The sequence below is a fragment of the Mycobacterium sp. genome (genome assembly GCF_035274705.1).
Taxonomy (GTDB): domain Bacteria; phylum Actinomycetota; class Actinomycetes; order Mycobacteriales; family Mycobacteriaceae; genus Mycobacterium.
In genome coordinates this window covers 1-55,570 of the sequence record NZ_DATENY010000002.1, presented here as the reverse complement: position 1 = coordinate 55,570, position 55,570 = coordinate 1, and the positions used below count along the sequence as shown (strand labels likewise).

General features: G+C 64.3%; 58 protein-coding genes, 1 other RNA gene and 3 pseudogenes. 44 read left to right on the top strand and 18 right to left on the bottom strand.

The annotated features are described in order from the left end of the window. Nucleotides 1–565: 565 nt before the first annotated feature. Complete coding sequence (locus VJV41_RS28910; protein ID WP_414684842.1) at nucleotides 566–931, bottom strand: site-specific integrase; 366 nt, start codon at nucleotides 929–931, stop codon at nucleotides 566–568. A 412-nt stretch (nucleotides 932–1,343) separates the two neighbouring features. On the opposite strand from VJV41_RS28910, the gene VJV41_RS00455 reads away from it, so the two are divergent. From VJV41_RS00455 to VJV41_RS28905, 9 genes and pseudogenes are all read left to right on the top strand, one after another. Beyond that, on the top strand, nucleotides 1,344–1,526 hold the full coding sequence (locus tag VJV41_RS00455) for a hypothetical protein (protein ID WP_325329966.1): 183 nt from the start codon (nucleotides 1,344–1,346) through the stop codon (nucleotides 1,524–1,526). Nucleotides 1,527–1,693: 167 nt separating this feature from the next. Then, entirely contained in the window at nucleotides 1,694–1,933 is a 240-nt protein-coding gene (locus VJV41_RS00450; RefSeq protein ID WP_325329964.1) for a hypothetical protein, read from the top strand. Beyond that, on the top strand, nucleotides 1,926–4,127 hold the full coding sequence (locus VJV41_RS00445; protein WP_325329962.1) for a type IV secretory system conjugative DNA transfer family protein: 2,202 nt from the start codon (nucleotides 1,926–1,928) through the stop codon (nucleotides 4,125–4,127). Before VJV41_RS00450 ends, VJV41_RS00445 begins: the two co-directional genes overlap by 8 nt. 92 nt (nucleotides 4,128–4,219) lie before the next feature. Continuing rightward, on the top strand, nucleotides 4,220–5,104 hold the full coding sequence (locus VJV41_RS00440; protein WP_325329960.1) for a replication-relaxation family protein: 885 nt from the start codon (nucleotides 4,220–4,222) through the stop codon (nucleotides 5,102–5,104). After that, nucleotides 5,101–6,132, top strand: coding sequence for a site-specific DNA-methyltransferase (locus VJV41_RS00435; RefSeq protein ID WP_325329958.1), 1,032 nt, complete (start codon nucleotides 5,101–5,103; stop codon nucleotides 6,130–6,132). Before VJV41_RS00440 ends, VJV41_RS00435 begins: the two co-directional genes overlap by 4 nt. 86 nt (nucleotides 6,133–6,218) lie before the next feature. Further along, on the top strand, nucleotides 6,219–6,548 hold the full coding sequence (locus VJV41_RS00430; RefSeq protein WP_325329956.1) for a hypothetical protein: 330 nt from the start codon (nucleotides 6,219–6,221) through the stop codon (nucleotides 6,546–6,548). A gap of 195 nt (nucleotides 6,549–6,743) precedes the next feature. Next, nucleotides 6,744–7,130 carry a helix-turn-helix transcriptional regulator gene (locus tag VJV41_RS00425; protein ID WP_325329954.1) on the top strand — a complete coding sequence of 129 codons (387 nt, stop codon included), beginning with the start codon at nucleotides 6,744–6,746 and terminating at the stop codon, nucleotides 7,128–7,130. Nucleotides 7,131–7,179: 49 nt separating this feature from the next. After that, entirely contained in the window at nucleotides 7,180–7,854 is a 675-nt protein-coding gene (locus VJV41_RS00420; protein WP_325329952.1) for an ImmA/IrrE family metallo-endopeptidase, read from the top strand. Then, nucleotides 7,851–8,909, top strand: a pseudogene (locus VJV41_RS28905) (recombinase family protein); the annotation flags it as partial. The gene VJV41_RS00420 and the pseudogene VJV41_RS28905, both read left to right, overlap by 4 nt. 676 nt (nucleotides 8,910–9,585) lie before the next feature. On the opposite strand, the gene ssrA reads toward VJV41_RS28905, so the two are convergent. Together ssrA and VJV41_RS00400 are read right to left on the bottom strand one after the other, a co-directional pair. Beyond that, nucleotides 9,586–9,953, bottom strand: a transfer-messenger RNA (tmRNA) gene (gene ssrA / locus VJV41_RS00405). A 97-nt stretch (nucleotides 9,954–10,050) separates the two neighbouring features. Next, nucleotides 10,051–10,896, bottom strand: coding sequence for a maleylpyruvate isomerase family mycothiol-dependent enzyme (locus tag VJV41_RS00400; protein WP_325329946.1), 846 nt, complete (start codon nucleotides 10,894–10,896; stop codon nucleotides 10,051–10,053). A 236-nt stretch (nucleotides 10,897–11,132) separates the two neighbouring features. Between VJV41_RS00400 and VJV41_RS00395 the strand changes: the two are divergent. Beyond that, nucleotides 11,133–11,227: pseudogene (locus tag VJV41_RS00395) on the top strand (AAA family ATPase); the annotation flags it as partial. Between the two features lie 110 nt (nucleotides 11,228–11,337). Here the strand turns inward: VJV41_RS00395 and VJV41_RS00390 are convergent. From VJV41_RS00390 to prfB, 7 genes are read right to left on the bottom strand one after another with little or no spacing between them, the layout of a single operon-like run. Continuing rightward, complete coding sequence (locus tag VJV41_RS00390; protein WP_325329984.1) at nucleotides 11,338–12,183, bottom strand: DMT family transporter; 846 nt, start codon at nucleotides 12,181–12,183, stop codon at nucleotides 11,338–11,340. Beyond that, complete coding sequence (smpB, locus tag VJV41_RS00385; protein WP_325329944.1) at nucleotides 12,180–12,674, bottom strand: SsrA-binding protein SmpB; 495 nt, start codon at nucleotides 12,672–12,674, stop codon at nucleotides 12,180–12,182. The genes VJV41_RS00390 and smpB overlap by 4 nt, the downstream gene beginning before the upstream one ends. A gap of 2 nt (nucleotides 12,675–12,676) precedes the next feature. After that, nucleotides 12,677–13,570 carry a permease-like cell division protein FtsX gene (ftsX, locus tag VJV41_RS00380; RefSeq protein ID WP_325329942.1) on the bottom strand — a complete coding sequence of 298 codons (894 nt, stop codon included), beginning with the start codon at nucleotides 13,568–13,570 and terminating at the stop codon, nucleotides 12,677–12,679. Beyond that, the gene (gene ftsE, locus VJV41_RS00375; RefSeq protein ID WP_325329982.1) at nucleotides 13,571–14,260 is read right to left on the bottom strand and encodes a cell division ATP-binding protein FtsE; all 690 of its coding nucleotides are present in this window, start codon (nucleotides 14,258–14,260) and stop codon (nucleotides 13,571–13,573) included. 45 nt (nucleotides 14,261–14,305) lie between these two features. After that, nucleotides 14,306–14,767: a hypothetical protein gene (locus VJV41_RS00370; RefSeq protein WP_325329940.1), complete on the bottom strand. Its 462-nt coding sequence runs from the start codon at nucleotides 14,765–14,767 to the stop codon at nucleotides 14,306–14,308. Next, the gene (locus tag VJV41_RS00365; RefSeq protein WP_325329938.1) at nucleotides 14,764–15,744 is read right to left on the bottom strand and encodes a mechanosensitive ion channel family protein; all 981 of its coding nucleotides are present in this window, start codon (nucleotides 15,742–15,744) and stop codon (nucleotides 14,764–14,766) included. Before VJV41_RS00365 ends, VJV41_RS00370 begins: the two co-directional genes overlap by 4 nt. Next, complete coding sequence (prfB, locus tag VJV41_RS00360; RefSeq protein WP_325329936.1) at nucleotides 15,734–16,849, bottom strand: peptide chain release factor 2; 1,116 nt, start codon at nucleotides 16,847–16,849, stop codon at nucleotides 15,734–15,736. Before prfB ends, VJV41_RS00365 begins: the two co-directional genes overlap by 11 nt. Before the next feature lie 103 nt (nucleotides 16,850–16,952). Between prfB and VJV41_RS00355 the strand changes: the two genes are divergently transcribed. Then, a complete protein-coding gene (locus VJV41_RS00355; protein ID WP_325329934.1) occupies nucleotides 16,953–18,317 on the top strand; it encodes an FAD-dependent oxidoreductase in 1,365 nt (454 codons plus the stop codon). Between the two features lies 1 nt (nucleotide 18,318). On the opposite strand, the gene VJV41_RS00350 is transcribed toward VJV41_RS00355, so the two are convergent. Then, complete coding sequence (locus tag VJV41_RS00350; protein ID WP_325329932.1) at nucleotides 18,319–18,645, bottom strand: hypothetical protein; 327 nt, start codon at nucleotides 18,643–18,645, stop codon at nucleotides 18,319–18,321. Nucleotides 18,646–18,739: 94 nt separating this feature from the next. Between VJV41_RS00350 and hisN the strand changes: the two genes are divergently transcribed. Then, on the top strand, nucleotides 18,740–19,528 hold the full coding sequence (hisN, locus tag VJV41_RS00345) for a histidinol-phosphatase (RefSeq protein ID WP_325329930.1): 789 nt from the start codon (nucleotides 18,740–18,742) through the stop codon (nucleotides 19,526–19,528). 21 nt (nucleotides 19,529–19,549) lie between these two features. After that, nucleotides 19,550–20,626, top strand: coding sequence for an AmmeMemoRadiSam system radical SAM enzyme (gene amrS, locus VJV41_RS00340; RefSeq protein ID WP_325329928.1), 1,077 nt, complete (start codon nucleotides 19,550–19,552; stop codon nucleotides 20,624–20,626). Here the strand turns inward: amrS and VJV41_RS00335 are convergent. Together VJV41_RS00335 and VJV41_RS00330 are read right to left on the bottom strand one after the other, a co-directional pair. Further along, on the bottom strand, nucleotides 20,623–20,994 hold the full coding sequence (locus VJV41_RS00335; RefSeq protein ID WP_325329926.1) for a type II toxin-antitoxin system death-on-curing family toxin: 372 nt from the start codon (nucleotides 20,992–20,994) through the stop codon (nucleotides 20,623–20,625). The two genes, amrS and VJV41_RS00335, sit on opposite strands and share 4 nt — an antisense overlap. Then, entirely contained in the window at nucleotides 20,991–21,197 is a 207-nt protein-coding gene (locus tag VJV41_RS00330) for a CopG family transcriptional regulator (protein ID WP_325329924.1), read from the bottom strand. Before VJV41_RS00330 ends, VJV41_RS00335 begins: the two co-directional genes overlap by 4 nt. A 134-nt stretch (nucleotides 21,198–21,331) precedes the next feature. Between VJV41_RS00330 and VJV41_RS00325 the strand changes: the two genes are divergently transcribed. Then, nucleotides 21,332–22,735, top strand: a complete 1,404-nt coding sequence (locus VJV41_RS00325; RefSeq protein WP_325329923.1) for an acyl-CoA dehydrogenase family protein — start codon at nucleotides 21,332–21,334, stop codon at nucleotides 22,733–22,735. Nucleotides 22,736–22,762: 27 nt separating this feature from the next. Beyond that, nucleotides 22,763–23,977 (top strand): acyl-CoA dehydrogenase family protein, encoded by a 1,215-nt coding sequence (locus tag VJV41_RS00320; protein WP_325329921.1) that lies wholly within the window; start codon nucleotides 22,763–22,765, stop codon nucleotides 23,975–23,977. Nucleotides 23,978–24,200: 223 nt separating this feature from the next. Here VJV41_RS00320 and VJV41_RS00315 read toward each other — a convergent pair whose 3' ends face one another. Continuing rightward, a complete protein-coding gene (locus tag VJV41_RS00315; RefSeq protein ID WP_325329919.1) occupies nucleotides 24,201–25,175 on the bottom strand; it encodes an alpha/beta hydrolase family protein in 975 nt (324 codons plus the stop codon). 287 nt (nucleotides 25,176–25,462) lie between these two features. Between VJV41_RS00315 and VJV41_RS00310 the strand changes: the two genes are divergently transcribed. From VJV41_RS00310 to VJV41_RS00270, 9 genes and pseudogenes are all read left to right on the top strand, one after another. Next, the gene (locus VJV41_RS00310) at nucleotides 25,463–26,029 is read left to right on the top strand and encodes a TetR/AcrR family transcriptional regulator (protein WP_325329917.1); all 567 of its coding nucleotides are present in this window, start codon (nucleotides 25,463–25,465) and stop codon (nucleotides 26,027–26,029) included. 174 nt (nucleotides 26,030–26,203) lie between these two features. Beyond that, entirely contained in the window at nucleotides 26,204–26,593 is a 390-nt protein-coding gene (locus VJV41_RS00305) for a nitroreductase/quinone reductase family protein (protein ID WP_325329915.1), read from the top strand. Next, a pseudogene (locus VJV41_RS00300) lies at nucleotides 26,592–27,194 on the top strand (alpha/beta hydrolase); the annotation flags it as partial. The gene VJV41_RS00305 and the pseudogene VJV41_RS00300, both read left to right, overlap by 2 nt. Continuing rightward, nucleotides 27,191–28,393 (top strand): CaiB/BaiF CoA-transferase family protein, encoded by a 1,203-nt coding sequence (locus tag VJV41_RS00295; RefSeq protein ID WP_325329913.1) that lies wholly within the window; start codon nucleotides 27,191–27,193, stop codon nucleotides 28,391–28,393. The pseudogene VJV41_RS00300 and the gene VJV41_RS00295, both read left to right, overlap by 4 nt. Next, nucleotides 28,390–29,298, top strand: coding sequence for a hydroxymethylglutaryl-CoA lyase (locus VJV41_RS00290; RefSeq protein ID WP_325329911.1), 909 nt, complete (start codon nucleotides 28,390–28,392; stop codon nucleotides 29,296–29,298). Before VJV41_RS00295 ends, VJV41_RS00290 begins: the two co-directional genes overlap by 4 nt. Nucleotides 29,299–29,418: 120 nt before the next feature. Then, nucleotides 29,419–30,030, top strand: coding sequence for a TetR/AcrR family transcriptional regulator (locus VJV41_RS00285; protein WP_325329909.1), 612 nt, complete (start codon nucleotides 29,419–29,421; stop codon nucleotides 30,028–30,030). Nucleotides 30,031–30,045: 15 nt separating this feature from the next. Further along, a complete protein-coding gene (locus VJV41_RS00280) occupies nucleotides 30,046–31,284 on the top strand; it encodes an acyl-CoA dehydrogenase family protein (RefSeq protein WP_325329907.1) in 1,239 nt (412 codons plus the stop codon). Next, nucleotides 31,281–32,243: a phosphotransferase family protein gene (locus tag VJV41_RS00275; protein ID WP_325329905.1), complete on the top strand. Its 963-nt coding sequence runs from the start codon at nucleotides 31,281–31,283 to the stop codon at nucleotides 32,241–32,243. The genes VJV41_RS00280 and VJV41_RS00275 overlap by 4 nt, the downstream gene beginning before the upstream one ends. Further along, nucleotides 32,240–32,581, top strand: coding sequence for a DUF6285 domain-containing protein (locus VJV41_RS00270; RefSeq protein WP_325329903.1), 342 nt, complete (start codon nucleotides 32,240–32,242; stop codon nucleotides 32,579–32,581). The genes VJV41_RS00275 and VJV41_RS00270 overlap by 4 nt, the downstream gene beginning before the upstream one ends. Before the next feature lie 2 nt (nucleotides 32,582–32,583). On the opposite strand, the gene VJV41_RS00265 is transcribed toward VJV41_RS00270, so the two are convergent. Continuing rightward, entirely contained in the window at nucleotides 32,584–33,213 is a 630-nt protein-coding gene (locus VJV41_RS00265) for a class I SAM-dependent methyltransferase (RefSeq protein WP_325329901.1), read from the bottom strand. Between the two features lie 51 nt (nucleotides 33,214–33,264). On the opposite strand from VJV41_RS00265, the gene VJV41_RS00260 reads away from it, so the two are divergent. The 18 genes from VJV41_RS00260 to VJV41_RS00175 all read left to right on the top strand — a co-directional run bounded on the left by VJV41_RS00260 (nucleotide 33,265) and on the right by VJV41_RS00175 (nucleotide 51,205). Next, nucleotides 33,265–33,654 carry a nuclear transport factor 2 family protein gene (locus VJV41_RS00260; RefSeq protein ID WP_325329899.1) on the top strand — a complete coding sequence of 130 codons (390 nt, stop codon included), beginning with the start codon at nucleotides 33,265–33,267 and terminating at the stop codon, nucleotides 33,652–33,654. 1 nt (nucleotide 33,655) lies between these two features. Then, a complete protein-coding gene (locus tag VJV41_RS00255; RefSeq protein ID WP_325329897.1) occupies nucleotides 33,656–34,186 on the top strand; it encodes a YceI family protein in 531 nt (176 codons plus the stop codon). Nucleotides 34,187–34,196: 10 nt separating this feature from the next. Continuing rightward, nucleotides 34,197–34,598: a hypothetical protein gene (locus VJV41_RS00250; RefSeq protein ID WP_325329895.1), complete on the top strand. Its 402-nt coding sequence runs from the start codon at nucleotides 34,197–34,199 to the stop codon at nucleotides 34,596–34,598. 164 nt (nucleotides 34,599–34,762) lie between these two features. Continuing rightward, nucleotides 34,763–35,134: an NADH-quinone oxidoreductase subunit A gene (locus tag VJV41_RS00245; protein ID WP_325329893.1), complete on the top strand. Its 372-nt coding sequence runs from the start codon at nucleotides 34,763–34,765 to the stop codon at nucleotides 35,132–35,134. Next, nucleotides 35,125–35,679 (top strand): NADH-quinone oxidoreductase subunit B family protein, encoded by a 555-nt coding sequence (locus tag VJV41_RS00240; RefSeq protein WP_325329891.1) that lies wholly within the window; start codon nucleotides 35,125–35,127, stop codon nucleotides 35,677–35,679. The genes VJV41_RS00245 and VJV41_RS00240 overlap by 10 nt, the downstream gene beginning before the upstream one ends. Beyond that, nucleotides 35,679–36,398, top strand: a complete 720-nt coding sequence (locus tag VJV41_RS00235; protein WP_325329980.1) for an NADH-quinone oxidoreductase subunit C — start codon at nucleotides 35,679–35,681, stop codon at nucleotides 36,396–36,398. The genes VJV41_RS00240 and VJV41_RS00235 overlap by 1 nt, the downstream gene beginning before the upstream one ends. Further along, nucleotides 36,398–37,720, top strand: coding sequence for an NADH dehydrogenase (quinone) subunit D (gene nuoD / locus VJV41_RS00230; protein ID WP_325329889.1), 1,323 nt, complete (start codon nucleotides 36,398–36,400; stop codon nucleotides 37,718–37,720). The genes VJV41_RS00235 and nuoD overlap by 1 nt, the downstream gene beginning before the upstream one ends. A gap of 60 nt (nucleotides 37,721–37,780) precedes the next feature. Beyond that, nucleotides 37,781–38,614, top strand: coding sequence for an NADH-quinone oxidoreductase subunit NuoE (gene nuoE, locus VJV41_RS00225; protein ID WP_325329887.1), 834 nt, complete (start codon nucleotides 37,781–37,783; stop codon nucleotides 38,612–38,614). Continuing rightward, a complete protein-coding gene (nuoF, locus tag VJV41_RS00220; protein WP_325329885.1) occupies nucleotides 38,611–39,927 on the top strand; it encodes an NADH-quinone oxidoreductase subunit NuoF in 1,317 nt (438 codons plus the stop codon). Before nuoE ends, nuoF begins: the two co-directional genes overlap by 4 nt. 99 nt (nucleotides 39,928–40,026) lie before the next feature. Then, nucleotides 40,027–42,417: an NADH-quinone oxidoreductase subunit G gene (locus tag VJV41_RS00215; protein WP_325329883.1), complete on the top strand. Its 2,391-nt coding sequence runs from the start codon at nucleotides 40,027–40,029 to the stop codon at nucleotides 42,415–42,417. Nucleotides 42,418–42,461: 44 nt separating this feature from the next. Next, entirely contained in the window at nucleotides 42,462–43,655 is a 1,194-nt protein-coding gene (gene nuoH, locus VJV41_RS00210) for an NADH-quinone oxidoreductase subunit NuoH (protein ID WP_414684844.1), read from the top strand. Beyond that, nucleotides 43,648–44,172, top strand: a complete 525-nt coding sequence (gene nuoI / locus VJV41_RS00205) for an NADH-quinone oxidoreductase subunit NuoI (protein ID WP_325329879.1) — start codon at nucleotides 43,648–43,650, stop codon at nucleotides 44,170–44,172. The genes nuoH and nuoI overlap by 8 nt, the downstream gene beginning before the upstream one ends. Before the next feature lie 2 nt (nucleotides 44,173–44,174). Further along, complete coding sequence (locus VJV41_RS00200; protein WP_414684843.1) at nucleotides 44,175–44,936, top strand: NADH-quinone oxidoreductase subunit J; 762 nt, start codon at nucleotides 44,175–44,177, stop codon at nucleotides 44,934–44,936. Next, complete coding sequence (gene nuoK / locus VJV41_RS00195) at nucleotides 44,936–45,235, top strand: NADH-quinone oxidoreductase subunit NuoK (protein WP_325329876.1); 300 nt, start codon at nucleotides 44,936–44,938, stop codon at nucleotides 45,233–45,235. Before VJV41_RS00200 ends, nuoK begins: the two co-directional genes overlap by 1 nt. Nucleotides 45,236–45,242: 7 nt before the next feature. Continuing rightward, a complete protein-coding gene (gene nuoL, locus VJV41_RS00190) occupies nucleotides 45,243–47,156 on the top strand; it encodes an NADH-quinone oxidoreductase subunit L (RefSeq protein WP_325329874.1) in 1,914 nt (637 codons plus the stop codon). Nucleotides 47,157–47,229: 73 nt separating this feature from the next. Next, entirely contained in the window at nucleotides 47,230–48,795 is a 1,566-nt protein-coding gene (locus VJV41_RS00185; protein WP_325329872.1) for an NADH-quinone oxidoreductase subunit M, read from the top strand. Then, nucleotides 48,792–50,378 carry an NADH-quinone oxidoreductase subunit NuoN gene (gene nuoN, locus VJV41_RS00180; protein ID WP_325329870.1) on the top strand — a complete coding sequence of 529 codons (1,587 nt, stop codon included), beginning with the start codon at nucleotides 48,792–48,794 and terminating at the stop codon, nucleotides 50,376–50,378. The genes VJV41_RS00185 and nuoN overlap by 4 nt, the downstream gene beginning before the upstream one ends. Next, nucleotides 50,375–51,205, top strand: coding sequence for an enoyl-CoA hydratase (locus VJV41_RS00175; RefSeq protein WP_325329868.1), 831 nt, complete (start codon nucleotides 50,375–50,377; stop codon nucleotides 51,203–51,205). Before nuoN ends, VJV41_RS00175 begins: the two co-directional genes overlap by 4 nt. Before the next feature lie 7 nt (nucleotides 51,206–51,212). Here the strand turns inward: VJV41_RS00175 and VJV41_RS00170 are convergent, their stop codons facing one another. Together VJV41_RS00170 and VJV41_RS00165 are read right to left on the bottom strand one after the other, a co-directional pair. Further along, the gene (locus VJV41_RS00170) at nucleotides 51,213–51,899 is read right to left on the bottom strand and encodes a PIG-L family deacetylase (protein ID WP_325329866.1); all 687 of its coding nucleotides are present in this window, start codon (nucleotides 51,897–51,899) and stop codon (nucleotides 51,213–51,215) included. A gap of 6 nt (nucleotides 51,900–51,905) precedes the next feature. Beyond that, entirely contained in the window at nucleotides 51,906–52,508 is a 603-nt protein-coding gene (locus tag VJV41_RS00165; protein ID WP_325329864.1) for a TetR/AcrR family transcriptional regulator, read from the bottom strand. Between the two features lie 46 nt (nucleotides 52,509–52,554). Here VJV41_RS00165 and VJV41_RS00160 point away from each other — a divergent pair, with 46 nt between their 5' ends. Next, the gene (locus VJV41_RS00160; protein WP_325329862.1) at nucleotides 52,555–53,721 is read left to right on the top strand and encodes a phosphotransferase family protein; all 1,167 of its coding nucleotides are present in this window, start codon (nucleotides 52,555–52,557) and stop codon (nucleotides 53,719–53,721) included. Then, the gene (locus tag VJV41_RS00155; protein WP_325329860.1) at nucleotides 53,721–54,833 is read left to right on the top strand and encodes a hypothetical protein; all 1,113 of its coding nucleotides are present in this window, start codon (nucleotides 53,721–53,723) and stop codon (nucleotides 54,831–54,833) included. Before VJV41_RS00160 ends, VJV41_RS00155 begins: the two co-directional genes overlap by 1 nt. 30 nt (nucleotides 54,834–54,863) lie before the next feature. On the opposite strand, the gene VJV41_RS00150 is transcribed toward VJV41_RS00155, so the two are convergent. Then, nucleotides 54,864–55,154, bottom strand: a complete 291-nt coding sequence (locus VJV41_RS00150) for a CDGP domain-containing protein (RefSeq protein WP_325329858.1) — start codon at nucleotides 55,152–55,154, stop codon at nucleotides 54,864–54,866. Between the last annotated feature and the right edge of the window lie 416 nt (nucleotides 55,155–55,570).

Here is a 55,570-nt window from a genome sequence, read left to right as displayed (position 1 = left end):
CGCTGAGTTTAACCGGTGAATATAGGGACGTCATTTATACTGAAGAATCTAACAATGCACCGCTTCTATTCACTCATGACGTCAAATATGGCGGAACGCACGGAGATTCAATCACTCCATCGGGTCACCGTATCCGGCTCGCTCGAACCCAATTTCGCACCGTTAATCGGGGAACGTGCCATCACATGGATATCGGGATACCACATGAAACGCTTGTATCGGACCTCCAGTTAGTGGTCACTTATGTGATGATGGGCGCTCGGCAGCGACATGGCATGATGCTGGCAGCGGAAGAGCCATTCACAATGACTAATTTTCACCGACAATTTCTGAACGATTCTGAGCAGTCGTACGCTGAACGCACATTGATTAACCTCTTAAACGATCAAAGCGTCGCGTAACCTCGGCTCACGATAAACGAATTCCATTGAGCATGCGTACCTCTGGGACGCCTCTGTCTTATTAGACAAACATGACTGGACTCACACGACATTTCGTCCCGTGCGGCTACCGACGCAGTTAAGAAGAGTAAACATCGCTCTTTCGCTCGGCTGCGTTGCGCGCATTACTTTTTTCGAGGGCGAGGGACCACCACGTTATATGTCGGGTTCTTTGTGTTATCCGCAGTGATCAACGCGTATAGCTTCCTAAGGGCCGTTACTCGGCGACGGATCGTATTTTCGCTGTACTTCCGTCGGCGTAGGAGCGAAACATACTGGCGCACATCGCTCTCGCGTAGGGCCAGAACGTCCTTGCCACGTTCGATCGACCACCGATAGACATCATCAAGGTCGCCCCAGTAAGCCCTCGCAGTGTTGTAGCCGTAGTCCAGCAGAATCAGCTCGCGTAGTTCAGTGAACCGTTGATAGGGCGGTTGTGGCTCCTCGCGAATAACTGGCAGCAGACTCTCTGGATAAAACGTGCTCGACATCGCCCCCAGGATAGCACTTAGCGAGAGCAGCTAAGTGCTATCACGCTCATGCTTTCATCTCATTTACCTGCGCAAATAGAGTCGACTTCACGACGTTCGCAGTGCGACCACGTCACCTGATCGGATCCTTAGAGAGGAGAGCAATGGCCGCGAACAGAACCCCTAGCCAGCCCCATCGCCGGGTGCCACCGTGGAGTACTCGCGATGCACCAGATATGAAATTCGTCGACAAGACGTGCGCGCTGATTCGCGGCGACATCGCCGATGCTGCTGCACGCTTGGGGTGGTTGATCGAGCACGAGGCGGATCAGCGGCGCTTCTTCATCGGTTGCGTCACAGCTGGGTTTGACTGTGTGCTTCTACACGAATTGCGAAGTGGTCCATCGTGAGCGCCGAAGGTCCTGGAACGTGGATGAACCGTCTGATCGGCTGGTGTTTCGGCCTCCTCGCCGGGGCGGTCGCACTGTATTGCGCCATTCGACTCATCGAGTCGATTCTGCCGGCGCTGATCGTTGTCGTCGGGACCTTGACTCTCATCGCCTTGGTGATAGGCGCCGGAATCGTTGTAATTCGTACATGGCGGAATCGCTGGTGATGGCAGGCAATTTCGTCCCGAGGCGCTTTGTTCCGATCGGTGTTGTGTTATGCACCAAAGTCATTGAGCTTTGAATCCATTCAACGCATAGTGAGTGCAGAACCTTTGAATTGATTCAAAGGCAACGTTTTTCATCAAACTAACTCAATTGCCAGAGGGGGATAGCTATGTCCAAAACCGGAAGACCAAACTACCGCCGCGGTCAACGCGGCAGACCAAAAGCCGAGCGCCACATCGTCGTCCATGGTGTTCGCCGGGAGCCGCCCGACCTTCGCAAGCTGAGCCGGGCGGTCATCGCTATGGCGCTGCGCGAGGCAGAAGCGGAAGCCGAGGCGCGGGCAGCGCAAAACGAAGACGCCGCACAATCCGACGCGTCGGATACCAAAACGGAGGTCGGCCATGACTGACCAGAGCAAACCTCCACTAACTGCGGATGACCTTGTCTGGCAACAGCCGTTCTGGCCGCACCCATTCCGTGAAGCCGCTGCCTTTGGCTTACTGCGTGACTGGGCGGCCCGTCTCCACGCCCCACAGTTGATTCTGGAAGCTCGGGCAGACGGCAGCGGCGTCGAGTACCTAATCGGTAGTCAGCTGCGCCATGCGTCCTACGTCCGCCGTTCGGTCGAGCAACTGGTCGACGGCTCGGTCGTCACCGGCTTTGAACCGGAGGACCGCGCCGATATCAGCATCGCCCGCCGCCTCCAACTCAGCACGACCACGCGCCCCCTGGAACCAGTTGATCCGGTGGCTTCTGAGCGCTCAATCCTTCACGCACTCACGGCAGTCCAGCGCGGTGAGCGGTTGGTGATACAGCTCGTCCTCGGTCCGCGGCGACAGCCTCGGTTAGCACCGCCAGTCCCACACCGCGAGGGCCAAACGGCTGCTTCGAGAGTGCTCCAGGGTGTCCTGCCGGAGCGCCGACCTGATGCTCGCCAGGCCCTTACCCGCAAGCTGGGCGAACATGGCTTCGCAGCCACGCTGCGGATCGGTGTTCATGCCACCACGGCCGAACGGCGTCGGACCCTGCTGCTTGGACTCGCAGCCGCGATCGCGACCATAGATGCACCAGGCGTACGGCTGAAACTGCGCACGGAGAAGGCAAAGAACATCAACGCGCCGCGCTCCACCTGGTCGTTCTTCACACCGTCGCAACCGTTTACGGTCACGGAGGTCACCCGCTTGACCGGCTGGCCCGTCTCCGACCGCGAGGAGCCCTTTCCCGGCCAGCCACCGAAGCACCCCAAGCCCGTACACCCAAGCCAGGCAGTGGCGACCGGCGACCGCGTCATCGCCGCTGCGAACGCACCTGGCGCAGACAGTCTCATCGGCTACAACGTCGCTGACGCTCTCCGCCATACATGGGTCATCGGGCCAAACGGCGTCGGCAAGTCGACGCTGCTGCTGAACCTGATCGTCCAAGACCTAGAGGCAAATCGACCGCTGGTCGTGATCGAGCCAAAGGACTTGATCCGCGATGTGCTGCAACGCATCCCGGAGCACCGCAGGCAGGAAGTGGTTGTCCTCGATCCGTTCGATGAGGCGCCGGTCGGCATAAATCCGTTGGACAGCCAGTACCGCCACGGCCGACAGCCAGAGGTGGTCGCGGACAGTTTGTTTGGCACCTTCAAAGCCATCTATGGTGACAGCCTTGGCCCAAGATCCTCAGATATTCTGCGTAACGCTCTTGACGTGCTTGCACGCCGCGATGACGCCTCGATTGCCATGTTACCGCTGATCCTGACAAATCCCGGCTTCCGCCGTTCCCTGACCCAGCGCGCCATGCGCGATGATCCGTTCGCCGCGGGGCCGTTCTGGCAGTGGTTCGACAGCCTCTCCCCCGAGGCCACCGCCAACATCGTTGCGCCGCTCAGTAACAAGCTGCGGCCACTGCTCACTAAGCAACTGCGCGCGGTGCTCGCACAGCGTTCACCGAAGTTCAATATCCGCCAGGTGCTTACCGAAAAGAAGGTCTTACTCGTACCGTTGCAGAAAGGTGTTATCGGACCGGAAAGCGCACAAGTGCTCGGCGCGCTCATTGTCGCTGAACTCTGGGCCGCACTCAGAGAGCGTGCCGGAACCCCAGAAAACACCCGCGACCCAGTCATGGTCTACATCGACGAGGTACAGGATTACCTCAGGCTACCAACCGATCTCGGCGATGCCCTTGCGACTGCGCGAAGCTTGGGTGCCGGCTTCCATCTGGCGCATCAATACGAGAAGCAGCTGCCGCCAGCCATGCTCGACGCCTTTCGCAACAACGCTCGGTCGCGAATCTGCTTCTCCCTCCGTCCTGGCGACGCCAAAGAAATGGTGGCGGCTCAGTCGGTGCTGAGCGTCGAGGACTTCACGACCCTTCCGGCACATCACATCTACGCCAGCTTGGTAAGAGACAACGCAGTACAGCCATGGGCCTCGGGGATCACCAACCCACCACCGCCGGTCACCAGCGACCCCGATGAAATCCACCGCCTCAGTCGCGAGCGCTACGGCCAACCGCTCGATGAGATTGAAGCCGGCTTTGCCGAACTCCTCACCGGTGCTAATGACACCGACACACCAGACGGTATGGCCGCAGCCAAAAGGCGACGGAGGCAGCCATGAAACATGTCGACCCACAGGGCAATAGCGGCGGTCCGATCGCAGGTCCATTCCGCTCGAGTACTACACGTCATCTCACGTCGACAAAGGGCCAAATGGGCGCGCGGAATGATGGTGCCCACACGGGCACCACACTCACGAACTCACGCCGCAAGCAGCTGACGCAGCGGGCAGACGTTGACGCGCTGTCCGAACGACTGAGCGAGCGGGACTGGGCCATACTGCGATCGGTTGCCGAGCACCAGTTCCTCACCGTTCGCCACATCGAAGCCATTCACTTTGCCGACCATCCACCAGCAACTGGTGGTCGGCTTGCCCGGCGTGCCCTGGCTCGGCTACGGCGGCTGCGGCTGCTCGGCGCGATCAATCGGCGGGTCGGCGGGGTGCGTGGCGGATCCTCGGGCATGACGCACTACGTCGATGTCGTTGGCCGCCAGCTGATCGACGGTCGATCTGGCAGGCATCTGCGCGGCTTTCGTGAGCCATCGCAGCGCTTTGTCAATCACCGACTCGCGGTCGCTGAAACGCACGTGCAGCTCATTGCGGCTGACCGCCAAAAGGATTTCGAACTCGTTATGTGCGCCGTGGAGCCCCAGTCGTGGCGCCGCTATGTCGGTCTGGGTGGAGCCCGCCTAACGCTGAAGGCCGACCTCTACGCCGAAACCGCCACCACAGCGGATAGTGACTTCGTCAACCCGTGGTTCATCGAGGTTGACCTTGGCACCGAGCACATCCCGACACTGCTCAAGAAATGCCGCGACTATGAGGCCTACCGGCGTTCGGGCACCGAACAGGCTGACGGTGATGGCTTCCCGCTGGTCATCTGGAGCATGACGCACCCAGACCCTTTCAGGGCCGAGCAGCGACGCACCGCCTTTCGTGACGCTATCGACCGCGACCCGCAGGTGCCGAACGCACTCTTTCGCATCGTTGCACCCAATCAACTAACTGCCTTGCTCCAGAAAGGAGGTGATCTATGACAGAACCCGATCAACCAGCATCAGTCGCGCGTCGTGAACTGCTCGTCGGCGACGCTCTTGTCCGACTGCGTGAAGTACCCATCCACTCCGTCGACATGGTTCTCAGCTCTCCGCCGTATTTCCGGTTAAGAAACTATGAAGCCGCGGGTCAAATTGGCCTTGAGGCGAACGTCCACCTGTGGGTCGAACACTTGGCGGCGATCAGCGCCGAAGTCCAGCGCACACTTGTCCCCACTGGCACGTACTGGCTCAATCTCGGAGACACGTATGCCACGCACAAATCGCAAGGCGCGCAGCGCAAGAGTCTCCTGATGGCACCCGAGCGCCTGGCCCTCCGGCTGCAAAGCGATGGATGGGTTATCCGCAACAAGATCATCTGGGCCAAGGCAAACCCGATGCCGATTAGTGTCACGGACCGCCTGGCGTGCACGTACGAGCTTATTTATGTCCTTGCCAAGCAGCCGACATACTTCTTCGACCTCGACGCAATCCGTGAGCCGCACCGCTCGGCACGATCAAAGCCATACCGGGTGAAGCAACGCGGTGATGAGTCGTGGCGCGGGCCCAACGCTGACACTGCCTCTGGATTAGATGCAATGAAAGCCGCAGGCCGCGTCGCGCACCCGCTCGGTAAGAATCCTGGTGACCTGTGGCGACTCGCCAGCAGCAACTTTCGCGGGGCACATCACGCGACGTTTCCAGAACCATTGGCTCGCCGCGCAATCCAGGCGGGTTGTCCGGAAGCGCGCTGTACCGTCTGCCGCCTACCATGGCGCCGTAACGTCATCCGCGCCATTGGCGGCACTGCAACGCGGGCAGCGCTTGGCCCAACGTGCGACTGTGCAGCACCTAGTGAACCCGGCCTCGTGCTTGATCCCTTTATCGGTAGCGGCACCACGGCTGTCGTCGCGGAGGCACTGTCTCGCGACTGGCTTGGTATTGAGCTAAATCCCGAGTTTGCAGCCATGGCTAAGCACCGTATCGCTAACGCTGGAACTCGCATCAAAACCGATGAGCGGGCCGCATGATGGCCCGCTCCACTCGTCGGCGTCATGCGGTCGTCCCCGTAAGCGCACGAAGCGTTTACCGACCGCACCGCACCGAGGAGGTCGCAATGTCCATCACGGACGAAGGTGCCGGGGGCTTCAAAACCCTTGGCATCAAGCTCGCTCCCGACGTCCACGCGCAACTCAGCTTTATCGCTGGATTGCGCCCGGGCAAGGGCACCATCACCGACGAGATCCAGGTCGCCATCGCCGAGCACATTGCCCGCGCGAAAGAGGATCCGGATCTTCGGAGCCGGGCGGATGCGGCACGCGCTGAAATCGAGCGTGAAGCCGCTGCCCGCCAAGCAGCCATCGCCACCTTGTTCCAAAGCGATGATCAGGCAGCAGCCCGGTCGGTCCGCCGCGGACAGAAAGGAGGCGAAGGCACGGAGGCCTGACCTCCTGCAAATGCTGGCGGGAAGCGGATCGAGTGCTCGACACTCTCCGCTTCCCGACCGGCCTCTCACACTCAAGGGACAAAGGAAAGCCTCTGCTACAGAATTGGTTTCACGTTGTGGAATTGTCAATTTCCATTGAACGCATTCAAAGAACCGCGATATAATTGGATTGAAATATAAAGGGAGACAATAAGAATGACGCCAGATCAGATTAAGCAGCTTTCGGAGCTTCTCACTTCTAAGCGTATTGATGCTGGACTCAGCGGGGCTGAAGTTGCACGTCGAGCTGGTGTCGATGTCGGGACAGTTTCACGGATTGAGCGCGGTCAGATCGCGAGCCCCACGGCCAAGACGCTGCTCGCCATGGGCAAGGTCCTCGGCATTTCCGCAACCGAACTCTTCGCGATCGCCCCGTGGACGACACCGCAAGAGTTGCCGACCATCCGACCGTACCTACGAACCAAATACCACCTACCGGATGAGGCTATGCGAGAGATCGAGGCACATTTCGCCGATGTCGCCAAACGCCACGGCATTAGCTTCGACCCGAACGATGGTCCGGTCGATGGAGAAGACGAATAGTGCTGTACCACAACTAAATAAGCCCTGCGAGGCAAGAAAGGAGACCACCATGCATCAAAAAGCGCAACCACAACGAACCACGAGCGTGCTCGGTAGTCTCCGAGCCGTCATCCCGACGCACGACAAGCTGACCTTTGCCGAAGCTCTGCGTGTTGCCGAACTGCAGGCAAACAAGCTGCTGGAACTTCATGGACTCATAGAAGTGCCGACGCCCACCGATCTCATCACGGAACTGCCGAAACTAACTATTGACTACACCGGTCGGCTGGTCTCTGGCGCGAGCTTCTGGGACACCAAACGCGGGAGTTGGATCATTCAGCTCTCCCGAGCTGAATCATGGCAGCGTCGCCGCTTCACGCTGGCCCATGAATACAAGCACATCATCGATCACGGCCGACGCCACATCCTATACCGCGGTACGCACAAGACCACCGCTGACCTACAGGCGGAACAGGCCGCTGACTACTTCGCAGGGTGCCTGCTGATCCCGCGCCGACTATTGAAACGTGCATGGGGCAACGGCATTCAGCAGACGCGCGAACTCGCCAGACTGTTCAATGTGAGTGAACAAGCGATCGGCGTCCGCATTCGACAGTGCGGATTGCTTGATGATCAGATGAGGCATCTTCCCACTCATGGGGTACTGGCGCCTGACCGCTCGATTTCAGTCAAACCTGTTCCCAGCGCACACGCTTGGCCAACGCTAAAGGAGACATCACCATGACGACAGGCGAGGGCACGTCGAGTTCTACAGACACTCTCCCCGAGTTGTCGCCAACGCTCGTATACCTCCGCGTGTCAAGCAGGCGGCAAATGGACACCGCGGTCGACATTGATCCGGACGGCCTGTCTATCGCCACCCAGCGCGAAGCATGCCTCGCCAAAGCTGCCGATCTTGGCGGCGATGTAGTGCACGAGCCGTTCGTCGAGCCGGGCGTCTCGGCGAAAACGGTTGATGAGCGCCCAGTTTTTCGCGAACTGTTGTCCTACATCCGCGAGCATCCCGGCATCAAATATGTGATCACGTACAACCGTGCCCGCGCTTTCCGTAACCACTTCGACGCCGCCATCGTCCAAGTCCAACTGCAAAAGCTCGGGGTCCGGCTCGTCACCGTGAAAGATGACTTTGGCGAAGGACCCCATGCCGTAGCGATGGAGGGGATGCTCGACGTCATGAATGGCCTGCAGAACACCCTGCAGGGCCTCGATATCCAAACCAAGATGCTGCACAAAGCCACCAACGGGGGCACCAATGGACGTGCTCCCCTCGGCTATCTCAACGTTCGCATCGAGCACGAAGGGAAGTTGATCAACACCGTTCAGCTTGATCCGAAACGTGCTCCCCTCGTACGTAAGGCCTTTGAGCTCTATGCGACAGGCGACTACGGTCTTGAACGCCTCGAAGCCACCATGGCTGATCTTGGCCTCACGGCTCGTGCTTACGGCAAGACGCCAGAACGCATAGTTTCGTTCAAACGCCTGCACTTGGTGCTTCGTGATCCGTATTACCTCGGGTACGTCCGATACAAGGGCGAGTTGTACTCCGGGCGTCACGAACCCATCGTTGACCAGGCGCTCTTCGATCGTGTGCAGGAGGTCATGAACCTGCGCAGCCAAAACGGCCAGCGGGATCGCGTCCTAACGCACTACCTGAAAGGTGCCTTGTTCTGCGACCGGTGTGAGCGAAACGAGCGCACGTCGCGGTTGATCTATACGGAAGCGCGCAATCGGAGCGGTAAGCGCTATGGGTACTTTCTCTGTCGAGGTCGGCAGGACGGGGTCTGCGACTTGCCGTACCTTCCAGCCGAAGTGGTGGAGCAAGCGATCGTTGATCATTACGCCGAACTCAAACTCCCCATTGACTTCATTGCGGAAATTCGCGAGCGGCTTCGAGCAGCGCTTTCCGACGAACAAAAGGATGTCAAAGCACGGCACGCCGCCTTGACCAAGCGGATGAAAAACCTCGATATCCAAGCCGATCGGCTGCTCGACTTGGCTGCGGATGGGTCATTGCCACAAGCGAAGATCAGAGCGAAACTCAGGCAGATTCAGCAGGATCGCACTCGAGTCGAAACCCAGATTTCAGGCACGGGCGCAGAGCTTGCGGTTGGCGTCGAGGTTCTTCTCAGTGCACTCGACCTTGTTGAGGATCCTGCAAAGCTCTATCACGAAGCCGATGACATCATCCGTCGCAATCTCAACCAGACGTTTTTCAATCGTTTCTATCTCGACGAACGAGGGGTACTAGACGACGCGTTGAAGGCACCCTTCGACGATTTTCGACAGGCGGCTCGGGTCAGATCCACCGGTGGCGGCAACGTAATCCAGCTCGCGACGGGTCTAACGAAACGAGGCCCCCAAGATTTGGGAGCCTCGAGTCGAGCAAAACAGGCCAGATCATCTGGACTTACTCTCGTCGGCATCCTTTCGGATCCCGGTTCGAGTAAGACCCCTTTGGTGGAGCTGCCGGGAATCGAACCCGGGTCCTACGGCATTCCCTCGAGGCTTCTCCGTGCGCAGTCCGCTATGCCTCTACTCGGATCTCCTGATCACGCGAACAAGTCAGGATGACGATCCCAGTCGCTGTTGGTGTCCCGATGAGTCCCGCGACCGAACTCATCGGTTGATCCCTCTAGCTGATGCCAGGGTCCGGGCCGAGGGCTTTCCCGGTCTGACAGACCAGCCGTCGCTTAGGCAGCGAGGGCGTAGTCGCGCTGATTGGAATCGGCGCTTAATTGGTTGCAACGACGCTTACGGTGGTCTCTTGCCTGCACCGGCACGCTTCCCTTGATTCGATGCGCGAAGTCGAAACCGTTCAGCCCCTCGCATCCCCGCCGACTTTCGGCGGGACATTTCATGGTACGCCAGTGACAACCAAGCACCACAACGATTTCATCCCGAATCGGTGTGTTGGCGCAGGTCACATCACGTAATTGAGGTGTTCGACGACCCGCCGGCCGACAGCCTCGTCGCCCCCGTAGACCACGGCGTCGGGGTGTTGTGCCAGCGTCGTGCGGCCACCCGCCAGTCGAGTGAACAGCAGGCCGTCGAGTGTGATCGTCGACGTCGGCTCCCGGCCGCCAAAGTCCTCGACGACCCGGCCGCGTCCCTGCATCTCCACGTGGATGGTCCGCTGGATCGGACCTGTCAGCTCGATGGTCACCCGCGAGCCGTCCGGCGCCCCACCCAGCTTGCCGACGACGAACCCCATGCTGGCTGCTATCTCGTCGAGCGCCAGCCGCCACGAAGGTCCCGCCGAGTCCGCTGCCGGCTGCTCGAGGGCGTCACGAATATCTTGTAGATGCATCCAGCAGTCGAAGACGCGGACCCTCATGAATCGGCCATAGGTGTCCGGGCCCACCGGCGTCGCGGTGATCGCGTTCCATACCTCATCGGACATGCCCGCCAAGGTGGTACACCGCTGGGCGACCGTGGCCCGGAACTTCTCAAGCAGCTCAGCGGGGGCGACGCCACGCAGCTTGCGCACCCAACGTTCGTTCAGCATGCCGACGTCGTTGCGGACGTGTTTGAGCACCGACACGTCGGCATCGGCGTCCGGAGTCGCGACGCCATGCAGCATCGACTCCGTGCCGATCACGTGCGCGACGACATCATGTACCGACCACCCCGGCAGCGACGTCGCCGTCTGCCACTGCGATTCGGTGAGGCCGGCGACCAGCTCGTCGATCTCGTTCCATACGGCCGAAAGGCCGTCGACCACGTCGGAGCGGTCGAGATTTGTCACCGGTCGCGAAGGGCTGTTCACTCGGCCGAACGTAGCGCTCGCGGCCGCCGAGCGTCCGCAAAATGCACACCAGAAGCGGCGTGTCGCTGTACAAACACGGGCGCTCGCGGGGAAGGGGCTCGCGCCTACTCACCGGTCAAGCGGCCGGCGAACGTCACGATTGCCGAGAAGAACAAGAACAAGAAGCCGACCGCTGTAAACACTGGTATGGGTCCGAACACGGTTGCGGGGAGAGCGAACGCAGTATCCGGGCCGTGTTCGACAATGCGCGCCGCAATGCGCCGTGTGTGCGTTCTTTGACGAAGTGGATGCGTTGGGGCACAGGCGTTCCGCGCTCAGCGGTGAACTCGGCGCAAGCTTCTACCAGGTCGGCATTGCCGATGTGGTGAGCCGCTGGTTCGGGCGCTCACTGACCCTCCCGTTTGCCAACGACATCCCATCTTAACGGCACGAACGTACACGTTACCCTGCGGCGATCATGGCCACCGACGCAAGCGCGAGCACCATGCCGATTGTTTGCCAGCGAGTGACTCGTTCGCGGAGCACGACGATTGCCAGCAGCACCGTCGCGGCCGGGTACAGAGACATCAGCACGCCCGCCAACGACAGCAACGACGCCTGCAGTGCGAGCAGCATCGCAACGTTGGCGCCGGTGTCGAGTACCGCGGCCAGCACCGCCAACCGCAGGGGTGTGCCGGTCGGCGGGCGCAGGTTCGAGCTCATCGCGGCGATGACGATCACCAGCATGCTGGCCGAGACGCGCGCGAACACCAGCGGCCACAACTTGGCCTCCACCGGCGCCTGGCTAATCAGCACGAAGTTCAGCCCGAACGCGAGGCCAGACCCGACCGTCAACCACGCGACGCGAGTGGTGAACCTGTGCGGCCTGACGTCTTCGTCGGTCGCCTCGCGGCTCACCAACACCACTGCGACCAACGCCAGCACCACGCCGATCGCCGCGATGAATCCGGGCCGCTCCCCCGTCGCCAGGCCGACGCCGACGGGGACCGCCGCGACCAGGATCGCGGTCAGCGGCGATACCACCGAGATCGGCCCCGCGCCCAGCGCGGCGTAGAACCACCACACACCGAATGCCTGCGAGACGCCGCACAATGCGCCCCAGAAGACGGCGCTGTGGGTGACCTGCCCGCCGACGACCACAGCGAGGACGGTCAGCAGCGCCATGGCGATCGGATAGGACACCAGCACGACCCGCAGCGCCGCTACCCTCCGCGACGCCAGCCCGCCGACGAAATCGCTGATGCCGTAGCCCAGCGCTGAGGCCAGCGCCAGCGCGACGCCGATCAGGTCATGCCCTTCATCCGCCGGCCCAGCTCTCGGGTCACCTCCCGCTGCGCGTCGCGACGGGCCATGTCTTGACGCTTGTCATGCGCCTGCTTGCCGCGCGCCAGTGCCAGTTCGACCTTCACCTTGCCCTCGGCGAAGTACAGCGACAGCGGCACCAGCGTCAGGTTGCCGTCCCGGATCTTGCCGACCAAATTGTCAATCTCTTTGCGGTGCAACAACAGTTTCCGGTTACGCCGTGGCGGGTGGTTCGTCCAGCTGCCGTGGTGGTACTCCGGGATGTGCAGGTTGCGCAGCCAGATCTCGCCGTCGTCGACGGTGGCGAACGCATCGGCCAGCGACGCCTGACCCTCGCGCAGGCTCTTGACCTCGGTGCCGACCAGCTGGATGCCGGCCTCGTAGGTGTCGATGATCGAATAGTTGTGTCGCGCTTTGCGATTCGTCGCGACGATCTTGTTGTTACTGGACCTCGTCGGGTCGGCTTTCTTGGCCACGGCTAACGACGTACGTAGAGTCGCAGCGTGACGTAGGCCGTGGCCGCGGCCATCGCTACGCCGACGAACAACAGAATCGGAGAGATGTAAAGGATGTCCGCGTAATCGATTCTGGCGATCAGATTGGCTTTATAGAACTGGTCGAGCGCGTTCTCCAGGAACATCGCTCGCACCAGGACCAGCCCGATGATCGAGATCACCACACCGATGAACGCCGCAAGCATCGCCTCCACGAGGAACGGTAGCTGGGTATACCAGCGGCTCGCCCCAACCAGTCGCATGATGCCGATCTCGGTGCGACGGGTGTAGGCCGCGACTTGAACCATGTTGGCTATCAACAACACCGCGCCGACCGCCTGCAACAACGCCACCGCGAACGCCGCGTTGGACAGCCCGTCGAGCACCGCGAAGAGCCGGTCGATCAAGTCCTTCTGGTTCAACACGTTGAGCACGCCGGGCTGGCCGACGATCGCCTGGTCGAAATCCTTGTGCTGCTCAGGATTGTCGAGTTTGACGATGAACGAGGCCGGGAACGCTTCCTTGCCCGCCACGTCCTTGTATTGCGGAAACTTCTTGATCGCGTCGTTGTAGGCGTCGTCGCGGTTCAAAAACCGCACCGACTTCACATCGTCGCGCTTTTCGATCTGCGACCGCAGCGCCTTGCACGGGTCGGCGTCGCAGGTCGGGTCGTTGGCCGACACGTCGTTGGTCAAAAAGACCTGGCTCTCCACGCGGTCGAGATAGATGTTGCGGGAGTTGTCGGCCAGCCGCACCACCAACAAACCGCCACCGAACAGACCGATGGAGATGGCCGTGGTCAGGATCATGGCCACCGTCATGGTGACGTTGCGGCGAAGCCCGGTCAGAACTTCATTTATGAGGAAGCCGAAGCGCACTTAGCGGTCCATTCCGTAGACGCCGCGCTGCTCGTCCCTGATGAGCCTGCCGAGCTCCAGTTCGACGACGCGCTGACGCATCGAGTCAACGATGTGGTGGTCATGTGTGGCCATCAGCACCGTCGTCCCGGTGCGGTTGATCCGCTCGAGCAGATCCATGATGTCCTTGCTGGTCTCCGGGTCGAGGTTGCCGGTCGGCTCGTCGGCCAGCAGCACCAGCGGACGGTTGACGAATGCGCGGGCGATCGCGACCCGCTGCTGCTCACCGCCGGACAGCTCGCCCGGCAGCCGGTTGGCCTTGCCCGACAGGCCGACCATCTCCAGCACGTCGGGCACCACGCGGTTGATCACTTCGGCGCGCTTGCCGATGACCTCTAGCGCGAAAGCGACGTTTTCGAACACGGTCTTCTGCTGCAGCAGCCTGAAGTCCTGGAACACGCAGCCCATGACCTGGCGCAGGCTGGGGATGTGACGGCCTGCCAGCTTGTTGACGTGGAATTTCGACACCTGGATATTGCCCGACGTGGGTGTGTCCTCGGCCAGCAACAGCCGCATGAACGTCGACTTACCCGACCCCGACGGGCCGATCAGGAAGACGAACTCACCCTTGTCGATCTGGAGCGACACGTTGTCGAGTGCCGGCCGGGCCGACGACTTGTACTGCTTTGACACGTGGTCGAGGGTGATCATCACGGCACGCCAGTGTAGCGGTCGCAGCAGGTCGGGCCGGTGAGGCTATCTCGGCGGCACCGTCGTCGTCGGTGCGGGCCCTAACGGCGCCGTCGTCGGCGTGGTCGTCGGCGTGGTGGTCGGCGTCGTGGTGATGGTTTGCGGGGGCATCGGCCCGGGACCGTCCGGGTCGATCACCGTCGTGGTCGGCGTCTCCGTCGGAGACGTCGGGCTGGTGGTCGATGTCGGGCTGGTCGTCTCTGTCGGGCTGGTCGTAGTCGGTGTGGTCGTTGTGGTGGTCGTGGTGTACTCGGGCTCCGTCGGCCGCTGCACGTTCGTCCGCGGCACCCAGGTGTAGTTCGGGTCGGGAACGAAACCGGGCGGCACGACCGCGGTTGACGGCGCTTCCGTGGCAGCGGGCGTGGGTTCGAAGTTGTGGTACACCCAGAACAACGCGAGGAACGCGACGATGAGCACCAACGTCGAGACCCGCATCCGGCCGAACTTGGCCTTCAACCACGAGGTCACTTTTGCTGCTCCGGCCGGCCCTGCGTCTCTTCCTCGGCGCCGCCGGCCGTCGCCGGGTGCACGATGGCTTCCACCATCGGTGCGTTGCCGTCCGTGGGCGAAGCCACACCTGCGCGGCGCAGCGCGCGAACGACCAGCACGCGTATCCGGCGGCCCACCTCGAACTGTTTGCCCGGCAGCGTGCGCGCGACCATCCGCAGGTTCACCGTGTCGAGCTCGATGCTTTCCACGCCCATCAGCTGGGGAGCGTCCAGAATCAGCGCGCGCAGCCCCGCGTCGTCCATTGCCTTCTCTGCGACGTCGTGCAGCACGTCGTTGACCAGGTTGAGGTCCGCCGACGTCGGAACCGGGATGTCGATGACGGCGCGCGCCCAGTCCTTGGACAGATTCACGGTCTTGACGATCTGGCCGTTGGGGATGGTGTACATCTCGCCCTCGGTCGACCGCAGCTTGGTGACGCGAAGCGTGACGTCCTCCACGGTGCCTTCGGCGGGCGCGTTGATGCCGGCGACCGTGAGGGAGACCAGGTCACCGAAGCCGTACTGCTTCTCGGTGATGATGAAGAACCCGGAGAGCAGGTCCTGCACCACGCGCTGCGCGCCGAAACCCAGTGCGGCGCCCAGCACGGCGGCGGGCGCGACCAGGGATCCGACCGGGATCGCGAGGATCGAGGTGACCTGCACTATCACGATGACGAACAACAGCGCGACCGTCACCCAGGAGATCACCGAGGCGACCGCCTGGCGGTGCTTGGCGCTCTCCGTGCGCACCAGCTGGTCGCTTTCCTGATATTCGGCGTCGATCCGCCGAACGATTCGCCGAGCGCCCCAGTTGATGAACCGGGCGGCCAGCAGGCCGCCAATCAGATAGAGCGCGATCGGTACGCCCCTGATGAGGAGCCAGTCGCCGATGGTGCCGGTCCAAAAACCTTCCCAGCGTTCGGCAATCGATGTTGCAAGCAGTGTGCTATTCGTCATCTCGCCTGTTGCGCCACCGGATTCCCGCTTCGAGGAACCCGTCGATGTCTCCGTCTAGTACCGCAGCCGGATTGCCGACCTCGTAGTCGGTGCGCAGGTCCTTTACCATCTGGTACGGGTGCAACACGTAGGACCGCATTTGATTGCCCCACGAGCTGCCGCCGTCACCCTTCAACGCATCCAGCTCAGCACGTTCTTCTAAACGCTTGCGTTCCAATAACTTTGCCTGAAGCACTCGCATCGCTGACACCTTGTTCTGCAGCTGCGACTTCTCGTTCTGGCAAGTCACCACGATACCGGTCGGGATGTGGGTGAGTCGAACGGCGGAGTCGGTGGTGTTGACCGACTGACCGCCCGGGCCGCTGGAACGGTACACGTCAACCCGCACATCGCTTTCCGGAATGTCGATGTGGTCGGTGGTCTCTGTGACCGGTAGCACTTCCACTTCGGCGAAAGACGTTTGGCGCCGTCCCTGATTGTCGAACGGGCTGATTCGCACCAGCCGGTGCGTGCCTTGCTCCACCGACAATGTCCCGTACGCGAACGGCGCGTGCACCGCGAATGTCGCGCTCTTGATGCCGGCCTCTTCGGCGTAGGACGTGTCGAACACCTCGACGCCATAGTTGTGCTGCTCCGCCCAGCGGATGTACATCCGCATCAGCATCTCGGCCCAGTCTGCGGCATCGACGCCACCGGCGCCGGAGCGGATGTTGACCAGCGCCTCGCGTTCGTCGTATTCGCCGGAGAGCAGCGTGCGCACTTCCATCACTTCGATGTCCTCGCGCAGCTTCTTCAGTTCGGCGTCTGCGTCGGCGAGCGCATTGTCGCCCTCCGCCCCTTCTTCCTCCATGGCCAGCTCGTACATCACCGGCAGGTCATCGAGGCGCTGCCGGAGTTCCTCGACCCGTCGCAGCTCACCCTGGGTATGGGACAGCTCACTGGTGACCTTCTGGGCGCGGGTCTGGTCGTCCCAGAGATGCGGGTCGGAGGCTTCGTGTTCGAGCTTTTCGATGCGACCGCGCAGACCCTCGACATCGAGCACCCGCTCCACCGTGGTCAGGGTGGAGTCGAGGGCGGCGATATCGTCTTGACGGTCAGGATCCACGAAAGTTCAGCGTACCGGCGGGGCAGTTCTTCCTGACCGGCGGCAGCGGGCGGGGTGCACGTTTAGCATCGGGTTGGTAACCAGCCCGGCTGGAAAGGTAGGTATGCGCCCATACCACGTGGCGATCGTTGGTTCAGGCCCCTCGGGGTACTTCGCCGCGGCATCGCTGTTGAAATTCGCCGATACGACCGACGACGCCGACGTGCGCGTGGACATGCTGGAGATGCTGCCGACGCCGTGGGGCCTGGTGCGCTCCGGTGTGGCGCCGGACCATCCGAAGATCAAGTCGATCAGCGCCCAGTTCGAGAAGACGGCCACCGATCCGCGGTTCCGGTTCTTCGGCAACATCGTGGTCGGCGACCACGTGCAGGCCGCCGAATTGGCCGAGCGCTACGACGCGGTGGTCTACGCCGTCGGCGCGCAGTCGGACCGCTCGCTGGGCATACCGGGCGAAGACCTGCCCGGCAGTGTCGCCGCCGTCGACTTCGTCGGGTGGTACAACGCGCACCCGCACTTCGAGGAGATGGCGCCGGATATATCGAGCGGTCGCGCAGTTGTGGTGGGCAACGGCAACGTCGCGCTCGATGTGGCGCGCATCCTCGTCACCGACCCCGATGTGTTGGCCACCACCGACATCGCCGACCACGCGCTGAAGTCCTTGCACGACCGCGGTGTTGAAGAGGTGTTGCTCATCGGACGCCGCGGTCCGCTTCAGGCGCCGTTCACCACCCTGGAGTTGCGCGAGCTCGGCGACCTCGAGGGTTTGGGGGATGTAGACGTCATCGTCGACCCTGCCGATTTCGCGGACATCTCCGACGCCGATCTCGAGGCGGTCAACAAGACGGTGCGCAACAACATCAAGGTGCTACGCGGATACTCCGAGCGCGAGCCGCGTGGAGCCAAGCGCCGCATCGTATTCCGGTTCAGGACGTCGCCGATCGAGATCAAGGGCGACGAACGCGTGGAGGCGATCGTGTTGGGCCGCAACGAGTTGGTCGACGACAACGGCCGCATCGTGGCGAAGGACACCGGTGAGCGCGAAGAGGTGCCGGCGCAGCTGGTGGTGCGCGCCGTCGGCTACCGCGGTGTGCCGACGCCCGGCCTGCCGTTCGACGAGCGCAACGGCACGATTCCGCACAGCGACGGCCGGATCGAGGGCAGCCGCAACGAGTATGTGGTCGGCTGGATCAAACGCGGACCCACCGGTGTGATCGGCAGCAATAAGAAGGACTCGCAGGAAACCGTCGACACGCTGATTTCGGACCTGTCGGGGGCTTCGTTGTCAGATGTCGAGGCGGACTACTCCGAGAAGCTCGTCGAGTGGCTGTTGGAGCGGCAGCCGAAGCTGATCACCGACGACCACTGGAAGCTGATCAACGATTACGAACGCAAAGCGGGCGAACCTCATGGCCGTCCGCGGGTCAAGGTGTGCAGCGTGGCGGAGCTGCTGCGGATCGCACACGGCTGAGCTAGCGCGACGGCTGCGGCGCGAAGTTCCAGTTGTCCGGATTCTTCGGCGAGTACGCGACGGGGAACAGCTGCCCCATCGTCGGCCATTGGTCGACGTCGACGGCCAGACTCTGATAAACCACGTGCTCGTTGACCGTCGGTCCGTTGATGACCCCGGTGATCGTGACGAGTTGTTCACCGGTCGCGTCGGGCTTCGGGCTCACGCCGGTGACCAGCAGCGTGCCCTGCATCCAGTCGCCGCCGATACCGCGGCGTCGCATGATCCATGGCCGGGCCAGCAGCACAAGCGCCCCGATCAACACCACCGCCACCGCGAGTTCAATCACACCGACATGGTAGGACTGCTGCCATGACGACCCTAAGACGAACGCGAGTGAGGATCGCAGCGAGGGACGAGCGAGGACCGGAACGAGTCGAGGCGTGAGCACGGTCCAAGATGACGTGGCGCTCGCGCTGCGGCTGGCCGATCAGGCCGATGCGCTCACGACGGACCGCTTCGGCGCGCTGGACCTGCATGTCGATACAAAACCCGACTTGACGCCGGTGACCGATGCCGACCGCTCGGTGGAAGCCGCGCTGCGCGACACGCTCTCGCAGGAGCGGCCCGACGATCCCGTGCTCGGCGAAGAGTTCGGCGGCACAGCGGTTTTCAGTGGCCGGCAGTGGGTGATCGACCCGATCGACGGCACCAAGAGCTTCGTCCGACGCGTGCCGGTGTGGGCGACGCTGATAGCGCTGCTGCACGACGGGGTCCCCGTCGTTGGCGTGGTGAGTGCGCCCGCACTGCTGCGACGCTGGTGGGCCGCGTCTGGTGAGGGCGCGTTCGCGTCGGTTGCGGGTGGCACACCACGACAGGTGACGGTGTCCGCGGTCGGCCAGATCGAGTCGGCGAGCCTGTCGTTCTCCAGCCTGTCCGGATGGGCGAAGTTGGGCCTTCGCGACCGGTTCATCGACCTGACCGACACCGTTTGGCGCGTGCGCGGCTACGGCGACTTCCTGTCCTACTGCCTGCTGGCCGAGGGCGCCGTGGACATCGCCGCGGAACCCGAAGTGTCGCTGTGGGATCTGGCGGCGCTCGACATCTTGGTGCGCGAAGCCGGCGGAGCGTTTACGAGTCTGGATGGCGCCGCCGGACCGCACGGAGGCAGCGTCGTCGCGACGAACGGTCTGCTGCACGATGCCGTTCTGAGCAGGCTCAGCGACGGGTAGCCTGGCGGTCGGAGGGACGCCATGGATCCGTTCACCGTTGCAACGAAATACTGGCACCGCCTCGACGACGGCAGGATCCAGTGCGATGTGTGCCCGCGAGCCTGCAAGCTGCGCGAGGGTCAACGCGGCCTGTGCTTCGTCCGCGCCCGCGTCGACGATGCGATCGTGCTCACCAGCTACGGGCGGTCCAGCGGTTTCTGCGTCGACCCCGTCGAGAAGAAGCCGTTGAATCACTTCCTGCCCGGATCGGCGGTACTGTCGTTCGGCACAGCCGGCTGCAACCTGGCATGCAAGTTCTGCCAGAACTGGGACATCTCCAAGTCGCGGGAAACCGACACGCTCGCCGACCAGGCGACACCGCAGGAACTGGCTGCGGTGGCAGACGAAATAGGTTGTCGCAGTGTGGCATTCACCTACAACGACCCGACGATCTTCTGGGAGTGCGCGGCCGATATCGCCGACGCCTGCCACGAGCGCGGCATCAAGGCGATCTCGGTGACCGCGGGCTACATGTGCGCGCGGCCGCGCGCCGAGTTCTACCGACACATCGACGCCGCGAACGTCGACCTCAAGGCGTTCACGCAAGCCTTCTATCACCGAATTTGCGTGGGGCACTTGGCCGATGTGCTCGACACGTTGGTGTACCTGCGGCACGAAACCGACGTCTGGCTCGAGATCACCACGCTGCTCATCCCCGGACACAATGACAGCGATGCTGAGATCGCCGCGGAGTGCGCCTGGATTCGCGACAACCTCGGTGTCGATGTTCCGTTGCATTTCACCGCATTTCACCCCGACTACAAGATGACGGACACACCGCCGACACCGCCGCAGACGCTGTCGCGGGCCCGTCGCATCGGGATGGCTGAGGGCTTGCGGTTCGTCTACACCGGCAATGTCCACGACGCCGAGGGCGACACCACGCGCTGCCCGGGTTGTGGGGACGCCGTCGTCGTCCGCGACTGGTATGCGATGCGGCGGTATGCCCTGACCGACGACGGCCGCTGTCAGCGATGCGAAACACAACTTCCTGGCGTATACGACGGGCCCGTTGGTACCTGGGGCGCGCGGCGGCTGCCGGTATTGGTTTCGCACTAGCTCCAGGTGCGTAGGTGCTCGGCGATCTTGTCGACATCGGGAAGTGCACCGGTTGCGACTTGGATGACGAATTCGAAACGGTCGTCCTCGGGGCCATTGATCCACTGGCCGTTGATGGCGAGGAGTGTTCGGCAGGCCGTCCACGCGAGTCGCTTGTTGCCATCCATCAGCGCATGGTTGCGCGCCAGAGACTGCATCAGCGCGGCGGCCTTGACGTGGAGATCTGGGTAGGCATCCTGACCGAATACCGACGCGCGGGGGCGCGCCAGGGCTGATTCAAGCAAGCCAAAGTCGCCGACCACGACGTCCCCGCCGACGGCCGCATGCGCAATGTCGAGCAGGTCGTCGAGATCGAGGTACTCGGTCACGCGTCCTTAAGGCGCTCAAGAACACCGGCTTCCTCGCGCACCACGCGCTGCAGCGCGGCGGCGACCTTGGCCTTGTGCGTCCGTCGGGCGATGTATTCGTCGATGGCCGACAGCGCAACGGCCTGCATCGACCGACCCTCGACGGCGGCCTGTCGACGCAGCGCTTCTGTCTGCTGCTCACTGGTCCGCAGAGTCATTCCCATGCGGTGATGATACCGGAGTGATACCACTCGCCGGGGTGCGGCTGAACTTGTGAATTCGCTTACAAAGCCCGATACCTTACTCTGGAGTCAGTTAGGTACGCGCGGACTTCCCACCAGCAAGCGAGGCAGCCGAGATGACCAACACCCTGCCGTCCAAGGACGGATCCAAGGCGCGACCCAAGCGCGCCGAGAGCGCCGTCGGGCTGCACAAACACCGGCGCACCCCGACGGACATCGGGCTGGCTCTGATCACACCGCTGGTCGGCCAGGAGTTCCTGGACAAATACAAGCTGCGCGACCCGTTCAATCGCGGGCTGAAGTACGGCGTCAAGCAAGTCTTCAGCGTCGCCGGCGCCACGACCCGTCAGTTCAAGAAGGTATCGGGTTCCAAGAGCGGGCCGACCCGGCTGAAGCGCAGCGGCGCGGACTACTTCGACCTGACGCCGGACGACGAACAGAAGATGATCGTCGAGACCGTGAGCGAGTTCGCCGAAGAGGTCATGCGCCCCGCCGCCCACGACGCCGACGAGGCGGCCACCTATCCCGAAGAGCTCGTCTCCAAGGCGGCCGAACTCGGCATCACAGCCATCAACGTGCCCGAGGATTTCGAGGGCATCGCGGACCATCGCGCCGCCGTGACGAATGTGCTTGTGGCAGAAGCCTTGGCCTACGGCGACATGGGCTTGGCGTTGCCGATACTTGCGCCCGCAGGCGTCGCGTCCGCAATCACGCACTGGGGCAGCGCAGACCAGCAGGCCAGCTATCTCAAGGAGTTCGCCGGCGAGAACGTGCCGCAGGCGTGCGTGGCGATCGCCGAACCGCAGCCGCTGTTCGACCCGACCGCGTTGAAGACGACGGCCGTGCGCACTCCCAGCGGCTACCGCCTGGACGGCGTCAAGTCCTTGGTTCCGGCGGCCGCGAACGCTGAATTGTTCATCGTGGCAGCGCAACTCAACGGTAAGCCAGCGCTGTTCATCGTCGAGTCCTCGGCCAAGGGCCTGACCGTCACGCCCGACCGAAGCATGGGCATCCGCGCGGCGGCGCTCGGCCAGGTGGAACTCGACCGCGTCACGGTGCCGCTTTCGGCGCGGCTCGGCGAGGAGGAGGCGCCACCGGCCGACTCAGACCGGATCTACTCGGAAGCCATCGCGCTGTCGCGGCTCGGCTGGGCGGCGCTGGCCGTCGGAACCGCCCACGCCGTGCTCGACTACGTGGTGCCTTACGTCAAGGAGCGTCACGCATTCGGTGAGCCCATCGCCCACCGCCAGGCGGTGGCGTTCATGTGCGCGAACATCGCGATCGAATTCGATGGGCTGCGGCTGATCACGTGGCGCGGAGCGTCCCGCGCCGACCAGGGCCTGCCGTTCGCCCGCGAGGCCGCCCTGGCCAAGCGGCTCGGCACCGACAAGGGCATGCAGATCGGCCTGGACGGCGTGCAGTTGCTCGGCGGCCACGGCTACACGAAGGAACATCCGGTCGAACGCTGGTACCGCGACCTGCGGGCAATCGGTGTGGCCGAAGGCATTGTCGTCATCTAGCGGAGTCATCTAGCGGAAAGACCAACAATGACAATCAATCTGGAACTACCGCGCAAGTTGCAAGCGGTCATCGAAAAGGCGCACCAGGGTGCCGCCGAGATGCTTCGCCCGATCTCACGCAAGTACGACTTACGTGAGCACGACTACCCCGTCGAGCTGGACACCCTGGCCACCCTGTTCGAAGGGATCTCGGCGGCCAAGACCATCTCGTTCGCCGGCGCTGAGGCATTCCGCGACGGTGACGAGCCCAAGGATGCCAACCACAACGGCGGCAACATGTCGGCGGTGCTCAACGTGATGGAGATCAGTTGGGGCGACGTCGCATTGATGCTGTCGGTACCGCGCCAGGGCCTCGGAAACGCCGCGATTTCCGGCGTCGCGACCGACGAACAGCTGGAACTGCTGGGCAAGGATGTCTGGGCGGCGATGGCGATCACCGAGCCGAGCTTCGGCTCCGACTCGGCGGCGGTGTCGACGACCGCCAAGCTCGACGGCGACGAGTATGTGATCAACGGCGAGAAGATCTTCGTCACGGCCGGATCGCGTGCCACGCACATCGTGGTTTGGGCGACGCTGGACAAATCGCTTGGGCGCGCGGCGATCAAGTCGTTCATCGTGCCGCGGGAACATCCGGGTGTGACCGTCGAGCGCCTCGAAGACAAGCTGGGCATCAAGGCCTCAGACACCGCGGTGATCCGGTTCGACAACGTCCGCATCCCCAAAGAGAATCTGCTTGGCAGCCCAGAAATCCACGTGGAGAAGGGCTTTGCCGGGGTCATGGAGACCTTCGACAACACCCGGCCCGTCGTCGCGGCGATGGCCGTCGGCATCGCCCGCGCGGCGCTCGAGGAGCTGCGCAAGATCCTCACCGACGCCGGCGTCGAGATCTCCTACGACAAGCCCGCCCATGCGCAGAGCGCTCCCGCCGCGGAATTCCTGCGGATGGAGGCCGACTGGGAAGCCGCGTATCTGTTGACGGTGCGCTCAGCCTGGCAGGCCGACAACGACATCCCGAACTCCAAGGAAGCGTCGATGGGCAAGGCCAAGGCGGGACGGGTGGCCAGCGACATCACGCTCAAGGCCGTCGAATTCGCCGGCACCGTCGGGTATTCCGAGCGGACACTGCTCGAGAAGTGGGCGCGCGACAGCAAGATCCTCGATATCTTCGAAGGCACGCAGCAGATTCAGCAGCTGGTGGTCGCCCGCCGGCTGCTTGGCCTGTCGTCGTCCGAGCTCAAGTAGCGTTCTAGCGCGAGCAGACGCAAAACTGCCCTAATTTCGCAAAAAATGGGCAGGTTTGCGTCTGCTCGGCCCAAATCAGAAGCCGCTCTGGACGATCACACGCGTTCGACCGGTGACGCCGCCACCTTTGATGGTGTGCACTGTCGTCGGCAAATCATCCGAGCCCATGACCAAACGCAAAAGCCCCCGACTGGAGCGTCGGGGGCCGTTGCGTGTTCGGTTGTCAGCCGAGGTAGGAGATCAGGTCGGGCTTCATCTGCTGAAGCTGCGCACCCCAGTAATTCCAGTTGTGGGTGCCGTTGGGCGGGAAGTTGAACACGGCGTTCTTGCCGCCCGCGGCGATGTAATTGTCGCGGAACGTCTCGTTGGTCCGGATCGTCAGGCCCTCGAGGAACGTGGCAGGGAGGTCGCCGCCACCCAGCTCGTTAGGTGTGCCGTTGCCGCAGTACACCCACAGGCGGGTGTTGTTCGCCACCAACGCCGGGATCTGGATCATCGGGTCGTTGCGCTTCCATGCGCTGTTCGGGTCCTCGGTCGGGCCCCACATGTCGTTCGCCTTGTACCCGCCTGCGTCGCCCATCGCCATGTTGATCAGGAACGGCCATTGGCCTTCGGACGGGTTCAGGAACGCGGACAGCGATCCGGCATAGATGTACTCGTCGGGGTGATATACGGCCAGGATCATCGCGGAGTTGCCCGCCATCGAGAGCCCGACCGCGGCGTTGCCCTGGGCGGACACGCTTCTGTTGGACGCCAGCCACTGCGGCAGCTCGCTGGTCAGGAAGGTCTCCCATTTGTAGGTCTGGCAGCCGCTCTTGCCGCACGCGGGCGAATACCAGTCGGAATAGAAGCTGGACTGGCCGCCCACCGGCATCACGATCGACAGCGGCGACTGGTAGAACCACTCGAACGCCTGGGTGTTGATATCCCAGCCGTTGTAGTCGTCCTGGGCCCGCAGGCCGTCGAGCAGGTACACCGCATGCGAGCCGGTGCCCTTCTGGAACTGAATCTTGATGTCTCGGCCCATCGACGGTGATGGCACCTGCAGGTACTCGACCGGCAGGCCTGGCCGCGAGAACGCGCCTGCGGTTGCAGACCCTCCGGCTAGACCGACCACGCCAGGTAGCAGTGCCGCCGCAATGGCTGCCACCGCGAACCGGCGCGCCCAATGGCCACGAATCTTGTCAACGAACCTCATAGGAGCAATTCCATCCATCTTCCGGTTACCGCGTACCACGCTTCCCCGACGATCACAGATCGCCATTCGGCACCGCAGCACTTGCTTTACTGCGCTGTCGCGCCCGCTCGACTGAGCCCGGTGCGGCGGAAGAGCGGACCGAGAAAACTTCCAGTTGTGCGTCTGCAGTAAAACATGTGACCAGCACCGGAGGAACCCCGACTGGCCTTACCTGCCACATTCGGGTGTGAGAAAGGCGTTGACGTCAGCGTTAGTTCTCGGGGCATATGGGCCGTAGGCTGCCGCTCATGGCGAGGGGCCGGGCCACTGCGAACAGCCGGTTGTCGGTCGACGACTGGATTCAGGCCGGCTTCGCGATCCTGGCCGAAGAGGGCATCAAAGCTCTCAAGATCGAACGGCTGTGCCGCCGTCTTGGAGTGACCAAGGGCAGCTTTTATTGGCACTTCACCGACATCGCGGGGTACCGCTCCGCGCTCGTGCAGGCGTGGGGTGAATTGCGCGACGACGACCGGCGCCATTTCGGCGAGCTCGCCGGCCTGCCACCGCGTGAAAGGCTCTCGCAGATGATGACGTCGCTGGTCAGTCCGCGTCACTGGACTCTGGAGAGGGCGATGCGGGAGTGGGCCCGCACCGACGCCGCCGCCGCGGCCAGCGTGCGTGCGGCCGATCAGCGGGTGCTCAACGCCGTACGGCAGGCGTTTCTGGATTTCGGATTCGACGCCGACGACGCCGACCTGCGTGCCAACGCCACGTTCGCGGCGGGCATCGGGCTCCTGCACCTGGCGGGACGACAACCGAACCCGGAGGCAGTGGAACGCCACGAACGCTTCCTGGACCTCATGCTGAGTCGCTGAGCATCGCTCGAGACTGCGGGGAGATCGCGAAATCTGCGTAGATCGCGATCTGCGCGCAGTCTCGGCGTGCGCTTTCCATACTGCAAAGTATGGTGATGTCGCCGCCTTGCTGCGGGCAGCGCTCACACTGGGGACGAAGGTGTCACGGACCGCAATGGTGTGAAAGGGATTCCCATGGCCGATGATCTGCGAGGCCGCATTAGCAACTTCTTTCAGAGACGAGTGGCCAACCCGCTGATGCGGCGAAGTCCAATCCAGACGCTGCTGGAGACCACGGGACGCAAGACCGGTGAACCCCGCCGCACTCCCCTGGGCGGCAGCCGCGTCGGCGACCAGTTCTGGTTCGTCTCGGAATTCGGCGACAGGTCGCAGTACGTGAAGAACATCCAAGCGAACCCGAACGTGCGGGTGCGGCTGCGCGGCCGCTGGCACAACGGCATCGCGCATCTGGTTCCCGATGACGACCCTCGCGAGCGGCTGCGGTCGCTACCGCAGTTCAACAGCTTCGGCGTGCGCACGTTCGGCACGAACCTGCTCACGATTCGGGTCGACCTGGCGGATTGACGCTGGATTCGACCTGTACAACCCGGACAACCCGAATCAACCGCCCTACACGCCCGAGTTCTTGGAGCGCTATCGCGAGGCGCAGATCGCGCGCAATCGCCGAATCACCAAGTGGGTCAAGGAGAAACTTGCCGAACTCGAGGCCGCGGGCCGACCTGACGACGAGTTCGCCTTCGTCGTGCACGACACGATGGCCGACCCGCGCTGGCTGGATCCGGCCGTCGATCCCAACGAACGCGCCACGGGTACGACCTATCTGGGCGATCCTCAGGTGGTGAACATGAGCCCCGTCGGCCTGGCCCGGTTCTGCACACTGCGCAGCTGGCTTTCGCAATGGAGCTACGACGACGCCAACGGCGATGCCGTGCGGTGCGGACCCGACATCGCGGTACCCACCCTGGTCATCGGCAACCTGGCTGACAACGCCTGCACGCCCGGCCACACTCACCGGCTGTTCGACGCGATCGGGCATGCTGATAAGGAGATGCATGAGATTTCCGGCTCCAGCCACTACTACTCGGGCCCTGACCAACGGCCGACGTTGCGCGAGGCGGTCGCCATCGTCACCGATTGGCTGACGAGGCACGGTTTCGCGCAATGACCACCGGTGCGCTCGATGGCATTCGCGTTCTGGAGGTCGGCACGCTGATCTCCGGGCCGTTCGCGGGACGGCTGCTCGGCGATATGGGGGCCGAGGTCATCAAGATCGAGCCGCCGGGAGCGCCGGATCCGTTGCGGACATGGGGGCAGGCCGAACTCGACGGCCATCACTTCTTCTGGACCGTGCACGCGCGCAACAAGAAAGCCGTGACGCTGAACCTGCGCGAGGAGGCGGGCCGGACCCTGTTCCTCGACCTGGTCGAGCGCTCGGATGTGATCGTGGAGAACTTCCGGCCCGGCACGCTCGAGAAATGGAACCTCGGTTACGACGTGCTGCGCGAACGCAACCGCGGCATCATCCTGGTCCGAGTCTCCGGCTACGGCCAGACCGGACCGGAGGCTCACAAGGCCGGATACGCCTCGGTGGCCGAGGCGGCCAGCGGGCTGCGGTACATGAACGGGTTTCCCGGCGGGCCGCCGCCGCGGTTGGCGCTGTCGCTGGGCGACAGCCTGGCGGGCATGTTCGCCGCGCAGGGCGCGCTGGCCGCTTTGTACCGACGCTCGGTCACCGGCGAGGGCCAGGTCGTCGATGCCGCGCTGACCGAATCCTGTTTGGCCATTCAGGAATCCACCATCCCCGACTACGACGTCGGCGGGGTGGTGCGCGGACCGTCGGGCACGCGGCTGGAGAGGATCGCGCCGTCGAACATCTATCGCAGCGCCGACGGCAGCTGGGTGGTGATCGCGGCCAACCAGGACACGGTGTTTCGCCGGTTGTGTGCGGCGATGAAACAGCCGGAGCTGGCGACCGACGACCGGTTCGCCAATCACGTTGCGCGCGGACGCAATCAGGACGAGCTCGACAAGATCATCGGCGCCTGGGCGGCCGAGCGGCAGCCCGGCGAGATCATCGACACGCTGTCAGCCGCGGGGGTGATCTCCGGACCGATCAACACCGTCGCCGAGGTGGTCGACGACCCGCAGCTGAAGGCACGCGGCATGCTGGTCGAACATTTCGACGAACGCATCAACCGCCCGGTGCTCGGCCCCGGCATCGTGCCCGTGCTCTCGGAGACGCCGGGCAGCGTGCGCAATGCTGGGCCCGCGCGGCCGGGTCAGCACAACGACGAGATCTACCGCGGCCTGCTCGGGCTGGGCGACGCCGAGCTCGACGACCTGCGGGACAAGGGAGTGCTATGACCGAGCTACCTGCACACGTCGACATTCGTGAGGTGTCGCTGCGCGACGGCTTGCAGATCGAGGATCCAATTCCGTTGTCGGCCAAGCTCGAACTGCTCTCAGCCGTCGCCGCTACCGGCGTTCGGGAAGTGGAGGCGACGGCGTTCGTCTCGCCGTCGAAGGTGCCCGCGCTGGCCGATGCGGCTGAACTGGCCGCCGAGCTGGCCGCTTTCGACGGCATCGAATTCTCCGCACTGGTGGCCAGCCCGAACGGCGCCAAGCGCGCGATCGCCGCAGGGCTGCGGTCGATCGAGTACGTGGTTTCGGCCGCCGACGGGCACAGCCGCGCCAACGTCGGCCGCTCTACCGCGGAGGCGACCGCGCAGATCCCGGAGATCGTCGCCATAGCCCACGACAGCGACGTTTCGGTCGAGGTCATCATCGCCACAGCGTGGGACTGCCCGTTTGACGGACCCACACCGCCCGAGCGCGTGGTCGACGTCGTCACCGCCGCATGCCGACACCGCGTCGACCGGCTCGCCGTCGCCGACACGATCGGCACCACCACCCCGCGGCGGGTCAGCGATCTCATCGAACGCATCCGCCCACTGATCGGCGACATCCCGCTCGGCGCTCACTTCCATAACACTCGCGGAGCCGGTCTGGCGAGTGCGTACGCGGCGGTGAGCTCGGGTGTCACCCGGCTCGACGCTTCGGTGGGCGGGCTGGGTGGGTGCCCGTTCGCGCCGGGTGCCAGCGGCAACATCGCCACCGAGGACCTCGTCTACCTGCTGCGCGACAGCGGAATCCACGTCGACGTCGACCTGCGGGCCACGATCACCGCTGCAGAGGTGGCGCAACGCGTGGTTGGCCACGACCTTCCGAGCTCGTTGCTGCGCGCGGGCGACCGCATGCTCGGCGAGTAACTCATGATTCGTCATCTGGCCCACAGAATTCGCTTCGCGAAGGTAACGCCGTGGCGGAGATTTCGAACAAATCCCGCCACCACGTTACGCACGCTGCCAATGAACGCCGGGCTCTGAGCTGTGCCAGCCGAGACGCTCAGCGCCAAGGGCCGCCAAACGCGGCTCGCCATCGAACAGGCGGCGCGCAAGCTGTTCGCGGAGCGGGGGTTTCACGGCACCACGCTCGCCGATATCACCTCCGCCGCCGGTAAGTCACCCGCAGTGTTTTACCGATACTTCGCCGACAAGGAGGACCTGCTGGCCGCCCTGGCCGACTCATTCCTGCACGAGACCGTGGCGCCGTCGGGGTCGGCTATCGGACTACCAAGTTCACCGGACGACGACGCATTCTTCGCCGCCGTGGTGACCGGCTACTGGAACATGTTCAAGCAGAACATCGGCATCATGATCGCGGTGGCCCAACTCGCCGCCACGCAGCCGCGATTCGCCGCGGTGCAGAACGAGTTTCGCCGCTTCGGCATGGACATCGTCGCGGCCTCGGTGCGCCGCGCACAGGAGCAGGGCTACGGTGACGAACTCGACCCGCAGCACACCGCCGCGGCGATCGCCCTGCTGTTCGAGAACTTCACCACCGTCTTCGTCGGAACATCCGGCCTCGGGCTCGAGATCAGCGACGCGGATGCCATCGCCACCCTGTCGAGAATCTGGAAGAAGACGCTGTACGGCTTTTGATCAAAGGAGATCACCGTGGATTTCGCTCTCCCCGAACACCTTCCCGGACTGCTCGAGGAGATGGACGCCTTTATCGAGGCGGAGATCAAACCGCTGGAGCGCGACCACATGCAGTACTTCGACCAGCGCCGCGAGAACGCCCGCACCGACTGGGACAATGGTGGCATTCCGCGACGCGAGTGGGAGGACCTGCTCGGCGAGATGCGCAAGCGTGCGGATAAAGCAGGATGGCTGCGCTACGGGTTGCCTGCACGGTTCGGTGGCCGCGACGGCGCCAATCTGGATATGGCCGTCATCCGGGAACACCTGGCGCACAAGGGTCTTGGGCTACACAACGATCTGCAGGATGAGTCGTCGATCGTCGGGAACTTCCCGCAGGTCATCATGATGGACCGGTTCGGAACCGACGACCAGAAGGCCCAGTGGTGCGAGGCGCTGATCACCGGTGAGCGGTCGATGGCGTTCGGGTTGACCGAGCCGGGCCATGGATCCGACGCGACATGGTTGGAGACTCGCGCCGAACCCGACGGCGAAGGCTGGGTCATCAACGGCGCCAAGCGCTTCAACACCGGTGTGCACCGAGCCACCCACGACCTGATCTTCGCCCGGACGTCCGGCGAGCCGGGCCAAGCCCACGGCATCACCGCGCTCCTGGTGCCCACCGACACGCCCGGTTTCACCGTGCCGTACTACTGGTGGACGTTCAACATGCCCACCGACCACGGCGAAGTCGAGCTCAAGGATGTCCGCGTGCCGGCCGACGCGGTGCTCGGCGAGGTGGACCGCGGCCTCGAGGTCGGGCAGACGTTCTTGCACGAGAACAGGATCCGTCAAGCCGCCAGCAGTTTGGGCGCCGCGCAGTATTGCATCGACCGAGCGGTCGGCTACGCCAACGAACGCAATGTGTTCGGCAAACCGCTGTCGGTGAACCAGGCCGTGCAGTGGCCTTTGGTGGAGCTGCAGACCGAGGCGCAGATGGTGCGGCTGCTGGTGTACTACGCGGCCTGGCACCTGGACCACGAGCACCACATGGAGGTCTCGGACAAGGTGTCGATGGCCAACTACCGCGCCAACCGGCTGGTGTGCGAGGCTGCTGACAGGGCCATGCAGGTGTTCGGCGGAGTCGGGTACAGCCGTCACGAGCCGTTCGAACACATCTACCGCCACCACCGCCGCTACCGGATCACCGAGGGCGCCGAGGAGATTCAGATACGGCGAGTGGCGCAGCGGCTGTTCGGATTCGGCAAGCGTTGACTACCGAAGAGTTGGCGACCGGCCTGGCCAAGGTGCTGGGCGGCGACGTCGTCGTCGAGAATCTGCGCCCGCTGACGGGCGGGGCCAGCCGGACGACGTGGGCGTTCGACGCCGTGGCCGACGACCGGCGACCGCTGATCCTGCGCACCGGTCCCCCCGACGACGTGCACGCCGGCATGGAGCTCGAGGCCCGTGTTCAGCAGCGTGCTGCGGCCGCGGGAGCGCCGGTCCCCCACATCCTTGCTGCCGCTAATTCGCCTGCGGCACTGGGCAATCCATACCTGATCTGTGAGGCGATCGAGGGTGAGACGATCGTGCGGCGGATCCAGCGTAGCCTCGATGACGAAGGCCGTCAGCGCTTGTTGCGGCAGTGCGCGCAGGCATTGGCCGCCATCCATCGGGCCGACCCGTCCGGCGCCGGCCTGTCAGACAACGACCAACTCGCCGAGTGGCGGCAGCGGCTCGACGAAATAGGCGACACCACGGCGACTTTCGAGTGGGCGTTTCGCTGGCTGTCCGCGCACCCGCCGCCGTCGTCGCCGCAGCGGCTGGTGCACGGCGACTTTCGGATGGGCAACCTGATCGTCGACGAATCCGGGTTGGCGGCCGTGCTGGACTGGGAGCTCGTGCACCTCGGCGAGGCGTACGAAGACTTGGCGTGGTTCTGCATCCGGGCGTGGCGTTTCGGCGCGCCCGAGCATCTCGGCGCCGGCGGGCTCGGCAGCGTCGAGAGCTTTCTGTGCGTCTACGAAACGGCTGCCGGCACGACTGTCGACCGCGACGCCTTCCGGTGGTGGTTGACGCTGGCCACCCTGCGCTGGGGTGTGATCTGCCGGTTCCAGGCCGAGCGTCACCTGTCGGGCCAGACGCCGTCGGTGGAACTGGCCGCGATCGGCCGGCGCATCGCCGAAACCGAATGGGATGTGCTGGATCTGCTGGAGGGAGGCGGCCCGCGATGAGTATCTATGGACGGCCGACCGCGGCCGAACTCGTCGCGGCCGTTGCCGACTTCCTCGATAACGACGTGCGCGCCGCCACCGCGCCCGATGCCCAGGTCAACTTCCACGCCCGCGTCGCCGCCAATGTGCTGCGCATCGTCGAACGGGAACTCCTCGACGAATCGGCAGGCGAAGCCACCGATGCGCTAGCCGGCCTTGGTTTCGCCGAGGAAGCCCAGCTAGGCGCCGCCATCCGCGCCGGCGATCTCGACCACCGGGCCGGCGACGTCCTGCCCGCCCTGCGCACGCTCGTCGGCCACCGGCTGGCGATCGCCCATCCGGGATACGACGAATCGTGAGGTCACACCCGTCGCGCACGGGCAAGCCACGCCGGCTCGTCGACGCGTGTGCCGACCGGCAGTCCAAGCGCTTCGGCATGTGCTTCCCCGACCACCCCGCGATACGTCGTGGTGTCCAGGGCTTCAAGCACCCAGCCGTCGCCGAACGCTCCCCTGATGACCGCCTCGCTGACCTGCGGCCCGAAGCCGCGACCCGCGTCGGACAGCGCGAGCACGTGGACCAGGCCGCCCGGCCGGGTCGCGGCGTGCAGGCTGCGGACGTACTTCGAGCGGTCGGTGTCGCCGAAGATGTGGAACAACGCGCTGTCCACGATCGTGGTGTAGAGCGGCTCGTCGCCGAGGTTCATCGCGTCGGCCACCTCGAAACGCGCGTCGACGCCCTTGTCTGCGGCGTTTGCCCGGGCCTGCTCGATCGCATGCGGCGAAAAGTCGACTCCGAGCACGTCATAACCCAGCCGGGTGAGCAATATCGTGTGTTCGCCGGTCCCGCAACCGACGTCGAGCACCTTGCTGCGGATCCAGCCGGCCCGTTGCAGCTCGACGATCGCGGGTTGGGGCTCGCCGATCACCCACGGCGCGCTGCGGGACTTGTAGGCCTCGTCAAACCGGGAGAGGGTAGGTGTTGGGTCCATAGAACGCAGTGTTCTACCTCAACCAAGCTTGAGGTCAAGGGAGGACAGCGGATGTCCATCGCCGATGCCGAGGCCATCGCCGACGTAGCCGATCGGCTGTTCGACGCGATCGAGAACAGCGATATCGCGCTGCTTGAGGAGATGTGGAACGACGACATCATCGTCTGGAAGGTCGCCGACCGTGAGCGCGACAAGGACCGCGCCCTGCGGGTCATCACGTGGTTCGTCAACGCGACGACGGACCGCCGCTATGAGATCCTCGACCGTCAACTGTTCGACGGTGGATTCGTCCAGCAGCACATCCTGCATGCCAACGGTCGCAACGGCGGATCGATCTCCATGCGGGTCTGCATCGTGATCAAGTTGGGGACCAACGGTCTGATCAGCCGCATCGACGAATACTTCGACCCCGCAGAAATGGCCCCACTGCTGGAGAGGTGACATGACACGCTTACAAGATCTTCTCAGCAATCCAGCATCAGTCGGCGTCTGGAACGTCGATCCACAGCGCTCGACGATCGAGTTCAAAAGTAAGTCGATGTGGGGCCTCGCACCGGTCAAGGGGCATTTCGCGAAATTCAGCGGCGACGGCCAGATCACCGATACTCAAACACTTTTCGGACGGATCGACATCAAAGCGACGTCGCTGGACACCAAGATCCGCAAGCGGGACAACCATCTTCGCTCCGCGGACTTCTTCGAAGCAGCGAAGTTTCCCGACATCAGCGTGGTGGTCACCAGCGCCGAGGCCATCGACGGCGACATCGTCGACCTGCGAGCACAACTCACCGTCAAAGGCACCACCGCACCGTTGCCGCTACGGACCAAAGTCGAGGTGCTCGATGACGGGGCGGTGCGGCTGAGCGCGCAGGCCACCATCGACCGCAAGGACTTCGGCGTCGACGGCAACATGATGGGCATGGTCGTCGACAAGGCCACGATTTCCGGCGACGTCGTGTTCCGGCACGGATAGCATCTGCCCCATGACCCAGCCGTCGCAGCCGCTGCGCATCCTCGTCTACAGCGACAACCCCAGAACCCGCGAGCAGGTGCAGCTGGCGCTGGGCAAGCGGGTGCATCCCGATCTTCCCGAGCTGACCTACCTCGAGGTGGCCACGCCGCCAATGGTGATCAGGCAGATGGATGAAGGCGGATTCGATCTGGTCATCCTGGATGGGGAGGCCACGCCTGCCGGCGGCATGGGGATCGCCAAACAACTCAAGGACGAGATTGCCGACTGCCCGCCCATCCTGGTGCTGACCGGACGCGCCGACGACAGATGGCTGGCCAGCTGGTCCCGTGCCGATGCCGCGGTCCCCCACCCGATCGACCCGATCCGTTTGGGCGACGCCGTAGTGGCACTCCTGCGCACCCCCGTGCAGTAGTCCGCGACTCTAATTACCCTGTCACGCTTGCCTTTTCGAGGCACGACAACATCGCCGCATGTAGCTAATAGCGATACTAACCAAAATGCGTGGCACCGATCACGAACCCCGCTAGGGTGTGGGTAAGCTCACATCGACAGCCCACGAGGGAGCGCGTTTTCGGCATGAACTTGTACACGCCAATCCTGGTTCTCGGCGCGATCGCGGCGGCGTTTGCCGTCGGCTCGGTCGGCATTGCGGTGCTGATCGGGCCGCGCCGGTACAACCACTCGAAGATGGAAGCCTACGAATGCGGCATCGAACCGGTGCCGGAGATGGCCACCGCGCACGCGGCAGGTCAGCGGTTTCCGATCAAGTACTACCTGACCGCGATGTTGTTCATCGTGTTCGACATCGAGATCGTCTTTCTCTACCCGTGGGCGGTGGCGTTCGACAGCCTGGGAGTGTTCGCGCTGGTAGAGATGCTGCTGTTCATGGTCGTGGTGTTCGTGGCCTACGCGTACGTGTGGCGCCGAGGAGGCCTGAATTGGGACTAGAAGAACAACTGCCCGGCGGAATCCTGTTGTCCACCGTCGAGAAGGTGGCCGGCTACGTCCGAAAGGGCTCACTGTGGCCTGCGACGTTCGGCCTGGCCTGCTGCGCCATCGAGATGATGGCCACCGCGGGTCCGCGCTTCGACATCGCCCGGTTCGGGATGGAGCGGTTCTCCGCGACACCCCGACAGGCCGACCTGATGATCGTCGCCGGACGCGTCAGCCAGAAGATGGCGCCGGTGCTGCGGCAGGTCTACGACCAGATGGCCGAGCCCAAGTGGGTGCTGGCGATGGGTGTATGCGCGTCTTCCGGCGGCATGTTCAATAACTATGCCGTCGTGCAGGGCGTCGATCACGTCGTGCCGGTCGACATCTATCTGCCCGGCTGCCCACCGCGGCCGGAGATGCTGCTGCACGCAATCCTCAAGCTGCACGCGAAGATTCAGGAGATGCCACTCGGCGTCAACCGCGAGGAAGCCATCCGCGAAGCCGAACAGGCGGCGCTGTCTATCACTCCGACTATCGAACTCAAAGGGTTGCTGCGGTGATGGGCCACTCGGGCGAAGAACAAGCAGCAGCGAGCGAAAGCACCAACGGCAACGGCAGCGATGCCCGCGAGGTGATCGGCGTGCGCCGCGGCATGTTCGGGGCCAAGGGCAGCGGCGACACATCGGGCTACGGCCGTCTCGTCAGGCCGGTCTCGCTGCCGGGCAGCTCACCGAGGCCGTACGGCGGCTACTTCGACAAGGTCGTCGATACCCTCGCCGATGCGCTCGGCGAGGACTCCTTTTCCGCCGCGATCGAACGCGTCGTGGTCTTCCGGGACGAACTGACACTGGAGGTGCGGCGCGAGCAGCTGCCCGCGGTAGCGCAGACGCTTCGCGACCATCCGGAGCTGCGGTTCGAGCTGTGCCTTGGCGTGTCCGGGGTGCACTATCCCGACGACACCGCCCGCGAATTGCACGCCGTTTATCCGCTCATGTCGATCACCCACAACCGTCGCATCCGGTTGGAGGTGGCGGCACCGGACGCGGATCCGCACATCCCGTCGCTGTTCGGCGTCTACCCCACGACCGACTGGCACGAGCGGGAAACCTACGACTTCTTCGGCATCCTCTTCGACGGCCACCCCGCACTCACCCGGATCGAAATGCCCGATGACTGGGAGGGGCATCCGCAACGAAAGGACTACCCGTTGGGCGGCATACCCGTGGAGTACCACGGCGCTGAGATCCCACCGCCCGATGAGCGGAGGGCCTACAACTGATGAGTACATCCGCAACCCCGCCCGCCTCGGGCGGTACCGAAACAGTGGTCGTGGTCGGCGGTGAGGACTGGGATCAAGTTGTGGCGGCGGCCCAGGAGCACGTGGGCGAACGGATCGTCGTCAACATGGGGCCGCAGCATCCGTCCACCCACGGAGTGCTGCGGCTGATCCTGGAGATCGAGGGCGAGACCATCGTCTCGGCCCGGTGCGGGATCGGGTATCTACACACGGGAATCGAGAAGAATCTCGAGTACCGAAACTGGACCCAGGGCGTCACGTTTGTGACCCGAATGGATTACCTGTCACCGTTTTTCAACGAAACCGCGTACTGCCTCGGCGTAGAAAAGTTGCTCGGCGTCACCGACGACATCCCCGAGCGAGCCACCGTCATCCGCGTGATGATGATGGAGCTCAACCGGATCTCGTCACATCTGGTCGCACTGGCGACCGGCGGCATGGAACTGGGCGCGATGTCGGCCATGTTCTACGGGTTCCGCGAACGCGAACAGATCCTGTCCGTGTTCGAGACGGTCACCGGGCTGCGAATGAACAGCGCGTACATCCGGCCCGGCGGGCTGGCGGCCGACCTGCCAGACGAAGCGATGCCCCAGATCCGCGACCTACTTCAGTTGCTGCCCAAGCGGTTACAGGATCTCGAGGACCTGCTCAACGAGAACTACATCTGGAAGGCCCGCACGGTGGGCGTCGGCTATCTCGATCTGGCCGGCTGCATGGCGCTGGGCATCACCGGACCCATACTGCGCTCCACCGGGCTGCCACACGACCTGCGCAGGGCGCAGCCCTACTGCGGCTACGAGACGTATGACTTCGACGTCATCACCGACGACGCCTGCGATTCCTACGGCCGCTACATCATTCGGGTCAAGGAGATGCGCGAGTCGATCAAGATCGTCGAGCAGTGCGTGGATCGATTGAAGCCGGGACCGGTGATGATCCAGGACAAGAAGCTGGCCTGGCCCGCCGATCTGAAGGTCGGGCCCGACGGCCTGGGGAACTCGCCAGAACATATCGCCAAGATCATGGGCCACTCGATGGAGGGACTGATCCACCACTTCAAGATCGTCACCGAGGGCATTCGGGTACCTGCCGGTCAGGTGTATGTCGCTGTCGAGTCGCCGCGCGGCGAACTCGGCGTGCACATGGTGTCTGACGGTGGCACAAGACCGTATCGCGTGCACTACCGCGACCCGTCGTTCACCAATCTGCAGGCGGTGGCGGCAATGTGCGAAGGCGGCATGGTCGCGGACGCGATCGCCGCGGTGGCGTCGATCGACCCGGTGATGGGCGGGGTGGACCGCTGATGAGCGCTTGCGCGAAGAAGAGAGGGCACTGATGAGCGCTTGCGCGAAGAAGAGACAGTCATGACGATTTTCCTTGAGCTCGGGCAGCGCCCCGACGAGCCGGGGCCGCCGATCAACGGGCCGGCCACCTACACATCCGACGTGTTGACACGGCTAGAGGGTGATGCCAAGGAGATCATCGGCCGCTACCCGAGCACTCGCTCAGCGCTGTTGCCGCTGCTGCATTTGGTGCAGTCCGAGGACGGCTGCATCACCCCGGCGGGAATCGCGTTCTGCGCGGCCCAACTTGGCCTGACCGACGCGGAAGTCACCGCGGTCGCGACGTTCTACTCGATGTACCGGCGCACGCCGACAGGCGAGTATCTGGTGGGCGTGTGCACCAACACGCTGTGCGCGATCATGGGCGGTGACGCGATTCTCGAAGCGCTACAAGACCATTTGGGTATCCACGCCGGGCAGACCACCGACGATGGCCGGGTCACCCTGGAGCATGTCGAGTGCAACGCCGCGTGCGACTACGCGCCGGTCGTGATGGTCAACTGGGAGTTTTTCGACAACCAGACGCCGTCGTCGGCCCGCGACCTCGTCGACGGGCTACGGGCAGGTGATCCCCCGGTGCCGACCCGTGGCGCACCGTTGTGCACCTTCAAAGGGACCGCCAGAACGCTTGCGGGATTGCCGGATTCGCGCGGGTCCGGCACCGAGGTCGGGGCGGCCACCCTGGCCGGGCTTCGGATTGCAGAAGAGCGCGGCATGACGGCACCGGACGCGTCCACCGCGACGCCGCCACACGACACACCCGACGACGCGAAGGCAGCAGCGGAGGCGACGAAGGACGAAACCGCGCCTGCGCCGTCGGCCAACGTGCCGCCCAAAACGGATGCGGACAAATGACCCAGTTGACGCCCGTGTTGAGCCGATTCTGGGACGAACCCGAGCCATGGTCGCTTGACACCTACCGCCGGCACGACGGTTACCAGGCGCTGGAGCGAGCGTTGGCCATGGCTCCCGACGATGTCATTGCCCTGGTGAAGGATTCGGGCCTGCGCGGACGCGGCGGAGCGGGGTTCCCGACCGGAACGAAATGGTCGTTCATCCCGCAGGACGACACCGGAGCCGGCGCGAAGCCGCACTACCTGGTGATCAACGCAGACGAATCCGAACCCGGCACCTGCAAAGACATTCCGTTGATGTTGACGACGCCGCACTTCCTTGTCGAAGGCGCGATCATCGCGGCGTATGCGATCCGGGCGCACCACGCCTTCATCTATGTCCGGGGCGAGGTGGTCCCGGTGCTGCGCCGGCTGCAGACCGCGGTCGCCGAGGCCTACGAAGCCGGGTATCTGGGCAAGGACATTCGCGGCACTGGTTTCGATCTGGAGCTGATCGTGCACGCGGGCGCGGGCGCTTACATCTGCGGCGAGGAGACCGCGCTGCTGGACTCGCTGGAGGGCCGCCGCGGCCAGCCCAGGCTGAGGCCGCCGTTTCCCGCGGTGGCCGGTCTGTATGCGTGTCCGACCGTGGTCAACAACGTGGAATCCATTGCCAGCGTGCCGCCGATCCTGCTCAACGGCGTGGACTGGTTCCGGTCGATGGGCTCCGAGAAGTCGCCCGGTTTCACGCTGTATTCGTTGTCCGGCCACGTCACCACCCCCGGGCAGTACGAGGCGCCACTCGGGATCACGCTGCGCGAGCTGTTGGAGTACGCGGGCGGGGTGCGGGCCGGACACACACTGAAGTTCTGGACGCCCGGCGGCTCGTCGACCCCGCTGCTGACCGACGAACACCTCGATGTGCCACTGGATTACGAAGGCATGGCCGGCGTGGGATCGATGCTGGGGACCAAGGCACTGCAGATCTTCGACGAAACCACCTGCGTGGTGCGTGCGGTGCGTCGCTGGACTCAGTTCTACGAGCACGAATCTTGCGGCAAGTGCACGCCGTGCCGGGAGGGCACCTACTGGCTGGCGCAGATCTATGAGCGCCTGGAGACCGGCGCGGGCACCGAGGCCGACATTCAGAAGCTGCTCGACATCTCGGACAACATCTTCGGAAAGTCGTTCTGCGCGTTGGGTGACGGTGCCGCAAGCCCGATCCTGTCGTCGATCAAGTTCTTCCGCGACGAGTACGTCGCACACCTCGACGGCGGCTGCCCGTTCGATCCGCACGCCTCGACACTGATGGCCACCGAAGAAGTGGGTGCCTAGATGACGTTCCTAGCGCGAGCAGACGCAAAAGGTCCAAAATTCTCGGCGTGTCGGGGACTTTTACGTCTGCTCGGCAGAGAAAAGGGAGTGGGTGCCTAGATGACGCAGACCGCTGACACCGGCACCGCCGCCGCACCCGTCGAGATGGTCAATCTGACCATCGACGACGTGGAAGTCAGTGTGCCCAAGGGCACCTTGGTGATTCGCGCCGCCGAATTGATCGGCGTCCAGATCCCGCGATTCTGCGACCACCCGCTTCTCGATCCGGTCGGCGCCTGCCGGCAATGTCTGGTCGAAGTCGAAGGGCAACGCAAGCCGCTGGCATCATGTACGACCACGGTCACCCCGGACATGGTCGTGCGTACTCAGTACACCTCCGAGGCCGCGGACAAAGCACAGCAGGGCGTCATGGAGCTGCTGCTGATCAACCATCCGCTGGACTGCCCGATCTGCGACAAAGGCGGAGAATGCCCGCTGCAGAACCAGGCGATGTCCAACGGCCGTGCGGAAACGCGCTTCGAGGACGTCAAGCGAACCTTCCCGAAGCCGATCAACCTCTCGTCGCAGGTGTTGCTGGACCGGGAACGCTGCGTGTTGTGCGCGCGTTGCACTCGGTTCTCCCAGCAGATCGCCGGCGATCCGTTCATCGAGCTGCTGGAACGCGGTGCGTTGCAACAGGTTGGCATCGCCCCGGACGAGCCGTTCCAATCCTACTTCTCCGGTAACACCGTGCAGATCTGCCCGGTCGGCGCGCTCACCGGCACCGCCTACCGGTTCCGCGCCCGGCCGTTCGACCTGGTGTCCAGCCCCAGCGTTTGTGAACACTGCGCGTCCGGCTGTGCCCAGCGCACGGACCACCGGCGCGGAAAAGTGATGCGCCGCTTGGCCGGTGACGATCCGCAGGTGAACGAGGAGTGGAACTGCGACAAGGGCCGCTGGGCGTTCACCTACACGACGGTCGGTGACCGCATCACCACCCCGCTCGTTCGCGAGGATGGCAAGCTCCGGCCGGCATCCTGGTCGGAAGCCCTCGGCGTCGCTGGGGCCGGGCTGGCAGCCGCGAACGGCAGCGCCGGTGTCCTTGTTGGTGGGCGGGCCACCGTTGAGGACGCCTACGCCTACTCGAAGTTCGCGCGAATAGTGCTCGGCACCAACGACATCGACTTCCGCGCACGCCGACACAGCGATGAGGAGGTCGCGTTCCTCGCCGCGCACATCGCCGGCCAGCCGATGACGGTCACCTATGCGGACCTGGAGAGTGCGCCGGCCGTGCTGCTGGTGGGCTTCGAGCCCGAAGAGGAATCGCCGATCGTGTACCTGCGGCTGCGCAAGGCGGCCCGCAAGAACGCGCTGCAGGTGAAATCGATCGCCCCGTTCGCGACGCGGGGGCTGACAAAGATGAACGGCACGCTCATCGAGTGTGTGCCCGGTGGCGAGGCCGCCGCACTGGACAGCCTGGCCGATGACGTGCATCTGAAACTCCCCGGCGCTCTGATCCTCGTCGGCGAGCGACTCGCCGACTCCCCCGGAGCCTTCTCGGCGGCAAGCAGATTGGCAGCCGCCACCGGTGCTCGGTTGGCCTGGATACCGCGGCGAGCAGGCGAACGCGGTGCCGTCGAAGCCGGTGCACTGCCGGGCCTGTTGCCCGGCGGCCGCCCGCTGGGCAATGCGTCGGCCCGCGAGCAGACCGCCGCAGCCTGGAACGTCGGCGAGCTGCCGACCGCCGACGGCCGTGACACCACAGCCATTCTTGCCGCGGCACGCGACGGCCAACTCGGGGCGCTGCTGATCGGCGGAGTCGAGCTTGCCGACCTGCCCGATCCCGACCTCGCGCTTGCAGCGGTCGACGCCGCGCCGTTCGTGGTCAGTCTGGAACTGCGCGAGAGCGCGGTGACAGCGCTGGCCGACGTGGTGTTCCCGGTGGCACCGGTGGTGGAGAAGGCCGGTTCATTCGTCAGCTGGGAAGGGCGGATTCGCCCGTTCGAGCCGTCCCTGCAGACCAACGCCTACCCCGACCTGCGAGTGCTGAACTTTCTGGCCGACGAGATCGGCGTCGACCTCGCCCTGCCGACGGCACTGGCCGCCGGCGAGGAGATGGCCCGCCTCGGGCAGTGGGGCGGGACGCGGCCAGAGGCTCCACAAGTGTCGCCGGAACGCCCGTCATCACTCGATCCGGGGCAGGCCGTGCTCGCGAGTTGGCGGATGCTGCTCGACGCGGGGCGGCTGCAGGACGGCGAACCGCACCTCGCTGGCACCGCTCAACCGCCCGTCGCTCGGCTGTCGGCGGCAACCGCGGACGAGATCGGCGCTGCCGAAGGCGATTTGGTCACCGTCAGCTCCGATCGGGGTGAGATCACACTGCCGCTGATTATCACTGAGATGGCTGACCGCGTCGTCTGGCTGCCACTGAACGCCGTCGGATCCGGTGTGCATCAACAGCTCGCGGTGTCAGCCGGGGCCGTGGTGTCGATCAGGCGGGCAGCGCAGTGAGGTACCCGGATCCCACTCTGTTCGGCCACGACCCGTGGTGGCTGATGCTCGCCAAGGCGCTCGGGATCTTCGTCTTCCTCGTGCTGACGGTGCTCGTGGCGATCCTGCTCGAGCGAAAGATCCTCGGGTGGATGCAGATGCGCCCCGGCCCCAACCGGGTCGGCCCGTGGGGCCTGCTGCAATCGCTGGCCGACGGCATCAAACTGGCGCTCAAGGAAGCCATCATTCCCGCCGGGGTCGACAAGTTCGTCTACCTTGTGGCCCCGGTCATTTCAGTCGTTCCCGCCTTCCTGGCGTTCGCCGTGATCCCGATGGGCGGTGAGGTGTCGGTGTTCGGGCACCGCACCGCCTTGCAGTTGACCGACATGCCCGTCGCGGTGCTCTACATCCTTGCCGTCACGTCGATCGGGGTGTACGGCATCGTGCTCGCCGGCTGGGCGTCGGGATCCACCTACCCGCTGCTGGGCGGGCTGCGCTCGAGCGCCCAGGTGATCTCCTACGAGATCGCGATGGCACTGTCCTTCGCCGCGGTGTTCATCTACGCGGGCACCATGTCAACCTCGGGCATCGTCGCCGCCCAGCAGGGCACTTGGTACATCTTCCTGCTGCTGCCGTCGTTCCTGGTGTACGTGACGGCGATGGTCGGCGAAACCAACCGGGCGCCTTTCGATCTGCCCGAGGCCGAGGGCGAGCTCGTCGGCGGTTTCCACACCGAGTACTCGTCGCTGAAGTTCGCGATGTTCATGCTCGCCGAGTACATCAACATGACCACGGTGTCGGCGCTGGCCTCCACGCTGTTCCTCGGCGGCTGGCACGCCCCGTGGCCGATCAACATGTGGGATGGCGCCAACACCGGCTGGTGGCCTCTGCTGTGGTTCATCGCCAAGGTGTGGACCTTCCTGTTCTTCTTCATGTGGTTGCGCGCCACACTGCCCCGGCTGCGCTACGACCAGTTCATGGCGCTGGGCTGGAAGGTCCTCATCCCGGTGTCGCTGGTCTGGATCATGATCGTCGCGATCACGCATAGCCTGCGCACCCACGGCTACGACGCGGCTGCCACCGGAATGATGACCGCGGGCATCGTCGTGGCTTTGATCCTGCTGTTCGCACTCTGGCGAGCCTTGCGGGCCAGAAACATTCGAAAGCGACCTGAACCTGCTGCCCAGGAGGGCGGCTTCCCGGTGCCGCCATTGCCCGGCCAAAAGACATCAGCCACGAAGGAGCCAGCGGATGCCTAAGTTCCTCGACGCGATGAAGGGTTTCCGCGTCACGTTCGGCACGATGTTCAAGAAGCAGATCACCGAGCAGTACCCGGAGAAGCCCGGACCCGTCGCCAAGCGCTATCACGGCCGGCACCAGCTGAACCGCTATCCCGACGGGCTGGAGAAATGCATCGGCTGCGAGTTGTGCGCCTGGGCCTGCCCGGCCGACGCCATCTATGTCGAAGGCGCGGACAACAACGCCGAGGAGCGGTTCTCGCCGGGCGAACGCTACGGGCGCGTCTACCAGATCAACTATCTGCGCTGCATCGGCTGCGGGTTGTGCATCGAGGCGTGCCCCACCCGTGCGCTGACGATGACCAACGAGTACGAGATGGCCGATGACAACCGCGCCGACCTGATCTGGGGCAAGGACAAGCTCCTCGCCCCGTTGCAGCCGGGTATGCAGCCCCCGCCGCATGCGATGGAGCCCGGCAGCACCGATGACGACTACTACCTGGGGAAGATCAAGCCGCTTACCGAGGATGTGCGGTGAGGATCGACTACCTCGCAGCTCTCACCGCCGACACCGCCGGGCATACCTCGACATCCGAGGCGGTGCTGTTCTGGGTGCTTGCGGTCGTCGCGGTGGTCGGAGGGATCGGTGTGGTGGCCGCGCCGAAGGCGGTCTACTCGGCGATGTTCCTGGCCAGCACCATGATCTCGCTGGCGGTGCTCTACATCGCGCAGGACGCACTCTTCCTCGGCATCGTGCAGGTGGTCGTCTACACGGGCGCGGTGATGATGCTGTTCCTGTTCGTGGTGATGCTGATCGGCGTCGACCTGTCCGAATCGCTCGTGGAAACGATTCGCGGGCAACGCATCGCGGCGATCGTGACCGGTGTCGGCTTCGGTGTACTGCTCATCGCCGGGATCGGGAACGTCTCGGTGGCCGGTTTCACCGGCCTTGCGCAGGCCAACGCCGACGGAAACGTCCAGGGACTGGCCGCGCTGATCTTCACCAAGTACCTGTGGGCGTTCGAGCTCACCGGGGCGCTGCTGATCACGGCCGCCCTCGGCGCCATGGTGCTTGCACACCGAGAGCGCTTCGAACGGCGCAAGACTCAGCGTGAGCTCGCCGCCGAGCGGTTCCGGCCGGGTGGACACGCGGGGACATTGCCCAACCCCGGTGTGTACGCACGCCACAACGCGGTCGACGTTCCTGCGCGACTGCCCGACGGAACGGGTTCGGAGCTGTCGGTCAGCGCGATCCTGCAGAAACGCCCAGTCGTCGAGACCAATGGCAAGGGTGACAACTGATGAATCCTGACAACTATCTCTACCTGTCGGCGTTGTTGTTCACGATCGGCGCGGCCGGTGTGCTGCTGCGCCGCAACGCCATCGTCATGTTCATGTGCGTCGAGTTGATGCTCAACGCGGCGAACCTCGCGTTCGTCGCGTTCTCCCGCATGCACGGCCATCTGGACGGCCAAGTGGTGGCGTTCTTCACGATGGTCGTCGCCGCGTGCGAAGTGGTGGTCGGCCTCGCGATCATCATGACCGTCTTCCGCACCCGCCGTTCGGCTTCGGTCGACGAAGCCAGTCTGCTGAAAAACTAAGGCTGCCATGACAACTCTGGTGTGGCTGGTGATCGCCCTGCCGCTGGCGGGCGCGGCTATTCTCCTGCTCGCGGGCAGACGATCCGACAGCTGGGGTCACCTGCTGGGCTGCCTGGCGGCGCTCGCGTCGTTCGCCGCAGGCGTCGTGCTGTTCGTCGACATGCTCGGCCGTCATGCAGAAGACCGGATCGTGCATGAGGCGCTGTTCTCCTGGGTGCCGGTCGCGGGCCTGCACGTGGACTTCGGCCTGCAGCTGGATGCGCTGTCAATGTGTTTCGTGTTGCTGATCACCGGCGTCGGGTCGCTGATCCACATCTATTCGATCGGCTACATGGCCGAAGATCCCGAGCGGCGCAAGTTCTTTGCGTACCTGAACCTGTTTCTCGCCGCGATGCTGCTGTTGGTGCTGGCCGACAACTACCTCGGCCTATACGTCGGATGGGAAGGCGTGGGTCTGGCGTCGTACCTGCTGATCGGGTTCTGGGCGCATAAGCCGTCGGCGGCCACGGCGGCCAAGAAGGCGTTCGTGGTGAACCGCGTCGGCGACATGGGCCTGGCGATCGCGCTGATGGTGATGTTCGCCTACATCGGTTCGATCTCCTTTGCGGGTGTCTTCTCAGCCGCACCCCGGCTCAGTGAAGGCATTCTCACCGCCATCGGTCTGCTGCTACTGCTTGCGGCGTGCGGCAAGTCGGCGCAGGTGCCACTGCAGTCCTGGCTCGGCGACGCGATGGAGGGCCCCACGCCGGTGTCCGCGCTCATCCACGCTGCCACCATGGTCACCGCGGGCGTGTACCTGATCGTGCGGTCCGGTCCGGTGTTCAACCTCGCGCCGAACGCACAGTTGGGTGTGGTCATCGTCGGCGCGGTGACGCTGCTCTTCGGGGCGATCGTCGGCTGCGCCAAGGACGACATCAAGAAAGCGCTTGCCGCATCGACCATGTCGCAGATCGGCTACATGGTGCTGGCCGCCGGGCTGGGCCCGGCCGGATACGCGTTCGCGATCATGCATCTGCTCACCCACGGCTTCTTCAAGGCCGGCCTGTTCCTCGGCGCCGGGTCCGTGATGCACGCCATGAACGACGAAGTGGACATGCGCCGCTACGGCGGGCTGCGCAAGGCGGTACCGATCACGTTCGCGACATTCGGGCTCGGCTACCTGGCCATCATCGGCGTGCCACCGCTGGCCGGGTTCTTCTCGAAAGACGGCATCATCGAGGCTGCCCTCGGCGCCGGGGGCGCCAAGGGAATCATCCTCGGCGGCGCGGCGATTCTCGGCGCCGGCATCACCGCGTTCTACATGACCCGCGTGATGCTGATGACGTTCTTCGGCGAAAGGCGTTGGACTTCCGAGGCGAGCGAAGCGACGGGAAACCAACTAGTCGCTCATCCGCACGAGTCACCCGCCGTCATGACGTGGCCGATGATCCTGTTGGCCGTCGGGTCGGTGGCGTCGGGCGGGTTCTTCGCGATCGGCGGCACACTCGCGCACTGGCTCGAACCCGTCGTCGGCGCCCACGAGGCGGAGCACGCCACGCCCGCGTGGGTCGTCACAATCGTGGTTTTGGCGGTGGTCGCTGCCGGCATCGCGATTGCGTACCGCATGTACGGCATGCGCGCGGTCCCAGCAGAAGTGCCCGCCGGGTCCGCACTCACCGTCGCGGCGCGCCAGGATCTCTACGGCGACGCGTTCAACGAGCGCGCGTTCATGCGACCGGGTCAGCTGCTCACCGAAGGTCTCGTCGAGATCGACGACGACGTCGTGGACGGGGCCGCGAACGGGCTGGCCGCACTCGTCGGCCGGGTCTCGGACGGCTTCCGGCAGTTGCAAACAGGGTTCGCCCGCTCGTATGCGCTTTCCATGTTGGGCGGAGCGGCCCTTGTGGTCGCCGCGATCCTGGCGGTGAACCTGTGGTCATGAACCTCCGAAGACGACCGCGAGTGAGGATCGCAGCGAGGAACGAGCGAGGACCGGAGCGAGCGGGAGTCGAGGCATGAACAACGTCCCCTGGCTCACCATCCTGTGGGCGATCCCGATGGTCGGCGCCGCAATCCTCATGGTGCTGCCCGCGTCGGCGCGCACCGTGGCGAAATGGCTCGCGCTGCTCATCTCGATCGCCGTCCTCGCGGTGACATTGGTGGTCGCGGTCGGATTCAAGCCAGGCGGCGACCAGTACCAGTTCGTCGAATCCCACGAGTGGATCCCGTCGTTCGGCACCGGATACATCCTCGGCGTCGACGGCATCGCGCTCGCCCTCGTAGTCCTCACGGCCGTGCTGGTGCCACTGCTGATCATCGCGGGCTGGAACGACGCCGATGACCAGATCGGTCTGCGCGGACGGTCGGTGCACACGTATCTCGCACTCACGCTGGCCGTCGAGGGCATGGTGCTGATCTCGCTGGTGTCGCTCGACGTGCTGCTTTTCTACGTGTTCTTCGAGGCCATGCTGATCCCGATGTACTTCCTCATCGGCGGCTTCGGCGGCGAGAACCGCTCGAGGGCGGCAGTGAAGTTCTTGCTGTACAACCTGTTTGGCGGCCTGATCATGCTCGCCGCCGTCATCGGCCTGTATGTGGTGACCGCTGGAAGCGGCGCGTTCGAATCAGGCACATTCGACTTCCGTGCGATCGTCGCCGCGGTGTCGAGCGGTCAGTTCGGCATGAATCCTGCGGTGATGAACTTGCTGTTCGGTGGGTTCATGTTCGCGTTCGCGGTCAAAGCGCCGCTGTGGCCATTCCACCGGTGGCTGCCCGACGCCGCCGTCGAGGCGACCCCGGCCAGCGCGGTGCTGATGATGGCTGTGATGGACAAGGTCGGGACGTTCGGCATGCTGCGCTACTGCCTTCAGCTCTTTCCCGACTCCTCAATGTATTTCCGGCCAGTGATCATCACGCTGGCGGTGATCGGGATCGTCTACGGCGCGATCGTCGCGATCGGCCAGACCGACGTGATGCGCCTGATCGCCTACACGTCGATATCTCACTTCGGGTTCATCATCCTGGGCATCTTCGTGATGACCAGCCAGGGTCAGTCGGGCTCGACGCTCTACATGGTCAACCACGGCATCTCGACGGCGGCGCTGTTCCTCATCGCCGGATTCCTGGTGTCGCGCAGGGGCACTCGCCTGATCAACGCCTATGGCGGCGTGCAGAAAGTGGCGCCGGTGCTGGCGGGCACCTTCCTCGTCGCCGGCCTGGCCACATTGTCGCTGCCTGGCCTCGCGCCGTTCATCAGCGAATTCCTGGTCCTGATCGGAACATTCACGCGCTACCCCGTCTTCGCGGTCTTCGCGGCCACGGCCCTGGTGCTGTCCGCGGTGTACATCTTGTGGATGTACCAGCGGATGATGACCGGCCCGGTCAAGGACGGCAACGATCGCCTACGCGACCTTCTGCCGCGCGAGATCGTCGTCGTCGCACCGCTTATCGCGCTACTCCTGGTCCTCGGGGTGTATCCCAAACCCGCCCTCGATGTGATCAACCCCGCGGTGAGCCACACACTGACCACCATCAATCAGCCTGACCCGGCACCGAAAATCGCGGAAGGGCCGTCACGATGACTGAAGCTCTTCAGATGCCCACCCCCAGCGTCGAATACGGTCTGCTCTCCCCCATGCTGATCGTCCTCGGTGTGGCCGTCGTCGGTGTACTCGTCGAGGCGTTCCTGCCCCGTCAGCAGCGCTACGCCGCCCAACTGGTGCTCAGCCTCGGCGGGCTGGTCGCCGCGTTCGTGGCGGTCGTCGCGCTCGCCCGGGACCTGCACGGCAGCACCGGACGCACGGCCGTCCTCGGCGCCGTCGCCGTCGACGCCCCTGCTCTGTTCCTGCAGGCCACCATCCTGCTGGTCGGCGTGCTCGGCATCCTGCTCATCGCCGAAAGGCGCATCCCCGCCCCGGCGGACGACGAGCCCGGCCCCGGCCTGGATGCGTTCACCCCGCAAGCGTCGGCGGTCGCGGGCAGCGTCGTCGAAAAGCTGGCCACCAAGGCCGGCGTCATGCAGACCGAGGTGTTCCCGCTGACGATGTTCGCCATCGGCGGCATGGTGTTGTTCCCGGCCGCAGATGACCTACTGACCATGTTCATCGCGCTCGAGGTGCTGTCACTGCCGCTGTACCTGCTGTGCGGGCTGGCCCGCCGGCGGCGGCTGCTCTCACAGGAAGCCTCGGTGAAATACTTTCTGCTGGGCGCGTTTTCATCGGCCTTCTTCCTTTATGGCGTTGCCATGCTGTACGGGTACGCCGGCACACTGAATCTCGCGGGCATCGCCGAGAAGGTGGCATCCGGGTCGGGCAAGACGTCGCTGGCACTCATCGGCACGGCACTGCTGCTCGTCGGCGTGCTGTTCAAGGTCGGGGCGGTGCCGTTCCACTCGTGGATTCCCGACGTGTACCAGGGGGCTCCCACTCCCATCACCGCGTTCATGGCCGCCGCCACCAAGATCGCGGCATTCGGTGCGATGCTTCGCATCTTCTACATCGCGCTGCCAGGGCTGCACGACGACTGGCGGCCGGTGATGTGGGCCATCGCGATCCTGACGATGGTGGTCGGCACCGTCACCGCCGTGACCCAGAACGACGTCAAACGGATGCTGGCGTATTCGGCCGTGGCGCACACCGGGTTCATCCTCACCGGCGTGATCGCCCAGAACGAGGCCGGCGTCTCGTCCACACTGTTCTATCTGTTCGCCTACGGCTTCAGCACCGTCGGCGCGTTCGCGGTGGTGGGCCTGGTACGAAACCCTGAAGGCGAAGAAGACACCGCGCTGGCCCGCTGGGCCGGCCTGGGCCGGCGATATCCCGTTGTCGGCATTGTGTTTTCGCTGTTCCTGCTCGCCTTCGCGGGTATCCCCCTGACGAGCGGATTCGTCAGCAAGTTCGCGGTGTTCAAGGCCGCAGGCGAGGGCGGCGCGATTCCGCTGGTCGTCATTGGCGTCATCGCCAGCGCCGTGGCCGCGTACTTCTACGTGCGGGTCATCGTGTTGATGTTCTTCACCGAGCCACCCGACGACGCACCGCGGGTGGTGGTGCCCAGCGTGCTGACCACAGCCGTCGTCACGATCACCGCCGCAGTCACGTTCGCCCTCGGGGCACTGCCGCAGCCGTTGCTGGACCTGGCGAACACCGCCAACCATTTCCTGCCATGACCGAACCGCTCGTCCTGATCGCCGACCACGGCGCGGTCCGGGTGCTGAGGTTGAACCGGCCGGCGGCCAGAAATGCGTTGAGCCGCGACCTGATCAGGGGCACCTATGCCGCGTTGACCGAGGCCGACGCCGACGAGTCGGTGCGCGCAGTGGTGCTCACCGGGGCCGATCCGGCGTTCTGCGCGGGTGTGGACCTCAAGGAGGCACAGCGCGACGGCCTGAAGTACTTCGAGGAGTTCCGGTCGCAGAGCTGCATCACTGCGGTCGCGAAGATGCGCACCCCGATCGTCGGTGCGATCAACGGCGCTTGCTTCACCGGCGGGATGGAGATGGCGCTGGGCTGCGATTTCCTCGTCGCGTCGGAGCGGGCGGTGTTCGCCGACACCCACGCCAGGGTCGGCATCCTGCCCGGCGGCGGCATGACCGCGCGGCTCCCCCACCTCGTCGGCGCGGCGATGGCCCGGCGGTTGTCGATGACCGGTGAGGTCGTCGACGCCGCGCGTGCTAAGCGGATCGGGCTGGTGACCGAGGTCGTCGCCCATGAAAGCCTTCTCGACCGAGCGATCGACCTCGCCACACAGATCGCGGAGGTTCCCGGGCCAATCATGTTGGGGCTCAAGGAGATCTATACGACGGGCGCCGCGGCCGTGGTCGAGCCGGGGCTGGCGGCCGAGGAGAAGATCGCCTTCGCCCAACATCGGGAGTTCGACGGACTCGGCGACCAATTCCGCGCGGTGTCTGAGCGCAACAAGCGACAGATTCCTTCCGCGAGCGGGGCCCACGCGCAAGCTGGGGAACGCGAAAGTCCCCGACACGCCGAGGATTAGGAGCCATTTACGTTTGTTCGACTGATCGCTTCAGGATGAATTCCACCGTGCGTTTCCCGCCGTACTCCGGCCGAGGTGTCGTGGTCATGTCGACCTGCTTGCGCGCCTGCTCGATCACAGGCGTGGCGGGATCCAAGACCGAGAGATAGACGTCGTGTGCGGCGAGCGATGCCACCGCACGCTCGAAGTGAACGTCGTCGATGACTTCGGCATGGGTGACCTCCGGTCCGTTTTCGAACAACCAGTGCGGCGGGTCGGCGAGCAAGTCATAAGCCGCCGCAACGGCATTCGAGAACTCGATGTGGTCACGCTGGTTCGGTGCACCTGGCGCCCACTCCGGACCGCTGTAGATGGTCAGCACAACGTCTGGTTTGAGCGCATTGATCGTCTCGGCGATCTTGGCGCGCAGGTCCCGCGTATTGCGGATGTCGCTGTCGGGGAAGTCCCAGAACTGCACGTCGGTCACGCCGACGATGGACGCCGACCGGAGTTGTTCCGCCTCTCGCAGCGGTCCCGCCTCCTCGGGAGGCATTCCGGCGATGCCCGCCTCCCCGCGACAGGCCAGTGCGTAGTAGACGGTCTTTCCCTGGGCGGTCCACTTGGCCACTGCTGCCGAGCAACCGTACTCGGGATCATCGGGATGCGGCACGAGAAGCAGCGCAGTGCGCCAATCGGTCGGAAACGCTTCGAGCATCGACTCCTATGCCATCACACCGTGGACCAAAATGGCGGTGGTCTGGTCCACCCAGTCCTCTCCTACGGGCTCGTCGGGCTGCAGCAATAGACGCAGCAGAGTTGCGCCGCCGATGACTTCGAGGAGCCTGTCGGGGTTGACGTCTGGGTGTACTTGCCCTCGCTCGGCGGCATCAGCCAACCGGGTCTGCACCGCGGCGAACAGCTCGGTGAAACGCGCCATGACTCGCGCGTTGAGTTCGGCGTCCGCCGCCATATCGGCGATCAGGCCGGGCAACGCCGCGCGCACCACGGGACTGGTGAACACATCGCGTGCCGCAGCCATCATCGCCCGGATATCCGCGGCGATGTCACCGGGCGGCGTCTCGATGGCGGTCGGCGCGGCCGGGAAGGCGGCCTCGTGCACCAGCTCGGCCTTGCTGGACCACCGCCGGTACAGGGCGGTCTTGGTGGTGCCGGCGCGCTCGGCGACAGCGGCCATCGTCAGGTTCGAATAACCAATTTCGACAAGCAGATCCGCTGCGGCGCGCAGTATGGCAGCGTCGATACGCGGATCTCGAGGCCGCCCCGCGCCCGGGGTCTTGTCAATCGATGACGCGTCTGCTTTCATAACGCTACCCACCGTATCGTAATTCTCGCTCGAAAGAAGAGTTCTCATGGCTACTGAACCGGCTGTCGAAGACGTCAGCCGACTGCAGCACTCCAGTCGAGACGTCACCAAGTTGCCTAATGTGATGTCGCGGTGGCTGTCGACACTGTTACCCGGCGGGGTTGCGCCCGAGATCAGCGTCGAGAGCGGCGTCGACGCGAACGGCATGTCCTCGGAGACGATCATCTTGACGGGCCGGTGGGACGAGGGTGGCCAGCGGCGCGAAGAGAAATGGGTGGCGCGAGTGGCGCCCACGCAGCAGGACGTGCCGGTGTTCTCGTCGTACCGCATGGATCACCAGTTCGACGTGATTCGGCTGGTGGCCGAGAAGACCGACATCCCCGTGCCGCGAGTGCGGTGGCTCGAAACGACGGGTTCGGTGCTCGGCACGCCGTTCTTCCTGATGGACTACGTGGACGGCCAGGTGCCGCCCGACGTAATGCCATACACGTTCGGCAACAACTGGTTCGCTGATGCGCCGGCCGACCGGCAGCGTGAGTTGCAGGATGCGACGGTCGAGGTGATCGCCAAACTGCATTCGATTCCCGAGCCTTCAACGACATTCGGCTTCCTCGCCGAGGGGTCAGAGCCAAATGCGTTGCGGCGCAACATCGACTGGTTGCAGTCGTGGTATCGGTTCGCAGTGCCCGATATCGGCTCCTCGGCGCTGCTGGACCGGGCGCTGGAGTGGCTCGAAACGAACTGGCCCGCCGACGTCGCGGCAACCGAGCCGGTGCTGGTGTGGGGCGACTCCCGCGTCGGCAATGTGCTGTACTCCGACTTCCGGCCGGTCGCGGTGCTGGACTGGGAGATGGCGACGCTGGGCCCGCGAGAGATGGATGTGGCGTGGATCATCTTCGCGCACATGGTCTTTCAGGAACTCGCCGGCCTGGCCGGATTGCCGGGTCTGCCCGATTTCATGCGGGAGTCGGATGTCCGCGCGACGTATGCCGAGCTGGCCGGAGTCGAGCTGGGCGATCTGCACTGGTTCTACGTGTATTCGGCGGTGATCTGGGCATGCGTGTTCATGCGGACCAGCGCGCGGCGGGTGCGCTTCGGTGAGATCGAGAAGCCCGACGATGTCGAGTCGCTGTTCTACCACGGCCCAGTGCTCAGGCGGCTTATCGGCGAGGGCGATGAGCGCTTGCGCGAAGAGCAGACAGGAGAGGCGTGATGCTCGGCCCCATGGATGAATATCCGGTACACCAGGTTCCGCATCCCATTGCGTGGCCCGGTTCGAGCGATCGCAACTTTTACGACCGCTCCTACTTCAACGCGCACGACCGGACCGGCGACATCTTCGTGATCTCGGGTATCGGGTACTACCCGAACCTCGGTGTGAAAGACGCGTTTCTGTTGGTGAGGCGCGGCGACGTGCAGACGGCTGTGCATCTCAGCGGGGCGATCGATCAGGACCGCCTCAACCAGCATGTCGGCAATTACCGCGTCGAGGTCATCGAGCCGCTGCACAAACTGCGAATCGTCCTGGACGAAACCGAGGGCATCGCAGCCGATCTCACGTGGGACGGGTTGTTCGACGTCGTCCAGGAACAGCCGCACATCATGCGGCGCGGGAACCGGGTCACTTTGAACGCCCAGCGTTTCGCACAGGTCGGCGCGTGGAGCGGGTCTCTGTCGATCGACGGCGAGCAGATTGCAGTCGACCCCGCCCGCTGGATCGGTAGCCGCGACAGGTCGTGGGGCATCCGGCCGATCGGCGAACCCGAACCCGCCGGCCGCCCCGACGATCCGCCGTTTGAAGGGATGTGGTGGCTATACGTGCCGATGGCCTTCGACGACTTCGGCGTCGTGATCATCATCCAGGAGGACCCACATGGGTTCCGGTCTTTGAACGACTGCACGCGAATCTGGAAGGACGGCCGCGTCGAGCAGCTCGGCTGGCCGCGGGTGAAGATTCACTACAAGTCCGGCACACGCATCCCGACCGGCGCGACGATCGACGCGACCGCGTTCGACGGCAGCCCTGTGCGTTTCGACGTGGAATCCAAGCTGCCGGTGCCGATTCACGTCGGCGGCGGGTACGGCGGTGACTCGGACTGGTTGCATGGAATGTGGAAGGGCGACAACTTCACCGAACGCCTCACGTATGACATGACCTCTCCTGAGATCATCGGCCGATCAGGCTTCGGCGTCATCGACCACGTCGGCCGTGCGGTCTGCCACGACGGCGGTAAGTCCGCGGAGGGGTGGGGGCTATTCGAGCACGGCGCGCTCGGCCGCCACGACCCCTCGGGGTTCACGGACTGGCTGACTGTCGCTCCCTGACGAGACCGGCGGGTTCGCGGTTGGTCCGGCTCAGTCGTCGATGTGCGTCAGTGGGTCGGCGAAGGCGGGATCCCAAAGGGGCTGGTCAGGACCCATCAAATCGCAGCGCTTGATGGGCACTAGGTAGGAACTGGCGCCGCGAGGAATCAATTGGGCAACTGCCACGCAACGTTGCCAGGTGCCGTCAGGCTGGACGGGTCCATCGCACTTGCTGATAAAGGGTCCTCCGTACTCACAGCCGGCGCTGGCCGGCGGTGCTGAGGCGATCAGCTCGGCGGCCATCAGCAGGGCAGCCAATCCTCCGACGATGCAGCGCTTCATGATTGCCTCCCATCACATCGCCGCTGGGGCGTTGCCAAGGGCTTGGGGTGGCAAATACCGTCGACGGCCCCAGCCAGCAACCAATGACGCTACCCCTTATGTAGCTTGGTTTTTGCTGCCTTTGAGGTCGTCATCCGAAGCATTAATACGACTACGAGCATCGAAGCGAACCCCACGATTTCTTCGACACCGTTTGGATCGCGTCGGCGTGACCACCCGCAAGCCGTTGCCCAAGCGTTAGAAGGGTGGTGGGTCGGCGGCGTGGCGGGCGCGGTTGAGGGCGCGTTCGTACTCCACTCGGTAGGCGCGGTCCTGGGCTCGGGTGCGTTTTCGTTTGGGCATCGCGCGTTCGCGATGCGGACTTGGCGGCGGGCTGTTCGCAAGCGTCAGCGTGCCGGTCGGTATCGCGAGTTGGG

What these genes read in the sequence shown, in the direction of transcription:
- VJV41_RS28910 (WP_414684842.1), bottom strand. Translation starts at nt 931, where the DNA reads ATGTCGAGCACGTTTTATCCAGAGAGTCTGCTGCCAGTTATTCGCGAG.
- VJV41_RS00455 (WP_325329966.1), top strand. Translation starts at nt 1,344, where the DNA reads ATGAACCGTCTGATCGGCTGGTGTTTCGGCCTCCTCGCCGGGGCGGTC.
- VJV41_RS00450 (WP_325329964.1), top strand. Translation starts at nt 1,694, where the DNA reads ATGTCCAAAACCGGAAGACCAAACTACCGCCGCGGTCAACGCGGCAGA.
- VJV41_RS00445 (WP_325329962.1), top strand. Translation starts at nt 1,926, where the DNA reads ATGACTGACCAGAGCAAACCTCCACTAACTGCGGATGACCTTGTCTGG.
- VJV41_RS00440 (WP_325329960.1), top strand. Translation starts at nt 4,220, where the DNA reads ATGGGCGCGCGGAATGATGGTGCCCACACGGGCACCACACTCACGAAC.
- VJV41_RS00435 (WP_325329958.1), top strand. Translation starts at nt 5,101, where the DNA reads ATGACAGAACCCGATCAACCAGCATCAGTCGCGCGTCGTGAACTGCTC.
- VJV41_RS00430 (WP_325329956.1), top strand. Translation starts at nt 6,219, where the DNA reads ATGTCCATCACGGACGAAGGTGCCGGGGGCTTCAAAACCCTTGGCATC.
- VJV41_RS00425 (WP_325329954.1), top strand. Translation starts at nt 6,744, where the DNA reads ATGACGCCAGATCAGATTAAGCAGCTTTCGGAGCTTCTCACTTCTAAG.
- VJV41_RS00420 (WP_325329952.1), top strand. Translation starts at nt 7,180, where the DNA reads ATGCATCAAAAAGCGCAACCACAACGAACCACGAGCGTGCTCGGTAGT.
- ftsE (WP_325329982.1), bottom strand. Translation starts at nt 14,260, where the DNA reads ATGATCACCCTCGACCACGTGTCAAAGCAGTACAAGTCGTCGGCCCGG.
- VJV41_RS00365 (WP_325329938.1), bottom strand. Translation starts at nt 15,744, where the DNA reads ATGACGAATAGCACACTGCTTGCAACATCGATTGCCGAACGCTGGGAA.
- VJV41_RS00355 (WP_325329934.1), top strand. Translation starts at nt 16,953, where the DNA reads ATGCGCCCATACCACGTGGCGATCGTTGGTTCAGGCCCCTCGGGGTAC.
- amrS (WP_325329928.1), top strand. Translation starts at nt 19,550, where the DNA reads ATGGATCCGTTCACCGTTGCAACGAAATACTGGCACCGCCTCGACGAC.
- VJV41_RS00330 (WP_325329924.1), bottom strand. Translation starts at nt 21,197, where the DNA reads ATGGGAATGACTCTGCGGACCAGTGAGCAGCAGACAGAAGCGCTGCGT.
- VJV41_RS00325 (WP_325329923.1), top strand. Translation starts at nt 21,332, where the DNA reads ATGACCAACACCCTGCCGTCCAAGGACGGATCCAAGGCGCGACCCAAG.
- VJV41_RS00320 (WP_325329921.1), top strand. Translation starts at nt 22,763, where the DNA reads ATGACAATCAATCTGGAACTACCGCGCAAGTTGCAAGCGGTCATCGAA.
- VJV41_RS00315 (WP_325329919.1), bottom strand. Translation starts at nt 25,175, where the DNA reads ATGAGGTTCGTTGACAAGATTCGTGGCCATTGGGCGCGCCGGTTCGCG.
- VJV41_RS00310 (WP_325329917.1), top strand. Translation starts at nt 25,463, where the DNA reads ATGGCGAGGGGCCGGGCCACTGCGAACAGCCGGTTGTCGGTCGACGAC.
- VJV41_RS00305 (WP_325329915.1), top strand. Translation starts at nt 26,204, where the DNA reads ATGGCCGATGATCTGCGAGGCCGCATTAGCAACTTCTTTCAGAGACGA.
- VJV41_RS00295 (WP_325329913.1), top strand. Translation starts at nt 27,191, where the DNA reads ATGACCACCGGTGCGCTCGATGGCATTCGCGTTCTGGAGGTCGGCACG.
- VJV41_RS00290 (WP_325329911.1), top strand. Translation starts at nt 28,390, where the DNA reads ATGACCGAGCTACCTGCACACGTCGACATTCGTGAGGTGTCGCTGCGC.
- VJV41_RS00270 (WP_325329903.1), top strand. Translation starts at nt 32,240, where the DNA reads ATGAGTATCTATGGACGGCCGACCGCGGCCGAACTCGTCGCGGCCGTT.
- VJV41_RS00265 (WP_325329901.1), bottom strand. Translation starts at nt 33,213, where the DNA reads ATGGACCCAACACCTACCCTCTCCCGGTTTGACGAGGCCTACAAGTCC.
- VJV41_RS00260 (WP_325329899.1), top strand. Translation starts at nt 33,265, where the DNA reads ATGTCCATCGCCGATGCCGAGGCCATCGCCGACGTAGCCGATCGGCTG.
- VJV41_RS00255 (WP_325329897.1), top strand. Translation starts at nt 33,656, where the DNA reads ATGACACGCTTACAAGATCTTCTCAGCAATCCAGCATCAGTCGGCGTC.
- VJV41_RS00250 (WP_325329895.1), top strand. Translation starts at nt 34,197, where the DNA reads ATGACCCAGCCGTCGCAGCCGCTGCGCATCCTCGTCTACAGCGACAAC.
- VJV41_RS00245 (WP_325329893.1), top strand. Translation starts at nt 34,763, where the DNA reads ATGAACTTGTACACGCCAATCCTGGTTCTCGGCGCGATCGCGGCGGCG.
- VJV41_RS00235 (WP_325329980.1), top strand. Translation starts at nt 35,679, where the DNA reads ATGGGCCACTCGGGCGAAGAACAAGCAGCAGCGAGCGAAAGCACCAAC.
- nuoD (WP_325329889.1), top strand. Translation starts at nt 36,398, where the DNA reads ATGAGTACATCCGCAACCCCGCCCGCCTCGGGCGGTACCGAAACAGTG.
- nuoE (WP_325329887.1), top strand. Translation starts at nt 37,781, where the DNA reads ATGACGATTTTCCTTGAGCTCGGGCAGCGCCCCGACGAGCCGGGGCCG.
- nuoF (WP_325329885.1), top strand. Translation starts at nt 38,611, where the DNA reads ATGACCCAGTTGACGCCCGTGTTGAGCCGATTCTGGGACGAACCCGAG.
- VJV41_RS00215 (WP_325329883.1), top strand. Translation starts at nt 40,027, where the DNA reads ATGACGCAGACCGCTGACACCGGCACCGCCGCCGCACCCGTCGAGATG.
- nuoH (WP_414684844.1), top strand. Translation starts at nt 42,462, where the DNA reads ATGCTCGCCAAGGCGCTCGGGATCTTCGTCTTCCTCGTGCTGACGGTG.
- nuoI (WP_325329879.1), top strand. Translation starts at nt 43,648, where the DNA reads ATGCCTAAGTTCCTCGACGCGATGAAGGGTTTCCGCGTCACGTTCGGC.
- nuoK (WP_325329876.1), top strand. Translation starts at nt 44,936, where the DNA reads ATGAATCCTGACAACTATCTCTACCTGTCGGCGTTGTTGTTCACGATC.
- nuoL (WP_325329874.1), top strand. Translation starts at nt 45,243, where the DNA reads ATGACAACTCTGGTGTGGCTGGTGATCGCCCTGCCGCTGGCGGGCGCG.
- VJV41_RS00185 (WP_325329872.1), top strand. Translation starts at nt 47,230, where the DNA reads ATGAACAACGTCCCCTGGCTCACCATCCTGTGGGCGATCCCGATGGTC.
- nuoN (WP_325329870.1), top strand. Translation starts at nt 48,792, where the DNA reads ATGACTGAAGCTCTTCAGATGCCCACCCCCAGCGTCGAATACGGTCTG.
- VJV41_RS00175 (WP_325329868.1), top strand. Translation starts at nt 50,375, where the DNA reads ATGACCGAACCGCTCGTCCTGATCGCCGACCACGGCGCGGTCCGGGTG.
- VJV41_RS00170 (WP_325329866.1), bottom strand. Translation starts at nt 51,899, where the DNA reads ATGCTCGAAGCGTTTCCGACCGATTGGCGCACTGCGCTGCTTCTCGTG.
- VJV41_RS00165 (WP_325329864.1), bottom strand. Translation starts at nt 52,508, where the DNA reads ATGAAAGCAGACGCGTCATCGATTGACAAGACCCCGGGCGCGGGGCGG.
- VJV41_RS00160 (WP_325329862.1), top strand. Translation starts at nt 52,555, where the DNA reads ATGGCTACTGAACCGGCTGTCGAAGACGTCAGCCGACTGCAGCACTCC.
- VJV41_RS00155 (WP_325329860.1), top strand. Translation starts at nt 53,721, where the DNA reads ATGCTCGGCCCCATGGATGAATATCCGGTACACCAGGTTCCGCATCCC.
- VJV41_RS00150 (WP_325329858.1), bottom strand. Translation starts at nt 55,154, where the DNA reads ATGAAGCGCTGCATCGTCGGAGGATTGGCTGCCCTGCTGATGGCCGCC.